Annotated in this window: 29 protein-coding genes (1 of these 29 only partly in view); 14 read left to right on the forward strand and 15 right to left on the reverse strand. The window is 71.4% G+C overall.

Annotated features, from left to right (window positions below):
* The 3 genes from FRAEUI1C_RS35615 to FRAEUI1C_RS35625 form a co-directional block, all read right to left on the reverse strand.
* On the reverse strand, positions 1-488 hold the 5' end (the start) of the coding sequence (locus FRAEUI1C_RS35615; RefSeq protein ID WP_013428252.1) for a transglycosylase domain-containing protein. It extends 2062 nt beyond the left edge of the window; 488 of the gene's 2550 nt are visible here — the first part of the coding sequence; it begins with the start codon at positions 486-488; its stop codon lies off the left edge, out of view.
* Positions 489-1401: 913 nt separating this feature from the next.
* Positions 1402-2475 carry an inositol-3-phosphate synthase gene (locus FRAEUI1C_RS35620; protein ID WP_013428253.1) on the reverse strand — a complete coding sequence of 358 codons (1074 nt, stop codon included), beginning with the start codon at positions 2473-2475 and terminating at the stop codon, positions 1402-1404.
* 76 nt (positions 2476-2551) lie between these two features.
* Complete coding sequence (locus FRAEUI1C_RS35625; RefSeq protein WP_013428254.1) at positions 2552-3226, reverse strand: PadR family transcriptional regulator; 675 nt, start codon at positions 3224-3226, stop codon at positions 2552-2554.
* Between the two features lie 362 nt (positions 3227-3588).
* Here FRAEUI1C_RS35625 and FRAEUI1C_RS35630 point away from each other — a divergent pair, with 362 nt between their 5' ends.
* Complete coding sequence (locus FRAEUI1C_RS35630) at positions 3589-4023, forward strand: DUF5318 family protein (protein ID WP_041259856.1); 435 nt, start codon at positions 3589-3591, stop codon at positions 4021-4023.
* A gap of 150 nt (positions 4024-4173) precedes the next feature.
* On the opposite strand, the gene FRAEUI1C_RS35635 is transcribed toward FRAEUI1C_RS35630, so the two are convergent.
* Positions 4174-5946 (reverse strand): substrate-binding and VWA domain-containing protein, encoded by a 1773-nt coding sequence (locus FRAEUI1C_RS35635; RefSeq protein ID WP_232425241.1) that lies wholly within the window; start codon positions 5944-5946, stop codon positions 4174-4176.
* 286 nt (positions 5947-6232) lie between these two features.
* On the opposite strand from FRAEUI1C_RS35635, the gene FRAEUI1C_RS35640 reads away from it, so the two are divergent.
* The 3 genes from FRAEUI1C_RS35640 to FRAEUI1C_RS35650 all read left to right on the forward strand — a co-directional run bounded on the left by FRAEUI1C_RS35640 (position 6233) and on the right by FRAEUI1C_RS35650 (position 10243).
* Positions 6233-7618 (forward strand): MFS transporter, encoded by a 1386-nt coding sequence (locus FRAEUI1C_RS35640; protein ID WP_013428257.1) that lies wholly within the window; start codon positions 6233-6235, stop codon positions 7616-7618.
* Between the two features lie 219 nt (positions 7619-7837).
* A complete protein-coding gene (locus FRAEUI1C_RS35645) occupies positions 7838-9349 on the forward strand; it encodes a hypothetical protein (protein WP_013428258.1) in 1512 nt (503 codons plus the stop codon).
* A gap of 177 nt (positions 9350-9526) precedes the next feature.
* The gene (locus FRAEUI1C_RS35650; protein ID WP_157735236.1) at positions 9527-10243 is read left to right on the forward strand and encodes an AfsR/SARP family transcriptional regulator; all 717 of its coding nucleotides are present in this window, start codon (positions 9527-9529) and stop codon (positions 10241-10243) included.
* Here the strand turns inward: FRAEUI1C_RS35650 and FRAEUI1C_RS35655 are convergent.
* Positions 10240-11793: a CCA tRNA nucleotidyltransferase gene (locus FRAEUI1C_RS35655; protein ID WP_013428260.1), complete on the reverse strand. Its 1554-nt coding sequence runs from the start codon at positions 11791-11793 to the stop codon at positions 10240-10242. The two genes, FRAEUI1C_RS35650 and FRAEUI1C_RS35655, sit on opposite strands and share 4 nt — an antisense overlap.
* A gap of 196 nt (positions 11794-11989) precedes the next feature.
* Between FRAEUI1C_RS35655 and FRAEUI1C_RS35660 the strand changes: the two genes are divergently transcribed.
* The 10 genes from FRAEUI1C_RS35660 to FRAEUI1C_RS35710 all read left to right on the forward strand — a co-directional run bounded on the left by FRAEUI1C_RS35660 (position 11990) and on the right by FRAEUI1C_RS35710 (position 29248).
* Positions 11990-12460 carry an NUDIX hydrolase gene (locus FRAEUI1C_RS35660; RefSeq protein WP_013428261.1) on the forward strand — a complete coding sequence of 157 codons (471 nt, stop codon included), beginning with the start codon at positions 11990-11992 and terminating at the stop codon, positions 12458-12460.
* Between the two features lie 245 nt (positions 12461-12705).
* Entirely contained in the window at positions 12706-15096 is a 2391-nt protein-coding gene (locus tag FRAEUI1C_RS35665; RefSeq protein WP_013428262.1) for a DUF6049 family protein, read from the forward strand.
* A complete protein-coding gene (gene murJ, locus FRAEUI1C_RS41520; RefSeq protein WP_013428263.1) occupies positions 15093-17849 on the forward strand; it encodes a murein biosynthesis integral membrane protein MurJ in 2757 nt (918 codons plus the stop codon). Before FRAEUI1C_RS35665 ends, murJ begins: the two co-directional genes overlap by 4 nt.
* Positions 17850-18115: 266 nt before the next feature.
* Positions 18116-19957: a protein kinase family protein gene (locus FRAEUI1C_RS35675; RefSeq protein ID WP_232425242.1), complete on the forward strand. Its 1842-nt coding sequence runs from the start codon at positions 18116-18118 to the stop codon at positions 19955-19957.
* Positions 19958-19990: 33 nt separating this feature from the next.
* Positions 19991-20731 (forward strand): RNA polymerase sigma factor SigM, encoded by a 741-nt coding sequence (sigM, locus tag FRAEUI1C_RS35680; protein WP_013428265.1) that lies wholly within the window; start codon positions 19991-19993, stop codon positions 20729-20731.
* Positions 20732-20921: 190 nt separating this feature from the next.
* The gene (locus FRAEUI1C_RS37060) at positions 20922-21935 is read left to right on the forward strand and encodes an RsmA family anti-sigma factor (RefSeq protein WP_157735237.1); all 1014 of its coding nucleotides are present in this window, start codon (positions 20922-20924) and stop codon (positions 21933-21935) included.
* Between the two features lie 391 nt (positions 21936-22326).
* Positions 22327-23277, forward strand: a complete 951-nt coding sequence (trxB, locus tag FRAEUI1C_RS35695) for a thioredoxin-disulfide reductase (RefSeq protein ID WP_013428267.1) — start codon at positions 22327-22329, stop codon at positions 23275-23277.
* 58 nt (positions 23278-23335) lie between these two features.
* On the forward strand, positions 23336-23662 hold the full coding sequence (trxA, locus tag FRAEUI1C_RS35700; RefSeq protein WP_013428268.1) for a thioredoxin: 327 nt from the start codon (positions 23336-23338) through the stop codon (positions 23660-23662).
* A 1154-nt stretch (positions 23663-24816) separates the two neighbouring features.
* Positions 24817-25968: an N-acetylmuramoyl-L-alanine amidase gene (locus FRAEUI1C_RS35705; RefSeq protein ID WP_041259859.1), complete on the forward strand. Its 1152-nt coding sequence runs from the start codon at positions 24817-24819 to the stop codon at positions 25966-25968.
* Between the two features lie 2623 nt (positions 25969-28591).
* A complete protein-coding gene (locus FRAEUI1C_RS35710; RefSeq protein ID WP_013428271.1) occupies positions 28592-29248 on the forward strand; it encodes a GNAT family N-acetyltransferase in 657 nt (218 codons plus the stop codon).
* Positions 29249-29348: 100 nt separating this feature from the next.
* Here FRAEUI1C_RS35710 and FRAEUI1C_RS35715 read toward each other — a convergent pair whose 3' ends face one another.
* From FRAEUI1C_RS35715 to rpmH, 10 genes are all read right to left on the reverse strand, one after another.
* The gene (locus FRAEUI1C_RS35715; protein ID WP_013428272.1) at positions 29349-30290 is read right to left on the reverse strand and encodes a ParB/RepB/Spo0J family partition protein; all 942 of its coding nucleotides are present in this window, start codon (positions 30288-30290) and stop codon (positions 29349-29351) included.
* Positions 30287-31117, reverse strand: coding sequence for a ParA family protein (locus tag FRAEUI1C_RS35720; RefSeq protein ID WP_083819786.1), 831 nt, complete (start codon positions 31115-31117; stop codon positions 30287-30289). The genes FRAEUI1C_RS35715 and FRAEUI1C_RS35720 overlap by 4 nt, the downstream gene beginning before the upstream one ends.
* 88 nt (positions 31118-31205) lie before the next feature.
* Positions 31206-31961 carry a 16S rRNA (guanine(527)-N(7))-methyltransferase RsmG gene (rsmG, locus tag FRAEUI1C_RS35725; protein WP_013428274.1) on the reverse strand — a complete coding sequence of 252 codons (756 nt, stop codon included), beginning with the start codon at positions 31959-31961 and terminating at the stop codon, positions 31206-31208.
* Between the two features lie 232 nt (positions 31962-32193).
* Positions 32194-33663 (reverse strand): HNH endonuclease, encoded by a 1470-nt coding sequence (locus tag FRAEUI1C_RS35730; protein ID WP_013428275.1) that lies wholly within the window; start codon positions 33661-33663, stop codon positions 32194-32196.
* Positions 33664-34545: 882 nt separating this feature from the next.
* Positions 34546-37146: a hypothetical protein gene (locus FRAEUI1C_RS40625; protein ID WP_013428276.1), complete on the reverse strand. Its 2601-nt coding sequence runs from the start codon at positions 37144-37146 to the stop codon at positions 34546-34548.
* 151 nt (positions 37147-37297) lie between these two features.
* A complete protein-coding gene (locus FRAEUI1C_RS35740; protein ID WP_013428277.1) occupies positions 37298-37834 on the reverse strand; it encodes a Jag family protein in 537 nt (178 codons plus the stop codon).
* 99 nt (positions 37835-37933) lie between these two features.
* A complete protein-coding gene (yidC, locus tag FRAEUI1C_RS35745; RefSeq protein WP_013428278.1) occupies positions 37934-39238 on the reverse strand; it encodes a membrane protein insertase YidC in 1305 nt (434 codons plus the stop codon).
* A gap of 4 nt (positions 39239-39242) precedes the next feature.
* Positions 39243-39614, reverse strand: coding sequence for a membrane protein insertion efficiency factor YidD (yidD, locus tag FRAEUI1C_RS37930; RefSeq protein WP_013428279.1), 372 nt, complete (start codon positions 39612-39614; stop codon positions 39243-39245).
* Positions 39611-40006 carry a ribonuclease P protein component gene (gene rnpA / locus FRAEUI1C_RS35750; protein WP_013428280.1) on the reverse strand — a complete coding sequence of 132 codons (396 nt, stop codon included), beginning with the start codon at positions 40004-40006 and terminating at the stop codon, positions 39611-39613. Before rnpA ends, yidD begins: the two co-directional genes overlap by 4 nt.
* Before the next feature lie 36 nt (positions 40007-40042).
* Positions 40043-40180 carry a 50S ribosomal protein L34 gene (gene rpmH / locus FRAEUI1C_RS35755; RefSeq protein WP_013428281.1) on the reverse strand — a complete coding sequence of 46 codons (138 nt, stop codon included), beginning with the start codon at positions 40178-40180 and terminating at the stop codon, positions 40043-40045.
* Between the last annotated feature and the right edge of the window lie 345 nt (positions 40181-40525).

Consider the following 40525-nt stretch of genomic DNA (forward strand, 5'->3'; position numbering starts at 1 on the left):
CCGTCGGAGAAGTAGATGACCGAGCTCTGGTCGGTCTTGATCGACTCCGGCAGCGGCACTTTGGTCGCGGCGTACAGGATCGCGCAGCCGGCGACGAACAGCAGGAAGGTGCCGAGCGAGCCGAAGATGACCAGGCGTCGCATCCACAGCGGCCGTTCCCGCCAGATCCGCGGACCGTGCGTGCCGACCTTGCGGCCGGGACGGGCGGGGCCGTCGGGTGCCGCGTTGGGGTCGTTCGGCCCGCCGGGTCGCCGATGGCCGCCGGGGCCGGTCGGCCTGCGGGGGGCCAGGGCGGCACCGTCGGCGCCGACGCGACGGTAGGTGGTGGCGTTCTCGTCGCGGTCGCGTACCTCGATCTTGCTGAGCGCGGCCTGGTCGACGGTGTCGTAGACGGCGTCGCGCTCGGCCGGGTGCAGGGGACGCCGGCCTCGGTCGGAGACGCCACGGCTACGGTCGGAGACGCCACGGCCCCGGTCGCCGATCGCCATGGTGCCGGTGACCCCGCCGCCGGCGCGCGCGCCGGTCGGGCCGGCGGGGCGGCCGGTGCCCGTGCGCGGGCCGCTCGGCCGGGCGGTGGTAGCGCCTGTCGCGCCAGTCCGGTTGGCGGTGGCCCGCGGATGGTAGGAAGGCCGGTCGGTCGGCGGAACACCGTCATCGGCGGCGGGACGCGCACCGGTCCGGTCGCCACGGCCGGCGGTCGGACGGGCACCGGTGGCCCCGGTGGCCCCACCTGGGCGCGGACCGCGCCCGGCTACCGGCCGCTCACCGCGGTCGGCGACCGGCCGATCGGGCCGCCCGCCGCGGTCGGCGCTTGGCCGCGCGGCGCGACCGGTGGCGTCGTCGGCCGGCCACTCGGGCCGGTCGTGGCGACCGGGCCGCGGGCCGCTCGGGCGCCCCCGGTTGTCGTCCAGGTCCTCAAAGCCGCGCGGCGCGCCACCCGGGGGCGTCGGACGCCGCCGGGGTGGTTCCTGATCATTCGGCAGGCTCAAAGCCGTCCCGTCCTTCCCGCACCGCGACCAGGACTGGGACAATATAGACAGTTCGGTCGCGTTCGGTACATGGCAACCCAGGGTCTCATGTCGAGACGCAGCCCCGACCAGCGCCCCTGGGTAACCCCTTTTGCATCTACAGCGTTGTCGGGTCCAGGCGTTTCGTCACAGTCCGTTCCGGGTGGTTGCGACGGTTCGACGCCGCCCACCGTCAGGAACCCCAACGGACCGCGACTCCGGGCGGAGCCATCGCGACCAGGCGGAGACTGCCTGATAGCTGGACGCCCGGGATGCGCCGCGGGTTGCGCGGGAACGCCGCGCCGACCAGGCCCGACACACGACGAGGGTCGGGCAACCCCCTCCGGTTGCCCGACCCTCGTCGCTGTGCGTACTCAGGAGTGCGCGAGGACGACTACTCCTCGCCGCGGATGAAGGCCTCGACCTTGTCGCGGCACACGCTGTCGCGGTACTGCTCCGGCGGGGACTTCATGAAGTAGCTCGACGCCGACAGGATCGGGCCGCCGATGCCGCGGTCCAGCGCGATCTTGGCGCAGCGGACCGCGTCGATGACCACACCGGCGCTGTTCGGGGAGTCCCAGACCTCGAGCTTGTACTCCAGGCTCAGCGGGACGTCACCGAACGCGCGGCCCTCGAGCCGGACGAACGCCCACTTGCGGTCGTCCAGCCAGGCGACGTAGTCCGACGGGCCGATGTGCACGTTGCGGGCGCCCATGTCGTGCGACACCTGCGAGGTGACGGCCTGGGTCTTGGAGATCTTCTTGGACTCCAGCCGGTCGCGCTCCAGCATGTTCTTGAAGTCCATGTTGCCGCCGACGTTGAGCTGCATCGTGCGGTCCAGGATGACGCCCCGGTCCTCGAACAGCTTCGCCAGCACCCGGTGGGTGATGGTGGCGCCGACCTGCGACTTGATGTCGTCACCGACGATCGGCACGCCGGCGGCGCGGAACTTCTCGGCCCACTCGGGCACGCCGGCGATGAAGACCGGCAGGCAGTTGACGAAGCCGACGCCCGCGTCGATCGCGCACTGGGCGTAGAACTTCGCGGCGTCCTCGGAGCCGACCGGCAGGTAGCAGACCACGACGTCGGCCCGGGTCTCCCGCAGGATCGCGACGACGTCCACCGGCTCCTCGTCGGACTCCTCGACGGTCTCCCGGTAGTACTTGCCGAAGCCGTCGTAGGTGTGGCCGCGAGCGACGGTCACCCCGGTCGGCGGGACGTCAGCGATCTTGATGGTGTTGTTCTCGCTGGCGCCGATGGCCTCGGCCAGGTCACGGCCGACCTTCTTCGCGTCGATGTCGAACGCGGCGACGAACTCGATGTCGGAGACGTGGTAGTCGCCGAGCTGGACGTGCATGAGCCCAGGTACCTGGTCGGACGGGTCGGCGCTGCGGTAGTACTCGACCCCCTGGACGAGAGACGCGGCGCAGTTGCCAACGCCGACGATGGCGACACGTACCGAACCCATGACGGTCTACTCCTTTAGTTACGCGGAATGCATGCGGGACAGTGGGCCAGCGGGGCGCCGCGTCAGTCTGCGGCGCTCACCGGGGCCCGGGGACCTCACCGTCGGGGTCCTGGGATGTTGCGGATGGTGCCGCGGGTGGCACCAATGGCCGAACTTCGGGCGGCCGAACAGTGGCCTGCGGCTGCGGCGCTGGCTCCGGCAAGCCGAGATCCGCCATACCGGGCTGACCGTGAGCGCGTTCCGTTTCGATCAGCTCGGTGAGCCAACGGACCTCACGGTCGACGGACTCCAGCCCGTGACGCTGCAGCTCAAGGGTGTATGCGTCGAAGCGCTCCCGAGTGCGGGAAAGCGCCGAACGGACCTTCTCCCGCCGCTCCTCCAGCCGGGTGCGCCGGCCTTCGAGGATCCGCAGCCGCACCGCGGCGTCGGTCTTCCCGAAGAAGGCGAAGCGGACGCCGAACATCTCGTCTTCCCACGAGGCCGGGCCGCCCTCGCCGAGCAGCTCGGTGAGCCGTTCCTTCCCCTCCGCGGTGAGGGTGTAGACGACCCGGCTGCGCCCACCGATCCGGGAGGCCGCACCGGCGTCGTCGGCGGTGACGAAGCCCTCGGCCTGCAGCTTGCGCAGGAGCGGATACAGCGACCCGTAACTGAACCGGTGAAAGGCCCCAAGCACGGCCGCCAGCCGCTTGCGCAGCTCGTACCCGTGCATCGGGCTCTCGGAGAGGATGCCGAGCACCGCGAGCTCCAACATCGCGCCGCCCTCCCCTCCGCCCCGATGAACCTCGATATGTCGTGCCAACATGTCGAGCCGACGTGTCGACGCAACATATCGAGCCGATACATCGACCTTAGACGACTCGGGACGACCATGGCAACAGGGGATGTCTCACTGGTGTCCGGACGGCGGCGCCGTGATGACCTTCCAGGCAGACGCCGCGTCGTCGCCAAGGCCACCACCCCCCGATCGCCAACCAGGCTCGGATCCGCGGAGCAGGACCGACCCGGATCGGTCGGGAAGCGCGCTGTCGGACAGTTCGCAACTCCGGGTGCAAAGGCGCCCGGAGCCGTCGAACGGGGGCTGCCAGGTCAGGGTGTGGCGGTACCGTGGCATCCATGGGACCCGGGCCGGGAGCGAGGTCGATCATCGACTACGCCCTCGCCCGCCGGGCGGTGCTGACCGACCTGAGTGCCGGCCGGGTCTCCCGGCTGGAGCTCTGCGACGCCAACCCGTACCTGCTGCGGGCCGCGCGCTATCACGGCGAGCCGACCACCAGGAGCTGCCCGGTCTGCCACGCGGGCGACCCGGACCGCCCGAAACCCGGCGACCCACTGGTGAACGTCACCTACGGCTACGGCGACGAGCTGGGGGGCACCTCGGGGCGGGCGTGGGCCAGCGACGACCTGCCGGCCCTGGCCGGCCGCTTCGCCGAGCTCCGGATCTACGTCGTCGAGGTGTGCGCCGAGTGCGGCTGGAACCACCTGGTGATGTCGTATGTCATCGGGACCGGTGGCACACCCGTCCGAAGGATCAGCCGCCGCGCCGAGTGAGGCGTTGGCCAGAGACGGCGCTTCGCGCCTCTGGCCGCCTTGCCTGCTCGGGCGCTTAGCGCCCTCCGCAACCTGGATCGGGCGGGACGGCGACGACTGTTGCAGGCGCTGCTCCAGGGTCGGGACCTCCGCTGGAGACGGAGTTGGCGGTCAGCGGTCGGTCAGGGCGTTGACCATGACTTGGAAGATCGAGTTGGGGTCCTGGGCAGGGTAGGTCTTCGAGCCGGTGGCCGCGGAGATCTGCCGCAGCGCGTCCATGTCGGCGTCCGCGCCGTAGCCGATCGTGATGATGTGGACCGGCGCCTTCGGGTTGTACTCGGCCTTCAAGGTCGCGATCAGCTGGGTGAGGGTCATCGAACTCGTCGGGTCGTCGTTCTGCCCGTCGGTGAGCAGCACCACCTGGTTGGGCTTGTCCGGCTGGTACTGCGCGGAGAGGCTCTCGAACGCCGCCAAAGCCGTCGCGTACAGCCCTGTGCCGCCCTTCGCCTTCAACCCGTTGACGGCGGCCACCAGTGCCTCCTCGCGGGTGCCGGTGCCCACCTCGTCGTTCATCAGCCCGACCGGCACCAGCTCCCGGTAGGGCTTCGTGCCGTCGAGGTTGGTGGAGAACTGCCACAGGCCGAGCCGGCTGTCCTTGGCGAACAGGGGAATGGCCGCGTCGGCCGCGCCGACGGCGATCTGCAGCCTCGTCTTGCCACCGCTGTTGGCGACCGGCAGGTCCATCGAGCCGGAGGTGTCGTACACCGCCAGCGTGTTCCCGCGCCGGTGGATCCCGATGAAGGTGTTCCGCGCGGCGGCGATGGCCTTGCCGTCCAGGACCGCGCGCGGCTCGGTGCGCAGCGTCGGGACGAGGCCGAGGCTCTCGGTGAGCTTGGGGTTCTGCCGGTCCGGCGAGCGGAACCCCGCCGCCTGGAACGCCGCCTGGCCCTCGGAGCCGGTCAGCTCGGCGCGGAAGTCGGCCGCCGCGGCCGCCCGGTCGGAGCCGGCTGGAAGACCGAGCGGCTGGTAGCTCGCCTCGTCGACGACGAGGCCGTCGGTCGGGTAGGCGGCGACGAGCGGCACGGCGGCGGGCCGCAACGCGCCCGCGCTGATCGAGTCATCGCTGGCCACCGTGGCGCTGGTCCCGACATTCGCCTGGTACACCAGGCTTTCCGGCATGACCAGCGCGGACATCTGCGCCGGGGCGTTCTTGCCCCAGCCGACGTAGGAGCCGAGCAGGTCGGTGTCCGAGTCGGCGACGAGGTCGGCACCACGCTCGAACGTGAGGATCGCGCCCTTGGTGTTCAGGTCGCCGGTGAGCTGCGCCGCGGTGAGCGCCGACGACGGCTGGCCGACGGTGCTCGCCACCACGTTCAGCACGGCGGCGAGGCCGACGGCGGAGGTCTGTGGGTTCGCGAACCCGATGTTGAAGTCGCCCCACTCGGGGTGGCCGCGGCCGGCCCAGAAGGAGGTCGAGTTCTCGTTCGCGCGCAGGTCGGCCCAGCTGAGCTGCCGGTCCGGCCAGCCGAGCGCGACGGCCATCGGCCGTGGCATCGCAAGCACAACCGGGGAGCTGGCCACCACGGCGCCCGCGTCGCCGAGCATCTTCACCCCGGCCGGGCTCGCCTTCGCCAACGCGACCCAATCGGCCGACTCGGGGACCCACACGTCCGGCGCCTGGCCGTACTGCTGATCGGTCCAGCCGGAGGCGATCGCCTCGGCCGTCTGCCCGCTGTCGACGGTCTCGATCTTGACCTGGACGCACTTGCCCAGCACCTGGTGCCGCTTGTCGTTGTAAGTCGCGGCGATCTGGGTGAGCGGAGCGGTGAGCGTGGACCCGGTGCGCACCGTCAGCGGCATCGTCTGGGCACAGCCAGCCCGCGCCTCGTCGCGGCTCACCAGCCTGGTGCTCGCGACGTAGCCGCCACCCGCCAGCAGAAGCACAACGACGGCAGCGATGAAAATCTTGACCGGAGCAACAGACCGACTGGCAGGACGGTGACGGGGGCGGTGACGTGCGTCGGCCATCGGACCGGACCTCCGCGACACTGGGTACGAGAGGCCCGAACATAACGCCTAGTGAAGAATCCTTGCCAAACGCAACACTGGTTGTGATGGGGTTGGGCGCACTTCGCCGGTTGCTGACGACATGATGTGACGCTCTAGGCACGCCGCGCACCAGACGACCACCGGCCCTTGGTGGCCGCCGAGGCTTCTAGGCTGTCGGGATATGGCGCGGGCGGGGAAACTACGGGAGTTGCTGGTCGTCCCCGGGTTCCGGGCGCTCTACGCGTCCCGGCTGACGTCCCAGACCGCCGACGGGATCTTCCAGGCGAGCCTGGTGAGCTACGTGTTGTTCTCGCCGGAGCGGGCCACGTCGCCGGGTGCGTTGGCCGCCGCGCTGGCCATCGTGGTGCTGCCGTTCAGCGTGATCGGGCCGTTCGCCGGCATCGTGCTCGACCGGGTGTCGCGCCAGCGGGTCCTGGTCTACTGCTCGCTCATCCGCGCGGCCCTGCTGGCGATCCTGGCGGTCCTGATCGCGGCCGGGCACACCGGCGCGGACTTCTACGTCGTCGCACTCGCCGCCGTAAGCGTCAACCGGTTCGTCCTGGCGGCACTCTCGGCCGGCCTGCCGATGGTGGTGGACCTGGATCGACTGGTCAGCGCCGACTCGCTGTCCGTGACGTCGGGCACCGTCGCGGCGCTGGTCGGCGGTGGCATCGGCACCGGCGTGCGTGGGCTCACCGGCGGCCACGACGCCTCGGTCGCGCTCGTCGCCGGGCTGGCGGGGCTCGCCTACCTGGGCGCCGCCGCGACCGCGGCGACGCTCGCCGACCGGCGGATGTTCGGCCCGGTCGAGGCCGGCGGCTGGGCCGGCAGCACCGAGCAACTGCGGCGGGTGGCGTTCGACCTCGCGGACGGGGCGCGGGTGCTGTGGCGGGCCGGCCCGGCCCGGCGGGCGCTGGCCGCGCTGACCGCGTCGCGGGCGGCGTACGGGCTGGTGCTGTTCATGACGATCCTGCTCTACGCCAACTACTTCAAGGGCGGCGACGGCCGTCTCTGGGGGCTCGCGGCCGTCGCCGTGGCGAGCGGGATCGGCACGGTGCTGGCGGCGGTGGCCACTCCGGCCGTCACCGCGCGGATCCCCCGGGCACGCTGGATCCTGATCGTGCTGGTTGGCGGCGGCGTCGTCGAGATCGCCTGCGGGCTGCCCTACTCCTCCGTGCTGTTCGTCCTCGCCGGTCTGCCACTCGGCTTCTCCGCGCAGGCCAGCAAGATCTGCGTCGACACGATCGTCCAGGAGCACATCCCCGACGCCTACCGCGGCAGGGCCTTCTCGCTCTACGACCTGCTGTTCAACGTCGCCTTCGCCGGCGCCGGCGCGGTGGCCGCGCTCGTGGTGCCGAAGAACGGCCACTCGCCCGGCACGATCGTCGCCGCCGGAGCCGGGTACCTGCTCGCCGGCGTGATCTACTACCTGGCCGCGCGCCGGCACACGGCCGACCTGCGGATTCACATGGACGCCGCCGCGATCGGGCCCGGAACGTCCGAGCCGGCGACACCGGCCGTCGTGGTGGCAGGCACGGCGGCCAGCCCGGACGTCTCGGTTCCCTGACCGAGCACGCACCCCGCGCGGCAATCACATTGGGTAGTGGCTCGGGCGTTTAGCGAAGTTATGTCGCACATACCTGCCGGTTATGTCGCACTGACAAACTTGCCCCGATGCCCGCAAAACGCCCTATTCGCGACCTCGGGCACGCCGGGTCGCGCACGTCAACCGGCCTCGGACCAGACGCCGCCCTGACAGGGTCCGACGCCCGCTGATGGGGGCGTCGTGACCACGCGAACGCCCGGTAGCAAATGGGAACGCGCATCCGAACGGTGGCGCCGCGCCCTGCGCCACCGCCTTTTTCTGCTCACCCTGACCGCGGCGACACTGGTGCGGGCGGTGGCGGTCGCCGGTTATCGACCGGCTGCCTGGTTCAACGACAGCTACGAGTACGTCGGCGGCGCGCTAAGACTGTCCCCCTATGTGGTCAGGCCCTCCGGCTACTCCTTGTTCCTGCGGGCGCTTGAGCCTTTCCACAGCTTTCTCCTGGTCGCCGTGGCGCAGCATTTCCTCGGGCTGCTCACGGGCATCACGATCTACGTCCTCCTTAGGCGGCACTCGTTCCCCGCCTGGTCGGCGACGCTCGCGGCCGCCCCGGTGCTGTTCGACGGGTATCAGATCCAGCTGGAGCATCTCGTTCTCTCGGAGACGCTCTATATGGTTTTCATCTCCGTGGCGGTGGCGAGCCTGCTGTGGGACCGCACGCCGCGGCCCGGCATCGCCGCCGTCGCGGGATCATGCCTGGCCGGCGCGGCCGTCACCCGGTCGGTCGGGCTGCCGTTGGCGGTCGCGGTGGTCCTGTGGCTTCTCGCGCGGCGTCCTGGCTGGCGGGCGTGCGCCGCCTTCAGCTGCGCGCTCGCCGTCCCGGTGGTGTCCTACTGCGCCTGGTATTCCTCGGTACACGGCTCGTTCGAGACGTCCGGCAGTGCCGGGATCTTTCTGTACTCGCGGACCGCGCCGTTCGCGGACTGCGCGAGAATGAATCCACCACGCCGTCTTCGTGTGCTCTGCGTAACCGAGCCGGCGGGGCGGCGCGAGACCTCGTCGTATTACATCTGGCACGCGGACTCGCCGCTGTATCGCGTCCCGGGCGACACGTTCGATCCCGCGAAGGAAAGCCTGGCGATGGATTTCGCGCTACGCGCGATCCGCGCGCAGCCGGGTGACTACGCCAAGGCCGTCGCGAGCGATTTCCTACGGACGTTCCGCTCCCGCCTCGATGACTACCCCGGCGCGTCCGTCTCCCGTCAGTACCTGTTCGGCGCACCGCCGCCTCCGCTTGACGGCAGGAACAACCGCGCGCAGATCGAGGGCGATCTCCGGTCGTACGACCACGGCGACTTCGTCACCCGTTCCTACGAGCCGGCCGCCGGGTGGATATCTTCGTACCAGCGCCACGTGTACCTGCCAGCCCCGCTGATCGGCGTACTTCTGATCGTCGGAGTGATCGGTCTGGTGGTCGGGCGCCTACGCCACCGGGAATCCAGTCGGCTGGGTCTCGTCCTCATGCTCGCTGTCCTGTCCATTCTGCTGCCTCCGATGACGGCCGGGTTCGACTATCGGTACGTCCCGCCGGCTCTCCCGCTTCTCGGCCTGGTTCTGGCCTTCTCCGTGGCGGCCGTCGGACCAGCGGGTACAGGCGCGGATCAGCCCGACCGAGGCCCGCTCGAAGCCGGCGCGACGGAAACACCCCCGGAACCGCTTGGCGCGATCAGTCGCGGCTCCGCGCCCATCTAGTTACAGTCGGTGCGCCGGAACGACATCGCCACCCCGGATCGCACTCCCCGCAACCGGCCCGTGCACACCGAGAGCGAGAGATGAATGTCGGTCGCCCCACTGAGGTCGTTCTCAGCGGAAGGGCTCCCGGACCCGAACGGACCAGACCTCTGGTTCGCGATGCTTGGCCCGCTTGAGATGGCAGTCGCCGGCGCCAAGGCCCCGGTGACCGGCATCCGAGCACGCTCGCTGCTGGCCTCGCTGCTGCTGCAACGCAACCAGGTCGTACGGCTCGACCGCCTTGTCGAGTCGATCTGGGAGGCACCCCCGGCGACGGCCGTCCCGCAGGTCAGAAACCTGGTGGCGGAGCTGAGAAGGACACTCCAGACGTCGGCACGCGAACGGGAGGTCATCGAGACCTCGCCCGGCGGGTACCGGCTCGTTGTGGCAGACGACGAGGTCGACGTCGCACGGGCGGAGGAACACCTCTCCGAGGGCATGGCGGCCGCGGCCGACAACGACCATCACGTCGCCCTGCGGAGCTTCGGCAGCTCTCTCGATCTCTGGCGAGGAGAGCCGCTCGGCGACCTCGCGCCGGCGCTGGCCCGGACCTGGCGGCCCCGCTTCACCGAGTTGCGCAGGCGGACTCTTCTTGCCCGAACCAAGTCACGCCTCGCCCTGGGTATGCGGGAACTCGCCATCGCCGAGCTCTTCGACGCCGTGGTCGAGTTCCCGTTCGACGAGGAACTGCGGCTGCTTCTGGTGACCGCTCTCCACAGCTGCGGCCGGACAACGGCCGCGCTGGAGGTCTGCCGCGAAACCCGGCGCCACTTTCTCGAACAGCTGGGCGTCGACGCCGGTCCCACTCTTCGCGATCTTGAGGTGCGAATCCTCCGCGAAGGGTCACCAGCCTAGGGTTCGGAGGTCTCGCCCGGAATCTCCAGGCCGCGCGCCCGTGCCCACCGCAGCAGCTCGGCGACGGCCGCGTCCCGGCCGACCAGGCCCATGTCGAACCGGAAGTCGAGCATGTGCTGACGGGCCTCGCCGACGAGCCGGGACGGCCGCAGGCCCAGGACCTCCATGATGTCGTCACCGGAGAGCTCGGGCCGGATCGCGGAGATCTCCTCCTGCGCGGCCAGCGCCGCGATCCGTTCCTCCAGCGAGTCGTAGTGCCGGGCGAGCATCGCGGCCTTGCGCTTGTTGCGGGTCGTGCAGTCGGAGCGGACCAGCTTGTGCAGCCGCTCCAGCTGCGGGCCGGCGTCGTGGACGTACCGGCGCACCGCCGCGTCGGTCCACTCGCCCGTGCCGTAGCCGTGGAAGCGCAGGTGCAGGAACACCAGCAGCGTGATCGAGTCGCCGACGTCCTTCGGGAAGCGCAGCGCCGCCAGCCGCTTGCGGGTCATGTCCCGGCCGACCACCTCGTGGTGGTGGAAGGAGACGCCACCGCCGGCGGCGTGCCGGCGGGTGCGCGGCTTGCCGATGTCGTGCAGCAGCGCGGCCCAGCGCAGCACCTCGTCCGGACCGTCGTCCTCCAGCTCGATCGCCTGGCGCAGCACGGTCAGCGTGTGGGTGTAGACGTCCTTGTGCTGGTGGTGCTCGTCGATCTCCATCCGCAGCGCGGGCAGCTCAGGCAGCACGACGGCCGCCGCGCCGACGTCGACCAGCCGCTGCAAGCCACGGTCGGGGTCGGCCGACACGATCAGCTTGCGCAGCTCGTCGCGGACCCGCTCGGGCGCCACGATCCGCAGCCGGTCGACCCGGGCCCGCATCGCCTCGACCAGCTCCGGCGTCGGGGTGAGCCCGAGCTTCGCCTCGAACCGGATGGCGCGCAGGATGCGCAGCGGGTCGTCGTCGAGGGAGACCTCGGGCGGGCCGGGGGTGCGCAGCACGCCGCGGGCCAGGTCGGCCATGCCGCCGAACAGGTCGACGAACTCGTGGTCGGGGACGGACACGGCCATCGCGTTGACGGTGAAGTCCCGGCGCAGCAGGTCCGCCTCCAGGCTGTCGCCGTAGGAGACGGTCGGGTTGCGGGAGCCGCGGTCGTAGGACTCGGCCCGGTAGGTGGTCACCTCCAGCCGGGTCCCGGCGCGGGCGAGGCCCACGGTCCCGAAGGCGATCCCGGCCTCCCAGGTCGCCTCAGCCCAGCCACGGGTCATCTCCAGGACCCGTTCCGGCCGCGCGTCGGTGGTGAAGTCGAGGTCCGGCGGCTCCCCGGCCGGTTTTGCCGGCGTGGTGGCGGCCGGTTTTGCCGGCGTGGTGGCAGCAGGCCGCGCCGACGAGGCCGGTCTGGCCTGGGCGAGGTCGCCCAGCAGCGCGTCCCGGACGGACCCGCCGACCAGGTGCAGCGTGTGCCCGTGCGCGGCGAAGATCCGGCCCAGCTCGTCGGCCAGCGCCGGGACCTTCAACATGTCGGCCACCACGGCCTCCGCGGCGTCGCGCGGGTTGTCGAGACTGATGACAGACACCTTTTAAGGGTAGCGGTGATCGGCTGACCCGCCGCGGGCTCGCGCCGTGCACCGGGGTCCGGGGGGGGCGTCCCCCGAGGTCTCGCAGCAGGGTAGTCACCCGCGCGAGGTGTCGTCGGCAACAGAACCCCGCCGCGCACCGGACAAGCCGGACAGTCCCGAGGGGCGGTCCCGGCATTGCTCGTACGATCGTTTAATGCCGCCCACCTCGTCGCCCCGCAGCCGCCGGCGGCTGCGTCGAGTCGAGGAGACGTCGGCCGGCGGGCTGGTGCTCGACGTCCGCTCGGACCACGCCAACGCGGCCCTGATCGCCCGCAGGGACCGGCGCGGCCGGCTGCTGTGGTCACTGCCGAAGGGGCACGTTGAAGGCGGCGAGACACACGAGCAGACGGCCGTCCGTGAGGTCGCGGAGGAGACCGGGGTGACCGGGGAGATCGTCGCGCCGCTCGGGACGATCGACTTCTGGTTCGTCACCGGCCGCTCGCGTATCCACAAGACCGTGCACCACTACCTGCTGCTGCGCACGGCCGGCGAGCTGTCCGACGCGGACGTCGAGGTCAGCGCCGTGGCCTGGGTGCCGCTCGACCAGGTGGGCGAGATGCTCGCGTACGCCGACGAGCGGCGCCTGTTGGACGACGTGCCTGCCTTGCTGGCGGCCAGCGCATGAGCGGAACGCCACGGCCTCGCCCACTCGTCCGGGGATCCTTGCGGACGGTTGTCGCAGCGGTGGTGGCCGCGGTGCTGGGCGCCGTCCTGGCGGGTGTGACGGCCCAGCCGTCACTCGCCTCATCCACAGTGTCCACAAGCTTGTCCACAGGTCTATCCACAGGCGGTACGGCGACCCTGAGCCCAGGCTCCAGCGCGGCCGCTGGCGTGCCCTCGGCGGCGGGGTCGTCAGCGGCAGCGTCGTCGGTGTCGGCGTCCGCCGCGACCGTCGACGGGGTCCATATCGACGGGTTCGACGGCATCGCCTCGCCCGACAAGCCGCTGGTCGTAAGCGGTCACGTCGACGCCGCGCTCGCCGCCCCGGGACTGTCCGTCCAGGTGTCGGTGATCAAGGCTGGCGGCCTGGGCAGCCTGGGCACCACCAAGGCTCGCGAGCAGCTTGCGAAGCTGCGGGCGGATCCGACCCTGGCTGGCAAGGCCCAGTACACCCGCTTCGGCGACCCGACCCCGGTCAACGGCACGAACTTTCTGATCAACGAACCGTGGTCGCTCCAGCGGCCGCTGACGATCTACCCGCTGAAGATCTCGGCCGTCACATCCACCGGCAAGGTAGTCGGCACCGCGTACACGTTCCTGGTCTGGGCGCCCGAGCAGGCCGGGCTGAAGGCGACCTCGCTGTCCGTCGTCCTGCCGATCGCCGACTACCCCCGGATCCGCTCGGACGGGCTGCTTACCGACAACCAGCTCGCCGAGGAGCTGAAGGGGCCCAAGGGCCGCCTCTACCGGGTACTGAACTCTGTCCCGAAGGTCCCCAACAACCAGGCGTCCTCGATCGCCCTCGCCGTGGATCCGACACTGCTCAAGGCAGTGCAGAAGATGGCCGACGGGCCGTACAGCTACGCCGACCCGAGCGGCCCGCAGGAAAGACCCGCCAACCCCGACGCCGTGTCGTTTTTGGACACCTTGAAGCACTTCGCCCAGACACCGGGCAACGTCGTGTTCCCGCTTCCCTGGGGCGACGCTGACCTCACCGCGCTCATCCGCGCCGGTGGCCAGCACGACAGCGGCCAGCTCAATGACGCCCTCGGCGCCGTCGACACCGGCGAACAGACGCTGCGGGACGTGCTGGGCGTCTCCGACCCGCCGCCGGTGGCCTACCCGGGCGACGGCCTGGCCGACGCCGCGACGCTGGCGTTCCTCGCCCACCCGAACGTCGGCATGACCACCGCGATCCTGGACGACCGGCTGCTGCCCGCCACTTCGAAGGCGCTGTCCGAGACCCCGAGCGCACTCACCGTGCAAACCACGCCCAATGGCCCGATCCGGGTGCTCGCGGCGGACTCGAAGCTGGCCGGCCTGATGACCCCGAAGATCAGCCAGGACGGCCTCAGCGAGCCCCAGGCGCTCGCCGACGTGCTCGCCGAGCTCGCGACCATCACCAACGAGCGGACCAGCACGACGACGACCGGCCGGCTCGCGGTGCTCGCGCTGCCCCGGCTGTGGAGCCCGCCGACGGACGACTGGGGCCTGCAGGTGCTGTCGCGCCTCGCCCTCCCGGCCAGCCTGACCGCCACCTACCAGCCGTTCTTCCAGCCGGTTACGTTGCCAGTGGCTCCCAAGGGGGACGCCGGCTCGACCGGGTCCACAGGCGCCACGGCCGCGTTCGGCCCCGCCGGGATCGGGCGCGGCTTCACCTACCCCGACTGGGCGCAGGCCGCCGAGATCCCGACGTCCTACGTCGACGCCGTCGAGCACCTGCGCGCCGAGGTCAGGCAGCTCGACCCGGCGCTGTGCTCCGTCATCACGAGCGCCGGCAAGACGTCCAACCCGTCGGACCCGGCGCGGTGCGCCCTCACCGATGCCGGGATCGCCGGCTCGAAGTTCGCGAACGGGCGGACCGGCGTCATCGCCCCGATGCTGAACACGCTGCTGACCGCGCTGTCGGTCGACTGGCGCCCCGACCGCTCCGGCGCCGTAAGGCTCAGCCAGGAGGTGGACGGCCGGATCAACCTCCTGCAGCGCACGGTCAAGGTCGTCGCCTCCCCGAAGGTCACCCTGACCAGCCGCAACGGCACGGTTCCGGTGAACGTGCAGAACACCAGCGGCCAGGGCGGCGACGAGCCCTACCCGATGACCGTGATCCTCTCGCTGTCCTCGAACGACAAGACCCGGCTGCGCTCGGCGGCCCGGATGGCGCTGACCGTCGAGCCGGGCGCGATCAGGCAGGTGGAGATCTCGGTCAGCTCCGACGCCGCCGGCACGTTCCCGGTGTTCGTTCAGGTGCTCACTCCGGACGGGCAGCGGCTGTCGGCGCAGCCGGTGCGCATCCTGGTTCGCTCGACCGCGTACGGCTCGATCGCGACCGCGATCACCTACGTCACGATCGGGCTGTTCGTCGTCGCGGTCGTCCTGCGCCAGGTCAGGCGGTCGCGCCGCAAGCGTCACGGGGGCGGGGCGGACGACGGCCCGGGTGGACCAGTAGCCGACGTCACCCCGACCGACCCGAACGCGTCAGCGGCAACGGATCGGGCCACGATGCCCATCCGCCGAATCCAGGCGAACGCCGCGGGAACACAACGGACCGAGGTCGAACGGGCCTACGCTGGCGGGGTGCCAGCCAACCCGAGCGAGCCGTGAGCCCGGCCGACGGCCCCGACGGTCCCCGGGGACCGCGGCGCCGCGGGGGCCCCACTCGCCGGGACGGCACCTACCGCGACGACCCCAACAACGTCGATCCGTACTCGGTCGATCCCTACGCGGCGGATCCGCGGTCCGTCGACCGCCGCCCCGTCGACCGCAACCCGGTCGACCGGCAGCCGGTCGACCCGTACTACGCCGACGAGTACGAGCCTGACCAGCGCGCCTCGAACCGTTACCGGCCCGACCGCCCGCAGGCGAACGGCTACGGCGACGACCGGCACCAGGACCGCGGGCGAGCCGGCGGACGACCGGCCGACGACGGCTACCCGGAGCCGGGCTACCGGGATCCTGGCCGCGTCGATCGCGGCTACCGGGACCGCGGGTACCAGGACCCGGCGAACACCGACCAGGGCCACCGCGACCCGCGCCGGCCAGACGCCGGCTACCGGGACGAGCGGTACCAGCAGCCACCGCGCCACCAGCCCCCCCAGCAGGCCTGGGAGCGCGACGAGCGGCCCCGCGACGCCCGCGACGAGCCGTACCGAGAGAACCGCCGTCCCCGACCGGGCGCGGGCGGGGATTCGACCCGCCGCCTGCCCGCGACCCCGCGCACGCCACCTCCCGTGCCACAGCCGCCGCCGGCACCGCCGACCGGACGGCTCCCGGGCCCGCCCGGCAGCCCGCCACCCGTGCCAGGCGACCGCACACCGGGCGGGCGCGCGGAGGCCCGCCCGACGACGCCGGTCTCCCGGCTCCCACCGCGCGACGGGCGCAGGCTCGGCGCGCACCGCACCGAGGGCCGCCGGGCCACCCCGCCACCCGAGCCGCCGCGCCAGCAGCGTGCCCGCACGGACGGGGCGGGCCGGCCGATCCCGCCGGACCGCCTGGTCGCGCGGACGGACCGGGCGGTGGCCCGCGCGTCCGGCCGCGGCGGCGACGAGACGGTCGCCCAGCCGCGCCCACGCCGGTCCGGCGCACGCCAGCAGCCTCCCCAGCCGCGCCGGGACCCCAGCGCGCAGTCCAGGGCCGGCGCGACGGGCCAGCAGACTCGGATCCAGGGGTCCGCCGGGCCCACCGGCCGGACACCGCAGGGCAGGACAGCGGCGCAGCGCCCGTCCGGCAAGAGCGGCGGCAAGACCGGCAAGAGCCTGGGCCGGGCCAGCGGTGTGATGGCGCTCGGCACGATCGCCTCGCGGGCCACCGGGTTCCTGCGCACGGTCGCGATCGCGGTCACGATCGGCGCCGGCGCGGTCAGCAACGCCTACAACGTCGCCAACACGATCCCGAACATCGTCTACGACCTGCTGATCGGCGGCATCCTGACCAGCGTCGTCGTGCCGGTACTCGTCCGGGCGACCAAGGAGGATCCGGACGGCGGAGAGAAGTTCGCGTCGTCGCTGCTGACGCTGATGATCCTGCTCCTCGGCGCCGCCTGCGCCGTCGGCATGTTCCTCGCGCCCCAGATCGTCAACAGCTACCTGCACGCCACCGGGCCGGACGCCGCGGCCGAACGCGCGCTCGGCGCCACGTTCCTGCGCTGGTTCATGCCGCAGATCCTCTTCTACGGCGTGGGCGCGACGATCGGCGCGATCCTCAACGTCCGTGGCTCGTTCGCCGCGCCGATGTTCACGCCCGTGCTGAACAACCTCGTCGTGATCGTGTCCTGCGTGGCCTTCGCCTACGTCATCGCCGGGCCGCATCCTCCGCAGGTGCAGGGCCCGCACACGATCACCAACACCCAGGAGCTCGTGCTCGCCGCCGGCACGACCATCGGCGTCGTGCTGATGACCATCGCGCTGCTGCCCGCGCTGCGGAAGGTCGGTTTCCGCTACCGCCCGCGGCTGGACCTGACCCATCCGGGTCTGCGGGGGGCGCTGCGGCTGGCGGGCTGGACGTTCCTCTGGGTCATCATCAGCCAGCTCGGGTACCTCGTCATCACGAACCTGTCGACCGCGACGAACTCGTTCCCGGTCTACACCTACGCCTACCAGCTCTTCCAGCTGCCGTACGCGATCATCGGCGTCTCCGTGATCACCGCGCTGCTGCCCCGGATGAGCGCGCACGCCGCGGACGGCGACCGCGCGCTCGTGCTCGATGACCTGTCGACGGCGACCCGCCTCAGCCTGACCGCGATCGTGCCGGCCGCGCTGTTCCTGCTGGCCCTGGGGCGACCGATCGCGGTCGGGGTGTTCAACCACGACGCGTTCGGCTACGAGTCGGCGTTGTCGGTCGGCGACACCCTCTCGGCCTTCGCCGTCGCCCTGGTGCCGTTCTCCGTCTTCCAGCTGCACCTGAGGGTGTTCTACGCCCATCAGGACAGCCGGACACCGTCGCTGGTGAACATCGGAGTCGTCGCGACCAACGTGACGGCGGCCGTGGTGATCAGCCACGTGCTGCCGCCCCAGCACCGCGCGCTCGCCCTCGCGCTCGCCTTCACCGTCGGCTATCTCGTCGGCCTGTGCGTGACCTGCGTGCTGCTGCGCCGCCGGCTGGGCGGAATGGACGGCGACCGGATCATCGCGACGCTCGCGCGGATCAGCGTCGCCGCGGGCCTCGGCGCCGCGGCCGCGAGCGCCGTCGCGCACGGGCTGCGCAATGTCCTCGGCAACGGGTTCGTGGGGTCGTTCTCGGCGGTGCTGGCCGGGGCGATAGTTGGACTGCCGTTGTTCGTCGGTACTGTCACCCGGATGGGCATCCCGGAGGTCAGGGCGCTGACACGGATGGTTTCTCGACGTTTCCCCCGGGGCTGAGCGACCTGCTCCGGCGATCCCCGTAGACTAATCCGGGAACATCGCCAATCGGCCGGCAAGCAACGATGAACGCCAGCCCACGGACGCCAGACCAGCGGACACGGCCACACCGTGCGTGCAAAGATCGGGCGGCCAGGCCACGCGACGACATACGAGACCAGCAGGCCAGGCGAGCACGGTGGCGACGGCGCCATGGAGCTGGGGACGACGGAGGCGTTGTGGTCGAGGCAGGCAACCGGCCCCAATCTGCGGACGTCGACAGTGACATGACGGTCAACGCCTCGCCCGCCGACGGCCACGGCAGCGGCACGCTGCTCGCGGAGTCGGTCCTCGACCGCCGCTACCGCCTGATCGGTGTTCTCAGCTCCCGCGGGCCGGTCACCCTCTGGCGCGGCGACGACACGGTGCTCACCCGGCCGGTCGCGGTCCGCGTCGTCGAGCACGTCGACGACGACCCGGCGCGCCGGGACGCGGCCCAGTCCCTGCTCCAGGCCGCGGTCAGCTCCGGCCGGCTGGTACACCCGGGCGCCGCCTCCACCTACGACGCGACCGTCACGAACACCGAGAACGGTCAGGTCTCGTACGTCATCACCGAGTGGGTCGACGGTCGTACCCTGCGCCAGCTCGTCGAGGACCAGCCGCTGCGCCCCGACCAGGCGTCGGCGGTCGTCCTCGGCGCCGCTCGGGTGATCGCCGCGGCGCACGAACGCGGGCTGCGCCACGGCGGCCTGCGTCCCGGCGACGTCATCGTGTCCGGCCACGGCACGGTCAAGGTCATCGACCTGGAGGTCGGCGCCGTCCTGGCCGGCATCGACGGCACGGCGCCCGTCGACACGCCCACGGACGCCGACGCGGCGGCAACCGACGTGTCCGCCCTCGGCGGCCTGCTCTACGCGGCCCTCACCGGCTGCTGGCCGCTGCCCGGCGACACGGGTCTGCCCCCGGCCCCCTACGGCACCTACGGCCGGCTCCAGAGCCCGCGTCAGCTCAACCACGCGGTGCCGCGCGACCTGGACGCCATCACGATGGCCGCGCTCAGCGGCGAAGAGGCCGGCACGGAGCCGATCACCACGGCCGCCGAGCTGATCGCCGAGCTGGAGGCGGTTACCCCGGTCGAGGCCCTGCACGCGACCGGCCTGATGACCTTCGGGGACGAGCCGTCCGACACCGAGGCCATGACCGGCTACGAGGGGTACGGCCCCGACACCTCGAACCTGCCGTCGACCGCCGGCTTCGCCGCGCCCGACCAGGACGAGTACGACCGCTACGGCTACAACGACTACGACGACGGTTACCAGGACAGCGGTCGTTACCGGGACGGGTACCCGGCCGATGCTCAGGACGACCGACGCTACGGGCGCGGCTACCAGGACGAGGGATATCCACCCGCGCAGCGCGGCTATGCGTCAGGCGCCGGGTCCGGTGGGACCGGGCCACGTGCGGGCAGCCGGGCCGCGGTCCAGGGACGCTCCGGCGGCTCGGGCCGCCGGCCGATGGTCATCGTCATCGCACTCGCGGTGGTGATCATCATCACGCTCGCGGTCGTGCTGGCCCTCAAGCTCGGTGGTGGCGGCGGCAACGGCGCCCAGAACGGTCCGTCGGCGTCGCCGACCGCGTCGACGGCCACGGCCATCGACGCGTCCAAGTTCGGCATCACCGCGTTCGACCCGTCGCCGGGCGACGGCAGCGAGAACGACAATCTCCTGCCGAACCTGAAGGACGGTAACCCGGCGACCCAGTGGACGACCTCCAAGTACAACGTCCAGACTTCCGGAGCCCAGTTCGGCGGCTTGGGGAAGAAGGGCGTCGGCTTCAAGATCCAGTTGAGTCAGCCGGCCCACGTCAGCTCCGTCGTCATCACAATCGGCACGATCGGACCGATCGACCTCGAACTGCACGCGGCGGCGGCCAACGGGGACTCGATCGCCGCGTTCCCGATCGTGGGCCGGGCCCAGACTGGGCAGGCCAACCAGCAGGTGACCTTCCAGGTACCGCCGAACCAGGCGACGGCACAGTACTGGGTCGTCTGGCTGACCAAGCTGCCCCTGGATCCGGACGACGCGACGAAGACCAAGGGCTCGATCGCCGAGATCAAGTTCTTGTCCTGACCCGGGCCGTCAAGCGCCGTCCGGTCGTATGCCATGCCCGCTCAGCCCGACGAACCAGAACCGTCGGCTCCGCCCGACCCGTCCGTTTCACGGGAAACACCGGCGTCCGGCCAGGGTGACGCCCAGGGCGCGGTCGGCGAGCCCGATCCCGCGGTCGAACTGCGCGATGACCCGGATCTCGAGCTACTGCGCCGGCACGTCGCCGGCGACCCGACGGCGTTCGCGGAGCTGTTCCGCGCCAACGCCGACCGGCTGTGGTCGGTCGCCTTCCGGCTCCTGCACGACGCCGAGGACGCGGCGGACGCCGTCCAGGAGGCCATGCTGTCCGCGCACCGGCGGGCCGCGACCTTCCGCGGCGAGTCGGCCGTCCGCACCTGGCTGCATCGGATCACCGTGAACGCGGCCCTCGACCGGCTGCGCCGGCAGGCCGCCCGGCCGACGACCGTGCCCATGCCCACGACACCCGAGGGCGACGAGCGGGAACCACCCGACCCACGGGACGCCCACGCCGAGGGTGAGCTACGACTCGACATCGCCAGCGGGCTGGCCCGGCTGCCGGCCGCGCTTCGGGCGGCCGTCGTGCTCGTCGACGTTGAAGGACTGCCGGTGGCACAGGTGTCCGAGCTGCTCGGCGTGCCCGTCGGGACCGTCAAGAGCCGGGCCGCGCGCGGCCGAGCCCGGCTCGCGGCCGAGTTGGGTTACCTGCGCCCAGGGAACCAGCCGGGCGCCCCCGCCGTCTTCCAAAGGCGGGAGGTGATCGGCGGTGGGTCCTGACGAGCGGAGCGAGTCCGTGCCCTCGGAGGCCAGAGACGGGCGTGCGCCCCTTGAGGCCACGAACGGGCGTGAGTCTCTCGAGGCCACGAACGGGCGTGAGTCTCTCGAGGCCACGAACGGGCCTGGGCCGCGCCACCCGGAGGGCGAGCTCCTGGACGCGTATGCGGACGGCGAGCGGACGCCGGGCTCCGTGGACCGTCACGTCCGGGGCTGCGCCGTCTGCCAGCAGACCGTGGTGGCGCTGCGCGGCGTGCGGGTCGAGCTGGCCCGGCTCGCGCCCGTCAGCATGCCGCCGGACGTCGCCCGCCGCATCCAGGAGGCGCTGACCGCGGCGCCGCTGCCGTCTGTTCCGTCAACCAGCGGCGGCCGCCGAGGCGGGCCGGGCGAGCGCCGGTCGGCCGCCGGGCGTCGAGCGGCCGACCGGCGCCGGCGGCCGATGGCCACGCACGGGGTCACCCCGCTGCGCCCGCCGGACCATTCGACGATGCTTTCCCGCGCGGCACGGCCCGAGCGGCTGATGTTCCTGGCCGTGTGCCTGCTCGTCGTGGTCGCCGGGGGCGGCCTGGTCGTCGCGCTGCACCACGCGCAGTCCTCATCCTCGGCCGCCAGCACCGCAGGCGGGCCGGCCGTCGTGGCGGACCGGGAGGACAGCGCGGACTCCGCCGCCGTCGCGCCCAACGCTGTGGCGGCCGGAACCGCCTCCGAGGGCACGGTCACCCTCGCGAACGCCAGCCCGGTCCAGTCGTTCCGGATCGCGACCAGTCGCGCGGCCCTCGCCCCGGCGAACGTCGCCCAGCACGCCAGGGACCTGCTCGCCGGCCGGGTGCCCGCCGCCGCCACCGCGCCGTTCGCCGCGACCGCGGCGGCGTCGGCCAGCGCATCGTGGGCCGCCGTCGCCACTCCGGCCCTGCTGGCCTGTTACCAGGAGCTCGTCGACACCACACACAGCCCGTTGCTAGCCGTCGACGAGGTCAGCTATCGCGGCCGCGACGCCGTCCTGGTTGTCCTCGATCTTCCGGACGGAGAGAGCACCGCGCCCAGCCCGGCGGCAACGCCGGTCGGGCCGGCCGCGGCCGCGCCCGACGCGGCCCTCGTCCCTGCGAGCCGGGACCGGATCCAGCTGACCATCGTCGATCTCGGCTGCGACGTCGGGCGCCTGCCCGCCGCGACGCTGTTCGCCGAGCAGTCGACGAAGGCAGCCTGAGTACGGCCGTCGAGGCAGGGGAACTCGCTTATTGGCACTTAACTTCCGTTTAGCCGCACTTAACCATTACATATTGCGACTGTGCGGACACAAATCCGCCTCGGACGGACCATGACACATTCAACCGTCTCGACAACTTAGAGTTACCGGGGCCGAGTCGCGTCGGCGGCCGTCCGACCGGCCGCCGAAGGCCGGCGCACGTTCGCCAGCCCCGATGGGCACCCCGCGGGGGTACCCGTCGAGGAACGGATCAGCCCGGGCCAGCGGTCCGGTCGGATCGCGGCGCGGTACCGTTCCGCCCGGCGGCAGGCTGGAACCCAGCAGGAATCTCTGACCGTCCCGCGCGGTTAGCGTGTCAGCGGCTTCGGCCGCAATGTGAAGGGAGCAGGGCGTGACAGCGCAGGACAGCGGGGTCCGGGACGTCATCATCGTCGGCTCCGGCCCGGCGGGTTACACGGCAGCGATCTATACGGCGCGCGCGAGCCTGCACCCGTTGGTGTTCGAGGGAGCCGTCTCCGCGGGTGGCGCGTTGATGACCACCACCGAGGTGGAGAACTTCCCGGGCTGGCCCGACGGCATCCAGGGCCCCGACCTCATGGACAACCTGCGCAAGCAGGCAGAGCGGTTCGGCGCGGAGCTCGTCACGGACGACGTGACCGAGGTCGACCTCACCGCGAACCCGAAGGTCGTCAAGGTCGGTGAGGAGACCTACTACGCGAAGACCGTGATCCTCGCGACCGGGTCGGCCTACCGGAAGCTGGGCGTCCCCGACGAGGGCAAGCTGCTCGGACGCGGCGTCTCGGCCTGTGCCACCTGTGACGGGTTCTTCTTCCGCGACCAGGACATCGTGGTCGTCGGCGGCGGTGACTCGGCCATGGAGGAGGCCACGTTCCTCACTAGGTTCGCCAACTCCGTGACCGTCGTCCACCGGCGGGACAAGCTACGCGCCAGCGCGATCATGGCCGAGCGCGCACTGGCGAACCCGAAGATCAAGTTCCGGTGGAACGCGGTCGTCACCGGGCTCGAGGGCGACAGCAAGCTCACCGGGGTTCGCCTGAAGGACACGGTCACCGGCGCCGACGACAAGCTGGACGTGACCGGCCTGTTCGTCGCGATCGGCCACGTGCCGCGCTCTGAGCTGTTCCGGGACCAGGTGACGCTGGACGACGAGGGCTACGTGCTCGTCGAGGCTCCGTCGACGCGAACCAACCTGGACGGGGTGTTCGCCGCCGGCGACGTCGTTGACCACACTTACCGGCAGGCCATCACCGCCGCCGGTACCGGCTGCGCCGCCGCCCTCGACGCCGAGCGCTGGATCGCCGCCCACGAAGAAAGCGCCTAAGACCACCAGGCGACCCATAGACGAGACCAACCCCAGTCGACCCGAGGAGAAGAGTTCGATGGCAGGTGCCACCACCCCGGTGACGGACAGCACGTTCGACGCCGAGGTACTGAAGAGCGACAAGCCCGTGCTGGTGGACTTCTGGGCCGAGTGGTGCGGGCCGTGCAAGATGGTCGCCCCGGTCCTGGAGGAGATCGCCGCGACGCACGGCGACCAGTTGCGGGTCGTCAAGCTCAACATCGACGAGAACCCGCAGACCGCCCGGGCCTACCAGATCATGTCGATCCCGACGATGGCGGTTTTCGTCGACGGCGCGATCGCGAAGAGCATCGTCGGCGCCAAGCCGAAGAGCGTCCTGCTCAAGGACCTCGCCGAGTACATCTGAGCCCCGGCCCCGCCGGCCCGCTTCGGCCGGTGGATGAGTCAGCCGCCAGGAGCCGCGCGGCCGCGCGGCGAGGCGCCCCCGTCGCGGGGCGCCCGCCGCTTGGCCCGACGCGCACCTCTCCGGCGCCCGACGGGTCTGCCCCCGGCAGGCTCTTCTCGGCACCGCCGGTCTCCGGCCCGCCAGTCCTCTGCCCGTCTGGGCGAGGCTGGCGGGCCGATCGCTTTTGGGGCCCACGCCGCCGGTCCGACGCGGCGGGCACCCACGGACCGGCGCGCCCCGGCCGGGTCTCGGGCGACCTGACCGGAGCCTCGGGCCACCCGCCCAGTCGCCGAGGCTCCCGCGAACCACGAGGCGGTTCCTCGGGAGGCGCCCGCGCGGTCGCGCGTCGAAGCAGCGGATTTCCAGCATCCGCACAACGCCACACCACCGGCCGCAAAGCCCGGTAGGGAAGCCGCGATAAAGGACCCTGAGAGCGCCGCTCGCGGACAGAGAAACGGAACCCACCCGGATACCCCAGCCACCTGCCGATCGCCCGTCAACGGCGACCTCAGCCGCATACGATTCGTCACTGTACGTGCGGAAATAGGTGTTCCTGACCGAGTCGTCGCGCGCGATCGGACGATTGCCGGATTCCACCGCCTAGGGCCCCGGCTGCCCGTGGTTGCCCCTTGACTGCCTCTCGGCCGGCCGCCCGGGCCGCCCTGGCTGCCGCCTCCTTCGTCCGCGCTCAGCGGCCATCGGCCGCCGCCCTTGGGCTGCCGCCCTTGACCGCCCTTCGCCACCGTCGGCTGCCCTTGCCGCCGCCCTCGACCACCGCGCAGGCTGCCTCGGCCGCCCTCGACCCGCCGCCCTCGACCCGCCGCCCTTGGCTGCCTCAGCCGCCCCAGCCGCCCCCGGCCCCCCGGCGCACTTGGCGCACTTGGCCGCTGCCCTCCGTTGCCCTCCGCGGCGCTCGACGGCGCTCGACGGCCCCGGCCTCCCGCTGCCCTCGGCGGCCCCCCGCTGCCCCTCGGCTGCGCTGGCCGTCCTGCCGCGGCCCCCGCGCCATGGCCGACCGCGATCGCCCGCTGGACCTGCCTCCCTGCGTACCGCGGCGGCAGCAGGATGCGGAGGCGAGGCGCGACCATGAGCGGCATCGCCTATGTTGGTCTTCCGTGAAGCTGCTCCGGCTCGGCGACCGCGGACCGCGCGTGGCCAACGCACGCGTCGCCCTGGCCTTCCTGTCCTTCCTGCCGGCCGCCCCGCGCCAGCCCGACGGGGAGGCCGACGGCGCGACGCGCGCCGAGGTGTTCGACGAGGACCTCGACCGTGCCGTCCGCGCGTTTCAGCAAAGTCGCGGGCTGTCGGTCGACGGCATCATCGGTCCGGACACGGCACGCTCCCTCGAGGAAGCTCGCCACGGCCTGGGCGACCGACTGCTCTACCACGCGCCGAGCCAGCCACTCATCGGCGACGACGTGGCCGCCCTGCAGGAGCGGCTCTCGAACATGGGCTTCGACGTCGGGCGCAGCGACGGAATCTTCGGGCCGCGTACCGAGTCGGCCGTCCGCGACTTCCAGCGCAACCGGGGCCTCGAGCCGGACGGGCGATGCGGCCCGCACACCCTGCGCGAGCTGAAGCGGCTGGAGCGGACCGTCACCGGCGGCCGGCCGGACATGCTGCGGGAGTCGGTACGGCTGCTGGTACGCGGCCCATCCCTGCTCGGCATGCTGGTCGCGATCGACGCCGGTCACGGCGGCGACGACCAGGGCGTCGTGGCCCACGGTCTGACGGAGCGGGACGTCGTCGCCGACCTGGCGCGCCGGCTGGAGGCCCGGCTGGTGTCCTCCGGCCTGGAGACCTTCTGGGTCCACTCCGACGACGAGTCCCCCGACGAGGCGGAGCGCGCCCGACGGGCGAACGACCAGGGCGCGGACCTCCTCGTGTCCCTCCATGTCGACGCGAGCGACTCCCCGAAGGCCGAGGGCATCTCCTGCTACTACTTCGGCAACGCCCGCGGCTCGTCGGCGGTCGGCGAGCGACTCGCCGCGCTCATCCAGAAGGAGCTCGTCTCCCGGACGGACCTGGTCGACTGTTGGACGCACGCCAAGACGTGGGACCTACTGCGCCGAACGACCATGCCAGCGGTCCGGATCGAGGTCGGCTACCTGACGAACACCCGCGACGCCGCCGCGCTCGGCTCCGCCGACTACCGCGCCAACGTCGCCGAGGCCATCCTCGCCGCCATCCAGCGGCTGTACCTCCCACCCGAGCAGGACCCCCCGACCGGCCAGCTCCGAGTCCCCCGCGTCGCCACGCCATCCTGAGAAGGCCCCCAGCTGCGCGGCGGGATGACGCCGATGCCCGTGGGGCGAGCGTGGGCGTGGGTGCCGGGCCGACAGCCCTGAGAGCGGCCGACTCTCGCCGGACATGGCGGACCTTCGGGCTACACAAGCCACGACGCAACCGAGCCATCCACCTGGATCGAGATCAGGCCAGCAGCCAAGGCCGAAGTGACGCGGGCGTTGCGGTGCGAGGCCGCAGCGAGCGACGCGAAGCCGGAGCGACGCGGGCGACGCGGGCGACGCGATGCTAGGCGAGACTGCCCACGGCGAGGCGGCGCGGCGCAGCAAGGCGCGGCGCTGCGATGGCCCCGGCTCCAGTCGCGGCGCCACGGGGCGCGGCGGCGCGCAGCTAGGCGAGAGACCGCGCGACGCGGTGAGGCGGGATTGGTGAGACGCGGCTGCGCGTGGCGAGGCGGGGGCTGCGTGCGGAGCGTTCGAGCCGGCATCCGCGGCCCCGGTGGCGGGAGGCACTGCGAGATCGCAGGGATCACCCTTACGCGACGCCGGTGAGGCGGGCAGCGGCGGTGTCCTCAAACTCCGGGGTCCCGTGCAGTGATCGCGGCATCCCCTAACAGTGCAGCGCCGCCCGACCCTGACCGCCACCAGCACCCTCCGCCCTTTCCGACACCGGTGGTCGGCCTAGCCCCGGGCCGGCGGGTCGCCCATCCGCTCGGTGACCGGCAGCCGAACGAGACTCCAGCCCTGGGAGCAGCCACCACGACGCGAGAAACCCCGCCTGGCCCTCGACAGGGTCCCGTCACGGCGCGCGGAGTCGCTAGCCCGTCGGAAGGCGGTTCAGGGGGACCGAGAAGCGCCCGCCATGCGACCGACGCGTGAACCCTTCGCCGAACGCAGGAGCCTCGGGCCTCACGAGATCCCGCAGCAGATCGAAAGACTAGGCGTTCTGCACCGGCGCGGGCGGATGCCTTCGCGGTAATCACCGGAGAAACGAGCGCACGGCAGCCACGATCGGCCGCGCGCAGTACGACCCAACTGCCTGCGCGTCGCCATCGACGGACCTTCGGGTGAGTAGCCACGCCAGGACGACCTTCACAGTCAGCCCAGGCGCTCGCTTCCCGGTGCGGCGATGGGTCGATGTTTCACGTGGAACACCGAAGAGGTCTCACCTCGCCGCACCGCATACCGCCGAGGCAACGCCACGCACTCAGCCACCAAGCAGAAGCAGGCATCGACCACTTCTGGCTCCGCTCCAAACCACACCCGCCGGCACTGAGCCGCCCGACGACAACGTCCTAGGCGCCCCGCAGGCGGTCTGACACCTACTCAAGCCCGGTCATCCTTCGATTGCCGCCCCTGGCGACGCAGGTCCCGAGACTCCCCCCGATGGGTCTGCCATACGGAGGTGAGTCCGCAGGCGGAGTCCGTGTCAGGCCTCCACAAGACAGTGCGACGGACGGCGGCCCGACCGGACCGAAGGCGGAGTCACGAAACCACGGCAGCACGGCAGCACCACAGGAGCCGGCTGCACGACAGTCCCGGAGGACGGAGCCACGAAAGGACCAGCGACCACACAGTCCGGACCGGCGACGCGTCGGGACGGGAGGACAGCCGCTCCACGCACAGCGGGATTACGAAGCGCGGGACTACGGGGCGCGTAACTGCGGAAGGGGCGTACTCGCGAAGCGCGGGATTGCGGCAGCGCAGGCGTACGGACGTGCAGGAGTACGGCAGCGCAGGAGTACGGAAGTGCAGGGGCGCAGGAACGTGGGGCTGCGGGAACGCGAGAAAGCCACAGCGGCTTCACTGAGCGCCCCGGCCGCAAGACTGCCTCGCGACGGTTCGGCAGTGCTGGGGACCGAGGACTTGGGCACGAAGGCGGGCGGCACGCGACGACTGCGCCACGTCGGCACACCAAACCGGCACCACGACGCGGCGAGGGTCCGTTCACCGCCCGCCAAGCAAACGAGCCCTGAAGACCGGGCACCGCTCGGGCAACCCATCGGCTGGGCCAGCCCTCTCACAGCAATCACCGTCGAATGTTCCACGTGAAACCTGCCCAACGCGCGACGCCACTCTCGCGGCTCCGGGACGCCGACGCCCTGCGGCACACCGCGAAGCCCCGCTGGCCCCATCCGGGCCAGACATCGAACCCTCGAAACGTGCCCAAGCCCGGCTGCGCTGACCGGCATCATCGACGCGAAGCCCGAATCGCGGTCCGGGCTCCGTCTCCGACTTGAAGCCGCCAGGACCTCGGTGCCCCGCCGCGTCGACCCAGGGATACGGACCCGGCACGGGCAACGAGCTCCGAGGCGGCCACACCACCCGGCCCAGCGTCGAAGAAGCGAACGCGGCCGCGACGCTCATCCAGCAGACCGAAACAGAGATCCGGGCGTGGCTCTGGCGCCCGTCGGGTCCCAAATCAACCAGATTCGTCAGGGTCAGCCCCGCGCGGAATCTCCGTTGTCCCGAACCCTCGTTCGGTCTCGATGCGAGCAGTCGGTGCCGAGCAACCTGCGTCCTGAGGGCCTGCAGGAATGAGGCGAGCGTGGAGGGCCACCCCACACGCCCCTGTCAGGAAGATTCCGGGAGCGACGCCTAGGCTGGGTCCAGCTACCTGGATCCCTCGACGTGCGGAGCGCCACCGATGAGTCGTCGCGTCGCCAACATCACCCTCGACAACATCGACGACCTACCCCAGCGGTGTCGTCGGTGTGTGTTCTGGGAACTCGACCCAGTCGCCCGAAGCCGGGCCGAGGAAGCCGGCGGGACCGACATCGAGAAGGAAGCCTGGGTTTCCTCGGCGCTACTCGAATGGGGCAGCTGCGGGAAAATCGTCTACGTCGACAATGTCCCCGCCGGCTTCGCGATGTACGCGCCGCCGGCCTACGTCCCCCGCTCGATCGCCTTCCCGACCAGCCCGGTCAGCGCTGACGCCGTACTGCTGATGACCGCGAAAATCGTGGACGAGTTCGCGGGCCAAGGCCTCGGGCGGGTACTCGTCCAAGCAATGGTGAAGGACGTCATCCGGCGTGGCTACCGAGCCATTGAGGCGTTCGGGGACCTGCGCCAGGACGAAGGCACCAAATGTGTCGTCCCCGCCGACTATCTGCTCTCGGTCGGCTTCAAGACGGTTCGCCCGCATCGTCGCTGGCCTCGGCTGCGCCTTGAGGTGAAGAACGCTGTCACCTGGCGCGAGGACGTCGAGGTCGCGTTGGAGCGCCTTCTCGGTTCGATGAACCCCGAGGGGATCCTCCGGCCCATCGGGGGCGGTACGCCTACTCCGGCCCCGGCTCCCGCCTGAGCCCGAGCCGCGCGGACCGGGCCAGAGCCGGCGTGATCACGAGGTCGGGCCGCTCGTGGATTGCACAACGGCCGGGCCGAGCCGTCGCCCAGTGGGCTGGCTACGTGCCCGGGACGATGGCGGCGACGATGCGTTCCAGATCCTCGATGCTGGCGAACTCGACGGTTATCTTGCCTCGGTTCCGGCCCATGTCGACCTTCACCTTGGTGTCCAGGCGGTCGGAAAGACGCTCGGCGACCTGGGACAGCGCCGGCGGCGTATGGCGGGGCGACCGCGGCGCGCGCTTCCGTGGCCCTTCCTCGCCCAGCGCCACGATTTCTTCGACGGCGCGCACCGACAGTCCCTCGGCGACGATCCGGGTGGCAAGGCGGTCCTGCGCCTCGGTGTCCTCGAGCGCGAGCAGCGCCCGGGCATGGCCGGCAGACAGCACGCCGGCGGCGACCCTGCGCTGGACAGCAGGCGGGAGTGCGAGGAGCCGGATCGTGTTCGTGACGTGGGACCGAGAGCGGCCCAGCTTGCTGGCGAGCTGGTCATGGGTGGCACCGAACTCGCGCAGCAACTGCTCGTAGGCCGCTGCCTCTTCAAGGGGGTTGAGCTGCTGGCGGTGCAGGTTCTCCAGCAGGGCGTCCCGCAGCATCTGGTCGTCGGCGGTCTCCCGCACGATCGCCGGAATCTCGGTCAGCCCGGCAAGCTTCGAGGCCCGCCAGCGGCGCTCACCCATGACCAGCTCGTACCGATCGGGCAGCACCTCGCGGACCACGACCGGCTGAAGCAGGCCGACCTCGCGCAGGCTGGCCGCGAGCTCCTCCAGCGCTTCCTCGTCGAAGACGGTCCGAGGCTGTCGTGGATTCGGCTCCACCCAGTCGACCGGGATCTCCCGGAAGACAGCGCCGTGGACCGGCACAGGCTCCGACCCAGGCCGGGTCGACGTGCCGTTGCCGTTGCCGCCGGAACCGTAGCTGTCGTATCCCTCCGGCGCGGTGGGAATGAGCGCGCCGAGCCCCTTGCCGAGTCCGCCGACCCGCCGCGGGGGCGGGCTCATCGAACGGTTCCGTTCGGTGCGTCGACGCCGCGCTCGGCCAGCTCCCGGGCAGCCGCGAGGTAGGACAGCGACCCACGCGAAACCGGGTCATACGTCAGGGCAGACTGCCCATAGCTGGGCGCCTCCGCCAGCCGGACGTTGCGAGGGATGGTCGTCCCCAGCACCCGGTCGCCGAAGTGCTCCTTGACCTCCGCGACAACCTGATCGGCAAGCCGGGTCCGCGAGTCATACATGGTCAGCAGGATCGTGGTGAGCCGAAGCTCCTGGTTCAGATGAGCCTGCACCAGGTCGACGTTGCGCAGCAGCTGCCCAAGTCCCTCCAGCGCGTAGTACTCGCACTGGATGGGGATGAGCAGCTCTTTCGCCGCCACGAGCGCATTCACCGTGAGCAGACCCAGCGACGGCGGGCAGTCGATGAAGACGTAATCGACCTCGACGTCCTTGGAAAGGGAAGCGATCGCCTTCCGTAGCCGACCTTCCCGAGCCACCATCGAGACCAGCTCGATCTCGGCTCCGGCAAGATCGATGGTCGCGGGGGCGCAGTAGAGGCCGTCTGCCTCCCCGGACTGCACGACCACCTCGTGCAGCGGCCGGTCACCGAGCAGGACCTCGTAGATGGATGGCACCCCGGACCGGTGTTCCACCCCGAGCGCCGTCGATGCGTTGCCCTGGGGGTCAAGATCGACGACCAGGACGCGGACTCCGTGCATTGCCAGGGCCGCCGCGAGGTTGACGGTCGTCGTGGTCTTACCGACGCCGCCCTTCTGGTTGGCGACCGCGAAGATTCGCCGCCTGGTGGGCCGTGGGAAGGGCCGTCGACGTTCCATGGTCAGTGCTTCCACCGCTGCTGCCGCCGCCGCTCCGATCGGGGTCGACGGATCGAGGGGGTCCATTCCCAGACCTGTCGACGCTGTTTCACGTGGAACACGCCCGTCCGCGTGCCCGTCGTTGCTGTTCACGTGCTGTCTGTCCACGCCGTTCACGCTGCCTGCCATCGTGCCGGTCTCCGCCGCCCCGCCCCACATCGTCGGCCACCCGTACAGCTGAGACTAGGCGAGTGGGCTCGGTCAGCCGATCTTTTCCACACAGAAGGACCTGCATCTCGCGCCATCCCTGCGAATGGAGGCCGTCCCGCGCTTCCGCGAGTTCCTCGTCCACGCGCGAACCACGCATCGCAAGCATGACACCCCCAGGTTGGACAACCGGAAGCAGCATGCCGCCCAACCGCTCCAGGGGCGCCACTGCCCGAGCTACGGCGACATCCCACCGTAGCCCGTCCCGGCCCATTCCGGCGTCCGGCGCGCGGCCACGCAACACGGACATCCGGCTCGTGGCGCCCAGCGCCTCGACAACCTCCCGCAGGAAGACACACCGGCGCTCCATCGGCTCCAGGAACACGACACGTAGATCAGGCCGGGCCAACGCGAGCGGCACCCCCGGCAGCCCGGCTCCACTGCCAACATCGACGACCGTCGCATCGGGTCCGACCGCCTCCGCGACGACGGCGCAGTTGAGCAGATGCCGGTCCCACAGCCGCTCGGTCTCCCGCGGTCCGATCAGCCCGCGTTCCACCCCCGCCGTGGCCAGCAACTCGGCGTAGCGGATCGCGTCATCAAGCGCCGCGCCGAACACCTCGGCTGCGGCGGGTGGGGGCGGCGCCAACACGCTCATCGGCCCGCCTCAGGATCGGGTCGAACCAGAGATGAGGACCGGGCCGCAGGGCAGCCACACAAACGCCGCATCCAACCAGCATCCACGACTCGCCCGGCAACCCGCGCGAAGCCATGCCGGCGTGCTCCCGGTGTGCTGATGGCTCCGGAGTCATCTTCGAATCTTGGATCCGTTTCACCACCCTTACGGCCGATTTGACAGGCTTAGAGCTGTTTCGAGGTCGGCCCCACCGTCATGCCGCCCAGCCCGGTGTCGGTGGCGGCTCGGGTGGCCGACGGGACTGGATGAGGACGAGCATCGACGAGTCCCAGCTGAGCCGTCCGCCGTCCTGGGTGTGGATCGCGGTCGCCGGTACGTGTCCGACAGCCGCCGTCAGATCCTCCGCAGGCCGGTTCCCCGGATCAAGTGCTGGTGAGGACAGCACGATCGAGCCGTCCGACAGCACCGCGACGAGCCGCCTGTCGCGTCGTTCGAGCCGGATCCCCTCGTCGTGGACCAGCCCATGGTGCCGTGAACACAGCAAGGTCAGGTTCTCCAGGTCCGTCTCGCCCTCATCCGCTAGCCACTCGCGAAGGTGGTGGATGTGCAGCCATCGGGTCCGCTCGCAGCCGGGGTACTGACAGATCCCCTGGTCCCGCGCATAGACGGCGTCCCGCAGCCGAGCCGTCGGGACCCGCTGTCGACGGCCCAGCGCCAACGGGCTCCCATCGCCGTCGCGCAGCAGACCTCGGACCAACGCGTCGCAGCCCAGCCTCGTCAGGACCGCCCGTGGTAGGCCGATTCCCGGCTCGACGTCGCAGCGCAGCAGCCCCCGAGCCAGCCGATCGACCAGACTCGGGGCGCTTTCCGCAACCCCGCCATCACTTTCGAGCGACGCTTCGGTCGGGTCGTCGTTCGGGGCAAGCAGGGTCTCGGCGTCGAGGTGGACGGTCAAGGTGTGCAACGGCGCCATAAGCCGTGGAGCCGGGCGGGAAAGAAACCCATCCGCCAAGGCGGCGAGCGCGTCCGCGTCGGCTCGCCGATCCCGCGGGAGTGCCAGGACCTCCCCGTCCGTCGGCACCGAGCCCGGCTCGCCTTCAGCCGGCCGCGGGCTCGAGTCGTCCAGACTCGCCCGTGCCGCGTCGATCGCGGCCGCGAGCCGTGCGCCCTCGTCCGCCGTCAGTACAGCTGACAGTCGGAACATCCCGTCCGAGCCGCACTTCCACGACACACGCCGAGCGTTCCGCTGGCCTGCCGGATCGGCCGTCAACTGGTGATACCGCGACGCCAACCGCTCCAGCTGGCCAGCCGTGCAGTGCAGCGCGTGGTTCAGCCAACACCGGTCCGACTCGGCGTCCGCCACCCGCGCGACGGCACGCACCTTCGAGTAGGACAGCCGACCCTCCGCGAATGCCGACCGCACCGACGGAAGCTCCTGAAGCGCTCGCGCCACCGCGACATGCTCCTGCGCCGTCCGCACCGACAGCCCGCACCGCCAGGCCAGCCAGTGCGCGCAGGAGGCCATCCCCAACCCCGACCAGCCGTTGCGGCGATCGAACGCCGCCAGCACCAGCAACATCCGACAGGTCGCCGCGGCGATCCGGCCCGCCCACCCGCAGAGCTCCGCCTCCAGCTCCGGCAGCGGCGCCGTCTCGACGGTCGCTGTCGGGCCACTACTCCCGGAACAGCCCAGCGTCTCGGTTCCAGCAGTCATCTCGGACATCCCCACCACCCAGGTCACGGAGTGGATCAACTGACGTCACAACCATCACACACCGGTCCGACAATTTCGCGGCTCGGGATGGTGCTCCTGTGCAGGCCAGGGCGTCGCGTCGCCGGACGGCCCCTTGGACTTGTCGCCCGCGTCGGGCCATCAATCGTCGCCACGCCTTCAACGATCTCCGCGTTCCGCGGAACGCGGCGGCGAGACCGGAGGCCGCCGCAGACGGGCGACCAGGGGCAGGACGGCGAGGAGAGACATTCACAGGAGGAAGCCGAGGACGTCGGCCAGGAGGGCGGTTCGCGAGCGGTGGGCAACGGAGGCCGGCGCCAGAGGCAGCCAGCGTGAGATCGGCAATGGAGACCGGGCCGGCGGGCAGTTCGTCGGGCGCACCTAGGAGATGCGTCGGGGATGGGAGACGTGCGTCGGCGGCACCCGCCCCGGCATCTTGCGGGCCCGCCGATCATGTCGACACCAGTCGCGCGCCGAGGCCCACACAAGAGGCGCATCGATCTTGACAGTGTTTGCGACAAAGAGGCCGCCGAAGCGATCTCCGCGTTCCGCGGAACGCGGAGGGTGCGGGGCCTCGTTAGCAGAGCGCACGACGGAGAGGTCCTCAAGACGATCTCCGCGTTCCGCGGAACGCACGGGCTGGCAGCCTCGTTCGGCTGCCGGCTCAGGGCGCACGGGGTGGGAGCCATGACGATCTCCGCGTTCCGCGGAACGCACGGGGTCGTCGCCTCGTCCGGCCGCCGCTGGCTGGAAGTACCTGCAGCTCAGCGCGGTCGAGGCCCACCGTTGACCGAGCGCGAGGCTCGGCCCGACAGGCCGGATCAGCAGGCCGCGGGGTGAGCCGGCCACTGGATCAGCCAGCCAGGCTCTGGATCAGCCAGCCGCGGGCTGGCAGTGCGTGAGCACGGTCAGGGTTCCGGCCTGGGGAAAAAGGTAGGAACCGGAGGGGCACCAGCCGGACCGGCGCAGGTCAGCCAGGTCGGAGCGAGCACTGGTGGCGTCCAGGTCGAAGACGAACAGGAGGAGGCGGTTCGGCGCCGGCGTGCGGGCATCGACGGCGGCCTTGACCTGGCCCACGCCGGGCTGCACGAAGAACACCGTGTCCGACCGGGGGATTCGGGGTGGTTCTCCCGTTGCCCCCGCCGGGCGGGGCGGTAGGTCGGCGGGACGACGGGCCGCGTCATCGCTGGCTTCCATCGAATAGATCCAGCCGGGACGTATCAGTCGGCCGCCGACGACGACGAGGTCGCCGGGGAGATAGAGCCTCCGGGCCGCGATCGCGGCGTCGACGGTCAGGTCCAGGCCGCGCAGCCGGTCGCGTTGTTCGTAGAGCCGGCCGTCCTTCGAGGCCGAGGAGATCTGCGCGGTGGTTCCGGCGACGGCGACCACACCGACGATCACAACCGCCGACGCGATCGTGCCGACCCGCCGGGCGCCGAGCCCGCGTCTGGGACTGGCGACAGGCGCCGCAGGGGCCTCTCCGTCGGGGTCTGCGGGTCCCACGTGGCTGGTGGATCCACCCGAGCTCGCATCTCCGACAGACTCGCCGGGGCCAACCGCTTCGCGGGGGGCAGCGGCCCTGAGGGCGCTGCCCTGGATCGGAATCTCAGCCGCCGGCGCCCCAGCCAGGCTGGTGTCGCCGGATTCCGTGCGTCGAAGCTGGCCAGCCGGGCCGGAGATCGCCGCGTGAGCCGCGGCGGCGAGGCGTCGCATCAGGGCGACGGCGCCGGTGACGACGACCAGCACGATCAGCGGAACCAGGAACAGGTTGGTACGGGTCGGGCCGAACGGCCAGAACCGTACGGCGCTCGCGGCGAGCATCGCCAGCTGGGCACCGCCGAGGGCGAGCAAGATCAGTCTGCCGTCGTGCCGCCTGGCGAGCACCGCGACCCCGGCCAGACCGCAGGCGACGACGGCGGGAGCGAGCACCCAGTACGACGTCCACGATCCGTCGGTCGGCGGGTGCAGCAGGCTGGGATCGTAGCGGTCGATGCCCGGCGGCGTGCCGGTGACGATGTCACGCACCTGGCGCGCGATGAAGGCAAGCCCACCCGCCAGGCCGCGGCCCGCGAGGAACTGCGCGTCCCAATAGTGTCCGAGCCGCTGGCTGGACTGGTGCCCGACGAAGAAGAACGTGTTGGCCGCCGTGAGGACCAGGGCCGGCAAAGCCTCGGCGCCACGCCACGCGCCGGCCACCAGCGCGACCCGAGCCCGAGCCCGAGCCCGAGCCCAGGTACCCGGGCTCCAGATACCTCGTGCCTCGGTTTCCGGCTGGCCGGCCGGAACTGCCTCTGACGGCCGAGCGACGCCTGCGGGCCGACCGTGCCACCAGTCCGGGGAAGCGGCCCGCTCAGACTGCTGTTGACCATCCGGCCGTGCAGGCGACGCGTCCCGGCCATGGGAGTCCAGCGGCAGGTCAGCACCGGAGTCCCGGGGCTGGACAAGACGGGAGTCCAGAGGCTGGTCAGGACGACGGGCCGCCCAGGTCGCATACGCCACGAGAATGACGTCGGCCGCCGCCAGGGGCGCGATGATGAAGATCGCCGGGACCGAGAACAGGCCTACGACGCCTGCGGCGGTCCGCCGTGCCAGCCGCCCCCGGTCGAGACGATGCGGCCTGCCGCCGCCGGACCCGTGCGCTTCGCCGCCGGTCCTGGATCCACTGGCGGGGCCACCCAGGGCCGCGGCCGCGGTTGTGCCTGGCCCGGCAGCGATGTTGGACCCTGCGCCGGAGCTGCCAACTCCGGGGCCGGCGCCGCGCAGCGGGCGATCGTCGGCGAGCCAGAGGAGCACCGCGACGACCGCGGCCAGGGTCTCGATGGTGTACGGCTTCAGCTGGGTGCCGAGGTCGAGAAGAGTGCTGTTCAGGCAGATCCACAGGGCGGCGAACGCACCGGCCAGCCGTCCGGCGAAACGCCCGACCAGGAGCGTGATCCCGATCCCAAGCAGCGGCAGTGCGACGAATCCGGGTAGGCGTAGGACCCAGGTGTGCCAGCCGAGTACATCTCCGCCGAGTCGTTCCACCACCACCCAGCCGATGGCCGACGGGGTGTTCGCCTTCGCCAGCTCGGGCCAGAAGGTCGCGAGCGGCTCGCTGACGAAATGCCCGCGCCAGATCTCGTCGTACCAGAACGGTCGGCGCAGGTAGGCGCGCAGCACGACGTCGACGGCCACAAGCGCCGCGCCGACACCACCAGCCCACCAAAGATCCGTCCGGGCGACCCGCCGGCGCGCTCGCGCGGCGGGGGCCGGCTCGGCAGTACCGGACGAGGCCGGACCGCCCGAACCGTCACTCGGCGAGCCCGCGTCGGCCGGGTTGGCGTCCGACTCGGCCAAGGCACCCGACGCGACACCCGGCTCGGCCGGAACAGCCGACACTAGGGCCGGCTCGACCAGGACACCCGTCCCGTCGTCCGGGTCGGCGGGGCCGACCGGAGCGCGATCAGCGGACGACAGAGTGACCCACCACCTCACCAGCCACCAGCAGCCGCGTCACCAGCGCCCGCGACGAATCCACGCCAACGTCCAGGGCCGAGCAGCCGACGTGTGCCGGGATCCGAGCCAGTACGTCCCAAGGCTCGGATCCCGGCTCACCCTCGACGATCAGGCCGTCAGAGATGAGCCGTCAGACCGGCATGACGACGACGCAGCGGTTCGGCTCCTCGCCCTCGGACTCGCTGCGCACGCCGTCGACGCCGGCGATGACGTCGTGGACGACCTTGCGCTCGAACGGCGTCATGGGCGAAAGCTTCTCCTGCTTGCCGCCGCCGACGACCCGCTTGGCCACGTCCGCGGCGAGCTCCCGCAGCTCCGCCCGCCGGCGGGCGCGGTGGCCACCGACGTCGAGCATCAGCCTGCTGCGCTCGCCGGTCTTCTGCAGCACCGCGAGCCTGGTCAGCTCCTGCAGCGCCTCAAGGGTCTCGCCGTTGGACCCGATCAGCTTGTCCAGGCCGTCACCGACGACCGCCACGACGGCGCGGCTTCCCTCGACGTCCAGGTCGAGGTCGCCGTCCATGTCGACGATGTCGAGCAGGCCCTCGATGTAGTCGGCGGCGATTTCGCCTTCCTGCTCCAGGGCGGTCAGCCGCTGCTGAGCGCTCGCGGGCTCGTCCACCCGCGCGGCGTCTTCGTCAGGGCCAACGGCGATGTCAGAACCGCTCATCAGCGCAACTCCATGGGGTTGGGGGACCGCCGTGGGTGGCGGTACGCAATCGGAACGCCGGGTCCAGCCGGCTGTGGGGGCCGCGAGGCGCGGCGGCGGTCACCGCCGGCCGCCGGGTCGCTTCCCCTTGCCGCCGCCGCTGCGCCGCTTCGCGGCCGGACGTGACCCGCCGACGTGGCGCTGGACGCCGGCCGGCACGGGCCTGGTCGAGTCGGAGGCGGAACCAGCCGCCGGCTCGGCGTCGCTGGACGTGCTCACATCCTGGGCCGCGGGCGGCGGACCTGCCTCCGCGGCGGCGGGCGGCTGGACCACCCGCTTGGACGTTCCACCGCGGGGTGACCGGGTGCCGGCCGGGGCCGTGCCGCTGGTGCCGCTCTTGGCTACGGAGCCGCTCTTGGCCGCCGAACCGGTCTTGGCAGCCGAACCGTTGGCAGAAGGGCCGTCGGCGGCGGGGGTCGTCTTGGTCAGGGTGGCCGGCTTCGGGGCGGTCCTGCCCTTGGCACCGGCCCGCGCGCCGGGGGCCGGGCGGGCGCCCGGGGCCGGACGCGGGGGAGTGGGCCGGTCGGACACCGCGGTGGCGGTGCGGGCCGCGGGCAGCTTGCCGGTTCCGGCTGCCTCTCCGACCGGAGGCATCCGCTTGATGACGAAGAACTGCTGGCCCATGCTCCACAGGTTGGTGACCAGCCAGTAGATCAGCACGGCGACCGGGAACCGGAAACCGAAGACGGCCAGCGTGATCGGCGAGCCGTACAGCATGATCTTCTGGACGATCGCCTGCTGCGGGTCGACGGTCCCGCCGGTGCGCGCCATGATCTGCCGCTGCGTGAAGAACGTCGTCGCGGCCATGAGCAGGATGAGCACGACGCAGACGATCTTGATGTGAACGCTGTCGGCGTGCAGCTCGTTCAGCAGCGCCTTCGACGAGTTGAAGTTCGTCGAGAGCGAGATGCCCCAGATCTTGGCCTTCGCGATCTTCTCGATCGTGGCGCCGGACAGGCCGACGCGGTCCACCCACTCCAGCTTCCCGTTCTTCGTGACGGGGGCCATGTGGGTGAAGACGTGGAACAGCGAGATGAACAGCGGGATCTGCAGGAAGATCGGGAGGCAGCCGAGGAGCGGGTTACCGTGCTCCTTCTGCAGCTCCATCATCTTCTGGTTCATCTGCTGCTTGTCGTGCCCATACTTCTCCCGGATCTCCTTGATCCGGGGCTGCATGAGCTGCATCGTCCGCTGCGACTTCACCTGCTTGACGAACAGCGGGAAGATCAGAATGCGGACACAGACGACGAGCAGAGCGACCGAGAACGCCCAGGCGAAGAAGCTGTTCTCGCCGAAGATCGGCCCGAAGCCCTTGTGGAAGAAGACGATCGAGTTCGCCGCGAGATGGTAAAGCGGATCCAGCACCGGTCTAACTCCTCCAGGCCCCTCGGGCGGACTCTACAGGTACTGGGTCGTACCCACCGCGGGATAGCGGCTGGCAGCGCAGGAGCCGCCAGCCGGCGAGCAGGCCCCCACGCACGCCACCGTGTAGACGAACGGCGGAGAGCGCGTAGACGCTGCAAGATGGATCAAATCGGCATGCGCCGGCCGACCGGGGTGACCAGACGAGCTGGTAGCCGCGGATGAGCGCGGCGAGCACCCAGGCAAGCGGGCCGCGGACGGCACCGGACTGGTCACGGGCGATCCGAGGCGCACGTTGGCGCAGCGTGGCGGACGCGAGGGCGAGGTCGAGGAGCGCGAGGGGGCCAAGCACGATCCCGGCCCAGGCGAACGCGGTCATCGCCGGCTCCGATGCGAGCGGCCCGGGTCGGCGCGGTCCGGACTGGACCGCGCCCGGGCCGACCGCACCGCGGCGAAACCCCGGTCGAGAGCGAGGCCGAGCTCGGCCGAGCTGGCCTCCGCCGCGGCGGGCAGCGCCCGGATGACAAGCAGGGTCCCCGCCGGCACCGAGGCCAGCCGGGATCTGGTCTGCTCGCGCAGCCGGCGGCGGACCTGGTTGCGGGTCACGGCGGCGCCGACCTTGCGGCTCACCACGAAACCGGCCCTGGCCGGGCCGGAGTCGTCGGTGCGCAGAGCGTGGACAACCAGTGGATGGCAGCTGAACCGACGGCCGCCGCGCCCGACCTGGGCATGCTCCGCCCGGGACGCGACCCGGGAACGGGCGGGGAGCATGAGAGGCCGGTAACCGCGCGCCGGCGAGGTCCGCCGTCAGGCGGACAGTTCGGCGCGGCCCTTGCGGCGGCGGCCGGAAATGATGGCGCGGCCGGCACGGGTACGCATCCGCAGCCGGAACCCGTGGGTCTTGGACCGCCGACGGTTGTTCGGCTGGAAGGTGCGCTTGCTCACGTGACGACTCCGTGGTGACAGGCCGCGGTGCTGACGGGCCGGGACAGGCGGACGGGACACGCGGGCAACACCGCGCGTACTCAGGCTACGCCAACAGTGCCCCCGGCTCGCGACGCGCGGGTCACCGACGCGATGCCGGGCCAAGCGCGACGCCGTGGAGAGCGCCGACGGAGGCGGGCTGGCGACACACCAGCTTACACAGGGCCGGAGCACCCGGGGCCTGCCGTACCGGACAGCACCGGCCGCCGGCCGAGTCCGTGGATATGTGGATGCCCACCGTCCGCCCTACCGTGTCGGCGCCACGCCGGATGCGGTGTCATGTCCGTACACAGGTTGTGGACGACT

Source organism: Pseudofrankia inefficax, from assembly GCF_000166135.1.
GTDB classification, from domain to species: domain Bacteria; phylum Actinomycetota; class Actinomycetes; order Frankiales; family Frankiaceae; genus Pseudofrankia; species Pseudofrankia inefficax.

Bases quoted from the DNA above. Each gene is read 5' to 3' on its own strand.
- FRAEUI1C_RS35650 (WP_157735236.1), top strand. From the start codon at position 9,527: ATGGCAGTCGCCGGCGCCAAGGCCCCGGTGACCGGCATCCGAGCACGC.
- FRAEUI1C_RS35715 (WP_013428272.1), bottom strand. From the start codon at position 30,290: ATGAGCCCGCCCCCGCGGCGGGTCGGCGGACTCGGCAAGGGGCTCGGC.
- FRAEUI1C_RS35620 (WP_013428253.1), bottom strand. From the start codon at position 2,475: ATGGGTTCGGTACGTGTCGCCATCGTCGGCGTTGGCAACTGCGCCGCG.
- sigM (WP_013428265.1), top strand. From the start codon at position 19,991: ATGCCCGCTCAGCCCGACGAACCAGAACCGTCGGCTCCGCCCGACCCG.
- rnpA (WP_013428280.1), bottom strand. From the start codon at position 40,006: ATGCTCCCCGCCCGTTCCCGGGTCGCGTCCCGGGCGGAGCATGCCCAG.
- yidD (WP_013428279.1), bottom strand. From the start codon at position 39,614: ATGACCGCGTTCGCCTGGGCCGGGATCGTGCTTGGCCCCCTCGCGCTC.
- FRAEUI1C_RS35640 (WP_013428257.1), top strand. From the start codon at position 6,233: ATGGCGCGGGCGGGGAAACTACGGGAGTTGCTGGTCGTCCCCGGGTTC.
- FRAEUI1C_RS35675 (WP_232425242.1), top strand. From the start codon at position 18,116: ATGACGGTCAACGCCTCGCCCGCCGACGGCCACGGCAGCGGCACGCTG.
- FRAEUI1C_RS35720 (WP_083819786.1), bottom strand. From the start codon at position 31,117: ATGGAACGTCGACGGCCCTTCCCACGGCCCACCAGGCGGCGAATCTTC.
- trxA (WP_013428268.1), top strand. From the start codon at position 23,336: ATGGCAGGTGCCACCACCCCGGTGACGGACAGCACGTTCGACGCCGAG.
- FRAEUI1C_RS35625 (WP_013428254.1), bottom strand. From the start codon at position 3,226: ATGTTGGAGCTCGCGGTGCTCGGCATCCTCTCCGAGAGCCCGATGCAC.
- FRAEUI1C_RS35660 (WP_013428261.1), top strand. From the start codon at position 11,990: ATGCCGCCCACCTCGTCGCCCCGCAGCCGCCGGCGGCTGCGTCGAGTC.
- FRAEUI1C_RS35710 (WP_013428271.1), top strand. From the start codon at position 28,592: ATGAGTCGTCGCGTCGCCAACATCACCCTCGACAACATCGACGACCTA.
- FRAEUI1C_RS35730 (WP_013428275.1), bottom strand. From the start codon at position 33,663: ATGTCCGAGATGACTGCTGGAACCGAGACGCTGGGCTGTTCCGGGAGT.
- FRAEUI1C_RS35630 (WP_041259856.1), top strand. From the start codon at position 3,589: ATGGGACCCGGGCCGGGAGCGAGGTCGATCATCGACTACGCCCTCGCC.
- FRAEUI1C_RS35740 (WP_013428277.1), bottom strand. From the start codon at position 37,834: ATGAGCGGTTCTGACATCGCCGTTGGCCCTGACGAAGACGCCGCGCGG.
- rsmG (WP_013428274.1), bottom strand. From the start codon at position 31,961: ATGAGCGTGTTGGCGCCGCCCCCACCCGCCGCAGCCGAGGTGTTCGGC.